The sequence below is a fragment of the Rhodanobacter glycinis genome (genome assembly GCF_006438785.1).
Taxonomy (GTDB): Bacteria; Pseudomonadota; Gammaproteobacteria; order Xanthomonadales; family Rhodanobacteraceae; genus Rhodanobacter; species Rhodanobacter glycinis_A.
In genome coordinates this window covers 1024129-1081657 of record NZ_RCZB01000001.1, presented here as the reverse complement: position 1 = coordinate 1081657, position 57529 = coordinate 1024129, and the positions used below count along the sequence as shown (strand labels likewise).

At 63.3% G+C, this 57529-nt stretch carries 52 protein-coding genes, 1 tRNA gene and 1 riboswitch (2 of these 54 running past the window's edge); of the genes, 28 read left to right on the top strand and 25 right to left on the bottom strand.

Going from position 1 to position 57529, the window contains the following annotated elements:
- Both EAH75_RS20035 and EAH75_RS20030 read right to left on the bottom strand, forming a co-directional pair.
- Positions 1-99 carry the 5' portion of a dicarboxylate/amino acid:cation symporter gene (locus EAH75_RS20035; protein ID WP_277752528.1) on the bottom strand. The gene continues 726 nt to the left of window position 1, outside the view, so only the first 99 of its 825 coding nucleotides appear in the window; it begins with the start codon at positions 97-99; its stop codon lies beyond the left edge, outside the window.
- Positions 54-572, bottom strand: coding sequence for a cation:dicarboxylate symporter family transporter (locus tag EAH75_RS20030; protein WP_277752527.1), 519 nt, complete (start codon positions 570-572; stop codon positions 54-56). The genes EAH75_RS20035 and EAH75_RS20030 overlap by 46 nt, the downstream gene beginning before the upstream one ends.
- Positions 573-729: 157 nt before the next feature.
- On the opposite strand from EAH75_RS20030, the gene prpB reads away from it, so the two are divergent.
- The 7 genes from prpB (at position 730) to EAH75_RS05245 (ending at position 7499) form a co-directional block, all read left to right on the top strand.
- Complete coding sequence (prpB, locus tag EAH75_RS05275) at positions 730-1620, top strand: methylisocitrate lyase (RefSeq protein WP_140651173.1); 891 nt, start codon at positions 730-732, stop codon at positions 1618-1620.
- Positions 1621-1686: 66 nt separating this feature from the next.
- The gene (gene prpC / locus EAH75_RS05270) at positions 1687-2838 is read left to right on the top strand and encodes a bifunctional 2-methylcitrate synthase/citrate synthase (protein ID WP_140651176.1); all 1152 of its coding nucleotides are present in this window, start codon (positions 1687-1689) and stop codon (positions 2836-2838) included.
- Positions 2839-3322: 484 nt separating this feature from the next.
- Entirely contained in the window at positions 3323-4273 is a 951-nt protein-coding gene (locus tag EAH75_RS05265; RefSeq protein WP_205043191.1) for a hypothetical protein, read from the top strand.
- A gap of 132 nt (positions 4274-4405) precedes the next feature.
- Positions 4406-4792, top strand: coding sequence for a hypothetical protein (locus EAH75_RS05260; protein WP_240046188.1), 387 nt, complete (start codon positions 4406-4408; stop codon positions 4790-4792).
- Between the two features lie 62 nt (positions 4793-4854).
- The gene (locus EAH75_RS05255; protein ID WP_140651368.1) at positions 4855-5496 is read left to right on the top strand and encodes a C39 family peptidase; all 642 of its coding nucleotides are present in this window, start codon (positions 4855-4857) and stop codon (positions 5494-5496) included.
- A gap of 8 nt (positions 5497-5504) precedes the next feature.
- Positions 5505-6029, top strand: coding sequence for a hypothetical protein (locus EAH75_RS05250; RefSeq protein ID WP_140651181.1), 525 nt, complete (start codon positions 5505-5507; stop codon positions 6027-6029).
- 69 nt (positions 6030-6098) lie between these two features.
- Positions 6099-7499: an acetate kinase gene (locus EAH75_RS05245; protein ID WP_140651183.1), complete on the top strand. Its 1401-nt coding sequence runs from the start codon at positions 6099-6101 to the stop codon at positions 7497-7499.
- A 144-nt stretch (positions 7500-7643) separates the two neighbouring features.
- Here the strand turns inward: EAH75_RS05245 and EAH75_RS05240 are convergent, their stop codons facing one another.
- Positions 7644-8333 carry a TerC family protein gene (locus tag EAH75_RS05240; protein WP_140651185.1) on the bottom strand — a complete coding sequence of 230 codons (690 nt, stop codon included), beginning with the start codon at positions 8331-8333 and terminating at the stop codon, positions 7644-7646.
- 276 nt (positions 8334-8609) lie between these two features.
- Here EAH75_RS05240 and EAH75_RS05235 point away from each other — a divergent pair, with 276 nt between their 5' ends.
- The 3 genes from EAH75_RS05235 to EAH75_RS05225 all read left to right on the top strand — a co-directional run bounded on the left by EAH75_RS05235 (position 8610) and on the right by EAH75_RS05225 (position 12496).
- A complete protein-coding gene (locus tag EAH75_RS05235) occupies positions 8610-10061 on the top strand; it encodes a bifunctional 2-methylcitrate dehydratase/aconitate hydratase (protein ID WP_140651187.1) in 1452 nt (483 codons plus the stop codon).
- Positions 10062-10408: 347 nt separating this feature from the next.
- Positions 10409-11560, top strand: a complete 1152-nt coding sequence (locus EAH75_RS05230; protein WP_140651371.1) for an OmpA family protein — start codon at positions 10409-10411, stop codon at positions 11558-11560.
- 162 nt (positions 11561-11722) lie between these two features.
- A complete protein-coding gene (locus EAH75_RS05225) occupies positions 11723-12496 on the top strand; it encodes a pseudouridine synthase (protein ID WP_140651190.1) in 774 nt (257 codons plus the stop codon).
- A gap of 98 nt (positions 12497-12594) precedes the next feature.
- On the opposite strand, the gene kbl is transcribed toward EAH75_RS05225, so the two are convergent.
- From kbl to tdh, 3 genes are all read right to left on the bottom strand, one after another.
- The gene (gene kbl, locus EAH75_RS05220) at positions 12595-13794 is read right to left on the bottom strand and encodes a glycine C-acetyltransferase (protein ID WP_140651192.1); all 1200 of its coding nucleotides are present in this window, start codon (positions 13792-13794) and stop codon (positions 12595-12597) included.
- Positions 13795-13916: 122 nt separating this feature from the next.
- A complete protein-coding gene (locus EAH75_RS05215; protein ID WP_140804679.1) occupies positions 13917-17564 on the bottom strand; it encodes a DUF748 domain-containing protein in 3648 nt (1215 codons plus the stop codon).
- Between the two features lie 190 nt (positions 17565-17754).
- A complete protein-coding gene (gene tdh, locus EAH75_RS05210) occupies positions 17755-18777 on the bottom strand; it encodes an L-threonine 3-dehydrogenase (RefSeq protein ID WP_140651374.1) in 1023 nt (340 codons plus the stop codon).
- 147 nt (positions 18778-18924) lie between these two features.
- On the opposite strand from tdh, the gene miaA reads away from it, so the two are divergent.
- The 6 genes from miaA (at position 18925) to EAH75_RS05180 (ending at position 25237) form a co-directional block, all read left to right on the top strand.
- Complete coding sequence (gene miaA, locus EAH75_RS05205; RefSeq protein WP_140804676.1) at positions 18925-19890, top strand: tRNA (adenosine(37)-N6)-dimethylallyltransferase MiaA; 966 nt, start codon at positions 18925-18927, stop codon at positions 19888-19890.
- 158 nt (positions 19891-20048) lie between these two features.
- Positions 20049-20342, top strand: coding sequence for an RNA chaperone Hfq (hfq, locus tag EAH75_RS05200; RefSeq protein ID WP_140651199.1), 294 nt, complete (start codon positions 20049-20051; stop codon positions 20340-20342).
- A gap of 57 nt (positions 20343-20399) precedes the next feature.
- On the top strand, positions 20400-21701 hold the full coding sequence (hflX, locus tag EAH75_RS05195; protein WP_140804674.1) for a ribosome rescue GTPase HflX: 1302 nt from the start codon (positions 20400-20402) through the stop codon (positions 21699-21701).
- 178 nt (positions 21702-21879) lie between these two features.
- On the top strand, positions 21880-22962 hold the full coding sequence (hflK, locus tag EAH75_RS05190) for an FtsH protease activity modulator HflK (protein ID WP_140804672.1): 1083 nt from the start codon (positions 21880-21882) through the stop codon (positions 22960-22962).
- Positions 22962-23828, top strand: a complete 867-nt coding sequence (gene hflC / locus EAH75_RS05185; protein ID WP_140651376.1) for a protease modulator HflC — start codon at positions 22962-22964, stop codon at positions 23826-23828. Before hflK ends, hflC begins: the two co-directional genes overlap by 1 nt.
- 116 nt (positions 23829-23944) lie before the next feature.
- Positions 23945-25237: an adenylosuccinate synthase gene (locus tag EAH75_RS05180; RefSeq protein ID WP_140804670.1), complete on the top strand. Its 1293-nt coding sequence runs from the start codon at positions 23945-23947 to the stop codon at positions 25235-25237.
- A 105-nt stretch (positions 25238-25342) separates the two neighbouring features.
- Here the strand turns inward: EAH75_RS05180 and EAH75_RS05175 are convergent, their stop codons facing one another.
- The 3 genes from EAH75_RS05175 to EAH75_RS05165 form a co-directional block, all read right to left on the bottom strand.
- Positions 25343-25726, bottom strand: coding sequence for a DUF302 domain-containing protein (locus EAH75_RS05175; RefSeq protein ID WP_140651209.1), 384 nt, complete (start codon positions 25724-25726; stop codon positions 25343-25345).
- A 152-nt stretch (positions 25727-25878) separates the two neighbouring features.
- Entirely contained in the window at positions 25879-27756 is a 1878-nt protein-coding gene (locus EAH75_RS05170; RefSeq protein ID WP_140651211.1) for a DUF2075 domain-containing protein, read from the bottom strand.
- Positions 27757-27780: 24 nt separating this feature from the next.
- On the bottom strand, positions 27781-28131 hold the full coding sequence (locus tag EAH75_RS05165; protein WP_140651213.1) for a nucleotide pyrophosphohydrolase: 351 nt from the start codon (positions 28129-28131) through the stop codon (positions 27781-27783).
- A 666-nt stretch (positions 28132-28797) separates the two neighbouring features.
- Between EAH75_RS05165 and EAH75_RS05160 the strand changes: the two genes are divergently transcribed.
- Entirely contained in the window at positions 28798-29283 is a 486-nt protein-coding gene (locus EAH75_RS05160) for a hypothetical protein (RefSeq protein ID WP_140651215.1), read from the top strand.
- Between the two features lie 79 nt (positions 29284-29362).
- On the opposite strand, the gene EAH75_RS05155 is transcribed toward EAH75_RS05160, so the two are convergent.
- Positions 29363-29569 (bottom strand): YegP family protein, encoded by a 207-nt coding sequence (locus EAH75_RS05155; RefSeq protein ID WP_240046190.1) that lies wholly within the window; start codon positions 29567-29569, stop codon positions 29363-29365.
- Positions 29570-29781: 212 nt separating this feature from the next.
- On the opposite strand from EAH75_RS05155, the gene EAH75_RS05150 reads away from it, so the two are divergent.
- Positions 29782-30054, top strand: a complete 273-nt coding sequence (locus EAH75_RS05150; protein ID WP_140651218.1) for a hypothetical protein — start codon at positions 29782-29784, stop codon at positions 30052-30054.
- A gap of 151 nt (positions 30055-30205) precedes the next feature.
- Here EAH75_RS05150 and EAH75_RS05145 read toward each other — a convergent pair whose 3' ends face one another.
- The 3 genes from EAH75_RS05145 to EAH75_RS05135 are packed head-to-tail and all read right to left on the bottom strand — an operon-like array spanning position 30206 to position 32304.
- Positions 30206-30403 carry a hypothetical protein gene (locus EAH75_RS05145; RefSeq protein ID WP_140804668.1) on the bottom strand — a complete coding sequence of 66 codons (198 nt, stop codon included), beginning with the start codon at positions 30401-30403 and terminating at the stop codon, positions 30206-30208.
- 40 nt (positions 30404-30443) lie between these two features.
- Complete coding sequence (locus EAH75_RS05140; protein ID WP_140651223.1) at positions 30444-31073, bottom strand: glutathione S-transferase family protein; 630 nt, start codon at positions 31071-31073, stop codon at positions 30444-30446.
- Between the two features lie 31 nt (positions 31074-31104).
- Positions 31105-32304, bottom strand: a complete 1200-nt coding sequence (locus EAH75_RS05135) for a threonine ammonia-lyase (RefSeq protein WP_241668894.1) — start codon at positions 32302-32304, stop codon at positions 31105-31107.
- On the opposite strand from EAH75_RS05135, the gene EAH75_RS05130 reads away from it, so the two are divergent.
- The gene (locus EAH75_RS05130) at positions 32225-32656 is read left to right on the top strand and encodes an Lrp/AsnC family transcriptional regulator (RefSeq protein WP_241668893.1); all 432 of its coding nucleotides are present in this window, start codon (positions 32225-32227) and stop codon (positions 32654-32656) included. The two genes, EAH75_RS05135 and EAH75_RS05130, sit on opposite strands and share 80 nt — an antisense overlap.
- A gap of 102 nt (positions 32657-32758) precedes the next feature.
- Here the strand turns inward: EAH75_RS05130 and EAH75_RS05125 are convergent, their stop codons facing one another.
- Positions 32759-33106 carry a hypothetical protein gene (locus EAH75_RS05125; protein ID WP_140804662.1) on the bottom strand — a complete coding sequence of 116 codons (348 nt, stop codon included), beginning with the start codon at positions 33104-33106 and terminating at the stop codon, positions 32759-32761.
- A gap of 897 nt (positions 33107-34003) precedes the next feature.
- On the opposite strand from EAH75_RS05125, the gene EAH75_RS05120 reads away from it, so the two are divergent.
- Positions 34004-34636 carry a PEP-CTERM sorting domain-containing protein gene (locus EAH75_RS05120; protein WP_140804660.1) on the top strand — a complete coding sequence of 211 codons (633 nt, stop codon included), beginning with the start codon at positions 34004-34006 and terminating at the stop codon, positions 34634-34636.
- A 464-nt stretch (positions 34637-35100) separates the two neighbouring features.
- On the opposite strand, the gene EAH75_RS05115 is transcribed toward EAH75_RS05120, so the two are convergent.
- Positions 35101-37203 carry a catalase gene (locus tag EAH75_RS05115; RefSeq protein WP_140804658.1) on the bottom strand — a complete coding sequence of 701 codons (2103 nt, stop codon included), beginning with the start codon at positions 37201-37203 and terminating at the stop codon, positions 35101-35103.
- Between the two features lie 262 nt (positions 37204-37465).
- On the opposite strand from EAH75_RS05115, the gene EAH75_RS05110 reads away from it, so the two are divergent.
- The gene (locus EAH75_RS05110) at positions 37466-40120 is read left to right on the top strand and encodes a M1 family metallopeptidase (RefSeq protein ID WP_140651235.1); all 2655 of its coding nucleotides are present in this window, start codon (positions 37466-37468) and stop codon (positions 40118-40120) included.
- Positions 40121-40284: 164 nt separating this feature from the next.
- Entirely contained in the window at positions 40285-41223 is a 939-nt protein-coding gene (locus EAH75_RS05105) for a GGDEF domain-containing protein (RefSeq protein ID WP_140651237.1), read from the top strand.
- A 189-nt stretch (positions 41224-41412) separates the two neighbouring features.
- On the opposite strand, the gene gcvP is transcribed toward EAH75_RS05105, so the two are convergent.
- On the bottom strand, positions 41413-44283 hold the full coding sequence (gene gcvP / locus EAH75_RS05100; RefSeq protein WP_140804656.1) for an aminomethyl-transferring glycine dehydrogenase: 2871 nt from the start codon (positions 44281-44283) through the stop codon (positions 41413-41415).
- Positions 44284-44362: 79 nt separating this feature from the next.
- A riboswitch (glycine riboswitch) is annotated at positions 44363-44469 on the bottom strand.
- A gap of 191 nt (positions 44470-44660) precedes the next feature.
- On the opposite strand from gcvP, the gene EAH75_RS05095 reads away from it, so the two are divergent.
- Positions 44661-45068: a VOC family protein gene (locus EAH75_RS05095; RefSeq protein ID WP_140651242.1), complete on the top strand. Its 408-nt coding sequence runs from the start codon at positions 44661-44663 to the stop codon at positions 45066-45068.
- A 95-nt stretch (positions 45069-45163) separates the two neighbouring features.
- Here EAH75_RS05095 and EAH75_RS05090 read toward each other — a convergent pair.
- Positions 45164-45250: transfer RNA gene (locus tag EAH75_RS05090), tRNA-Leu, on the bottom strand.
- Positions 45251-45381: 131 nt separating this feature from the next.
- Here EAH75_RS05090 and rnr point away from each other — a divergent pair.
- The 4 genes from rnr (at position 45382) to sugE (ending at position 49533) form a co-directional block, all read left to right on the top strand.
- Positions 45382-48126, top strand: coding sequence for a ribonuclease R (rnr, locus tag EAH75_RS05085; RefSeq protein WP_428993490.1), 2745 nt, complete (start codon positions 45382-45384; stop codon positions 48124-48126).
- Positions 48123-48869: a 23S rRNA (guanosine(2251)-2'-O)-methyltransferase RlmB gene (gene rlmB / locus EAH75_RS05080; RefSeq protein WP_140804654.1), complete on the top strand. Its 747-nt coding sequence runs from the start codon at positions 48123-48125 to the stop codon at positions 48867-48869. Before rnr ends, rlmB begins: the two co-directional genes overlap by 4 nt.
- Positions 48866-49135: a CBU_0592 family membrane protein gene (locus EAH75_RS05075; protein ID WP_140651247.1), complete on the top strand. Its 270-nt coding sequence runs from the start codon at positions 48866-48868 to the stop codon at positions 49133-49135. Before rlmB ends, EAH75_RS05075 begins: the two co-directional genes overlap by 4 nt.
- An 80-nt stretch (positions 49136-49215) precedes the next feature.
- Entirely contained in the window at positions 49216-49533 is a 318-nt protein-coding gene (gene sugE / locus EAH75_RS05070; protein ID WP_140651250.1) for a quaternary ammonium compound efflux SMR transporter SugE, read from the top strand.
- Between the two features lie 42 nt (positions 49534-49575).
- On the opposite strand, the gene phoU is transcribed toward sugE, so the two are convergent.
- From phoU to rnt, 6 genes are all read right to left on the bottom strand, one after another.
- Complete coding sequence (gene phoU / locus EAH75_RS05065) at positions 49576-50310, bottom strand: phosphate signaling complex protein PhoU (protein WP_140651252.1); 735 nt, start codon at positions 50308-50310, stop codon at positions 49576-49578.
- Between the two features lie 73 nt (positions 50311-50383).
- A complete protein-coding gene (gene pstB / locus EAH75_RS05060) occupies positions 50384-51187 on the bottom strand; it encodes a phosphate ABC transporter ATP-binding protein PstB (protein ID WP_140651255.1) in 804 nt (267 codons plus the stop codon).
- Positions 51180-52052 (bottom strand): phosphate ABC transporter permease PstA, encoded by an 873-nt coding sequence (pstA, locus tag EAH75_RS05055; RefSeq protein ID WP_140804652.1) that lies wholly within the window; start codon positions 52050-52052, stop codon positions 51180-51182. Before pstA ends, pstB begins: the two co-directional genes overlap by 8 nt.
- On the bottom strand, positions 52052-53023 hold the full coding sequence (gene pstC, locus EAH75_RS05050) for a phosphate ABC transporter permease subunit PstC (RefSeq protein ID WP_140804650.1): 972 nt from the start codon (positions 53021-53023) through the stop codon (positions 52052-52054). Before pstC ends, pstA begins: the two co-directional genes overlap by 1 nt.
- Before the next feature lie 106 nt (positions 53024-53129).
- Positions 53130-54170, bottom strand: a complete 1041-nt coding sequence (gene pstS / locus EAH75_RS05045) for a phosphate ABC transporter substrate-binding protein PstS (RefSeq protein WP_428993501.1) — start codon at positions 54168-54170, stop codon at positions 53130-53132.
- 171 nt (positions 54171-54341) lie between these two features.
- Entirely contained in the window at positions 54342-55001 is a 660-nt protein-coding gene (gene rnt, locus EAH75_RS05040; RefSeq protein ID WP_140804648.1) for a ribonuclease T, read from the bottom strand.
- Positions 55002-55209: 208 nt separating this feature from the next.
- On the opposite strand from rnt, the gene EAH75_RS05035 reads away from it, so the two are divergent.
- A complete protein-coding gene (locus tag EAH75_RS05035; protein WP_140651265.1) occupies positions 55210-56475 on the top strand; it encodes a porin in 1266 nt (421 codons plus the stop codon).
- A 144-nt stretch (positions 56476-56619) separates the two neighbouring features.
- On the opposite strand, the gene hflD is transcribed toward EAH75_RS05035, so the two are convergent.
- Together hflD and mnmA are read right to left on the bottom strand one after the other, a co-directional pair.
- Positions 56620-57243: a high frequency lysogenization protein HflD gene (hflD, locus tag EAH75_RS05030; protein ID WP_140651268.1), complete on the bottom strand. Its 624-nt coding sequence runs from the start codon at positions 57241-57243 to the stop codon at positions 56620-56622.
- Between the two features lie 10 nt (positions 57244-57253).
- Positions 57254-57529, bottom strand: partial view of a tRNA 2-thiouridine(34) synthase MnmA gene (mnmA, locus tag EAH75_RS05025; RefSeq protein WP_140804646.1) — the final stretch only. The gene runs 873 nt beyond the window's last position; 276 of the gene's 1149 nt are visible here — the last part of the coding sequence; the start codon falls outside the window, past its right edge; its stop codon occupies positions 57254-57256.

Sequence of the window (57529 nt, the reverse complement as noted above, 5' to 3'; positions counted from 1 at the left end):
CTCCTTCTCCCTGAGCTGGGTGGCGGCAGCACCCAGCAGGATCGCGAACACGATCAACGGCAGCACGTCGCCCAGCGTATCCCGGCTGGGTCCGGCCACAGCGCCGAGCAGGTTGCGGGCATGAACATCTCCACCAGCGTGGCGAAGCTCATGCTCGGCTGCGCGGCCTCCCTCTCGATGGTCTGTTGTGCGCGGCTGCCGTATTCCTGCATCAGCTCGGTGCGGGCCTGCTCGTCCAGGTGGTGCCCTGGCTGCACCGTATTCATCATCACCAGGCCGATCGCCACGGCGATGCCCATGTTGAGGAAGAACAACAGAAACGTGCGACCGGCCAACGGACCGAGCCGATCCAGCCGGCCGAGCTGGGCCACACCGGAAGCCAGCGAGGTGAACACCAGCGGGATCACCACGAAGAACAGCATGCGCAGGAAGATCTGCCCGAGCGGATCGAACACGGCGCCGGAGATCTTCTGCATCACGCTCAGCGTCGCCGGGTGCAGTCGACCAATGCCCAGGGTAACCACGGCAGCGACGATGCCAATCACCAGGCCCCACAGGATGCGCTTTGCCAAGGGAGTTGATGTGCTCATGCGGTTGAATGTACGGGCTGGCCGCGGCTTCGTCACGCAGGATTTTGCGAAGATGCCGCCCATGCCGGGGTCTGCCCGACCGACCTGCCGAAGGCCGGACGTCGTACTGCGCTAAAATGACCGTTTTAACGGAGGCGACATGACTCATCCAGCATCCCCCGGAGCGCGTTTCCGCGCCGCCGTTGCCGAGGAACAGCCGCTGCAGGTCGTCGGCGCGATCACCGCCTATGCCGCACGGATGGCCAAGCGCAGCGGCTTCAAGGCGATCTACCTGTCCGGCGGTGGCGTCGCAGCCAACTCGCTGGGCATGCCGGATCTGGGCATCAGCTCGATGGAAGATGTGCTCACCGACATCCGCCGCATCACCGATGTCTGCGACCTGCCGTTGCTGGTCGACGTCGATACTGGCTGGGGCGGCGCGTTCAACATCGCACGCACGGTACGTTCGCTGATCAAGGCTGGCGCTGGCGCGCTGCATATCGAGGATCAGGTCGCCGCGAAGCGCTGCGGTCATCGTCCGGGCAAGGCGATCGTGTCGAAGGATGAGATGGTCGATCGGGTCAAGGCCGCGGTGGACGCCCGCAGCGACGAGCAATTCGTGATCATGGCGCGGACTGATTCGATCGCGGTGGAAGGTTTGGAATCAGCGATCGAACGGGCGCAGGCCTGTGTCGAGGCTGGTGCCGACATGATCTTCCCCGAGGCGATCTACACGCTGGAGCAGTACCGTCAGTTCAAGGCGGCGGTGAAGGTGCCGATCCTGGCCAACATCACCGAGTTCGGTCAGACCCCGCTGTTCACTCGCGACGAGCTGGCCAGCGCGAATGTCGACATCATCCTGTACTGCTGTGGTGCGTATCGGGCAATGAACAAGGCGGCGCTGAATTTCTACGAGACGGTGCGTCGCGATGGCACCCAGAAAGCGGCCGTGCCGACCATGCAGACGCGCGAGGAGCTGTACGACTACCTCGACTACCACGCCTATGAGCGCAAGCTCGACGAATTGTTTGCCGACGGCAAATCCGACTGATCGACGCGTTCCTTCACCAAGCCGTGCCGGCCTGCCGGCATGTCTCCATTGATCGAGGTTCCATCCATGAGCGAAACCACGCAAACGTTGCCCAAGGCCAAGAAATCCGTCGCGTTGTCCGGTGTTGCCGCCGGCAACACAGCGCTGTGCACGGTCGGCCGCAGCGGCAACGACCTGCATTATCGCGGCTACGACATCCATGACCTGGCCGCCAAGGGCTGCTTCGAGGAAGTGGCTTATCTGCTGGTGCACGGCGTGCTGCCGAATTGGACCGAGCTGAACAACTACCGCGCGCGCCTGAAGCGCCTGCGCGGATTGCCGGCGCCGGTGAAGGCCTCGCTGGAGTTGCTGCCGGCCGCGACGCATCCGATGGACGTGATGCGCACCGGCTGCTCGGTGCTCGGCACCGTGCTGCCGGAAAAGGACGACCACAACGTCACCGGCGCGCGCGAAATCGCCGACCGCCTGATGGCCAGCTTCGGTTCAATGCTGCTGTACTGGTACCACTTCAGCCACAACGGCAAGCGCATCGAGACGCAGACCGACGACGACTCGATCGCCGCGCACTTCCTGCACCTGCTGCACGGCAAGAAACCGAGCGAGCTGCACGCACAGGCGCTGGACAAGTCGCTGGTGCTGTACGCCGAGCATGAGTTCAATGCCTCGACGTTCGCCGCACGCGTGATTGCAGGCACCGGTTCGGACATGTACTCGGCGCTCACCGGTGCGATCGGTGCGCTGCGCGGCCCCAAGCACGGCGGCGCGAACGAAGTGGCGATGGAAATCATCGCGCGCTACCGCAGCGCCAATGATGCGGAGGCCGATATCCGCGCCCGCGTCGAGCGCAAGGAAATCATCATCGGCTTCGGTCACCCGGTATATACGGTGTCCGATCCGCGCAACGAGATCATCAAGGAGATCTCGCGCAAGCTGTGCATCGACGGTGGCAATCCGGCTCTGTTTGATGTCTCCGAGCGCATCGAGAAGGTGATGGCCGAGGTCAAGAAGATGTTCCCCAATCTCGACTGGTTCTCCGCCAGCGCGTACCACATGATGGGCGTACCCACCGCGATGTTCACGCCGCTGTTCGTGATCGCCCGCACCTCCGGCTGGAGCGCGCACGTGATCGAGCAGCGCGAGGACGGCAAGATCATCCGCCCCAGCGCGAATTACACTGGTCCGGAAGATCAGGCTTACATGCCGATCGACAAGCGCTGAGCAAGGGCGCATTGACAAGAAAAAGGGAGCCTCGTGGCTCCCTTTTTCTTGTCTGGGAAATGATGAAATCGGTTGCGCAAGGCGTTCCGGATGATTCGAGTCGTTCCCGCGACCATTCAGCTGTATCAATTTTGTTACATGTTGCGTAAGGCGCTGCGGGGTCGGTATCTGTGCCGGATTCCCGATTCCACGTGGATAGGCGAGTCAGCGGCGACGCCGATGTGTTGCGGAACTGATTCAGTTCGCGGTTTTCGCCACCGGGCTTGCGGTATGCCTTCCAGTACGCAGGACACTCCAATAAATTGATTTATAAGCAAATTAACCGCAGTCGGAAAAAGCTTTCCGGGCTGGCGCGAAGATTGCTCCAGCTGCTTGCTTCACGGCAAAAACAGGGGGTTCACCGCATCGTTCCAGGAGAGCAAACATGCGAAAGACTCTACTTATGACAGCGATATGCATTGGCTTGGGACTCACTCTTCCGGCCATGGCGGATACCACGCAGACCGGCGGCGCCGGACCATCGGCCCAGAAAGATTCCACTGCAGTGCAGACCAGTGACAGCTCGACACATTCGAACAGCTCCACGCATTCGTATTCGAACAGCTCTACACATTCGTATTCGGACAGCTCCACGCATTCGAATCAGCACAACAACAACGGCGACGCGTATGCCGATGGTTTGGGCAGCGCAGCAGCCAACAACGGAGGCACGGCCACCTCATCGGTAGCCAACTCGTTCAATAGCAGCAAGGCAGTCGCGATCAGCCGGCTCGATGGCACCGTAACCGACATCCGCGCGCACGACATTGGCAATGTCGCCAGCAACTGGGGTAATGCCAATGGTGGTCGTGGCGGATCCGGTGGCGATGGCTACGGTGGCATTGCGCTTGGTGGTCGTGGCGGATCCGGTGGTAACGGTGGAAATGCCCGTTCGCACAGCGGCTATGCCGGCGGATCCGGAGCTGATAGCGGCGAAGTCGGCGCGCTCAGTGCTGCATCCGGTGGCGACAGCAGCGGCGACAACTACGGCAACGCCCATGCCCGCTCACGCGGCTCCAGCACTGCAACGGCGACCGGCGGAGCCGGCGGCACTTGGGCAGCCGGAGCAGGCACCGGTGGCGCGTCGACCGCAAGCAGCGGCGCAGCGACTTCGACCGGTGGCAGCAGTGGTGCAGCTGACAGCACTGGTGGCATGGGTGGTGCGGGCGGCGCCGGTGCTTCCGGCACGGGCGGCGAAGGTATCGCTGGAGCCGGCGGTTCCGGCGGAGCCGGTGGATCGAACTCGGTGGATGCTGGCACGTTCGACATGTCCAACAACATGTCAGGCGCAGCTGCTGCAGCTGCTGGCGTTACGGTCATGGCGCAGAACAGTGGTGTCGGCTCGCTGATCCAGCAGAGCGTGAATGTCCAGGCCAATCTCAACGTTGGTCCATAGGTAGAACCAGACACTGTGGGGTGCCTCGCGCTCCACAGTGTTTTCTGGTGGTTGTGTCCGGGCTGCTGGATATGCGCAGAGCTCGCTGCCCGCACCTGTGATGGAGGTAGAACCATGCGAACAGTCAGACCGATGTCCTGGCTCATCGCGGTGTTGCTCACTGCAACGGTGTGGAATGTGATGGCAGCAGAGCCTGCTGCACCGTCACCCATGATCACGGCAGCATCGTCATCATCGTCCAGGCATGAAGTCGCGCCACCACGTGACGTCGCGGGATGGGGTCCGAGCATCGATTCCGCAGCACTGGCGAAGTTCAGTGGTGGCACCGATGTCACCGAAACCATGACGCTCAATGGTACGGTGGCAAACAACCGCGTCGATCATGTGGTGAACGGAGCCAACGTGATCAGCTCCGGCTCGTTCACGGGCGCCATGGGTTTACCGATGGTGATCCAGAACAGCGGCAACGCCGTATTGATTCAGAACGCCACCATCGTCAACGTGCAGTTCCAGCCATGATTTGCCGGCCGCCTTGCTTTTTCTGGCAGGTCGCGACGTTCGTCGCCGGCCTGCTTCCCGTGATGCAGCTGGCAGCAGCTGCACCGGTCGTGTTGCCGGGCGTGCAGGGCGGCAGTTACAGCCTGCACATGACCAGCCTCAAGGAAATTCGCTACCGGAACACGATCCGTCAGAAATACGATTTCAGCTGCGGCTCTGCAGCCGTGGCGACTTTGCTCACCTACCAGTACGGCTATCCGGTGAACGAACAGGAAGCGTTTGGGCAGATGTATGCGCATGGCAATCAGCCGAAGATCAACCGCGAGGGCTTCTCGCTGCTCGACATCAAGAGGTTCCTGCAGGCCAACGGTTTCGAGGCCGATGGTTTCCAGGTGTCGCTGGACAAATTGCGCGAGGAAGGGATTCCCGCGATCGCGCTGATCGACGAAAAGGGCTACCACCATTTCGTGGTGATCAAGGGCCTGCTCGCAGGCCGCGTCCTGTTGGGCGATCCGGCCCGCGGCACGCGTTCGATCCCGCGTGCGCAGTTCGAGGCGGCATGGAAGAACGGCCTGGTCTTCGTGATCCACAACCGGCGTGCACTGGCGGTATTCAACAGCAGCGACGACTGGCGTGCTGCGCCGATGGCACCCATTCATTCCGCCATCGACCGTACCGGCCTGGGCAACATCACGTTGCCCAAGCGCGGCCCGGGGGACATCTGAGTGCCACCATGAGCCATGCCTGGGCCAAGTTCCCCTGTTTTTGCGCGCTGGCTGGCTTGTCGATTGCCGCGAGCCTGGTGCATGCGCAGGATTCGCCGATGGCGACGCAGCTCGCGTGCTGGCCGACCGCGGCCAGCGACCACCGCCTCGATGACACCCGTGGCGGTTTCGACCTCGGCAACGGGCTGCTGGCGTCCTTTGGTATCGACCGCGTCGTCTACATCAATGGCAGCCTGGTCTCCAGCACCAGCGTGTACGTTCCGGACGTCGGCCGCATGACGCTTGGCCAGGCCAGTGCACTCGCTGCCGCCGCGAGGACGGTCAACCTCGTCCAGAACGGCACCGGCAACAGCATCGCCCCGACCACGTTCGACCATGCGACGGCTGCGACGGTGATCCAGAACAGCCTCGACAACCAGGACATCCGCAGTCTGACGACGATCAATGCCGCGGTGAACAGCCAGGCTGCATTCCGCAACCTGGGCCTGCAGGAAGCCCTGCAGGCAGGCTTGGTCGGCTCGCTGGGACACTGATTACTGACCCCGAACGGAGCCGGCATGCGCCGCCGCAGCAGGGTGCCCTCCGATCAATGAGGAAACGCGATGTCCCGCAAATCATGGCGAAGCAGGTGCTCGACCGGTTGCACGGGGCTGCTGTTGCTTGGCGGGGTGGCCCACGCGCAGAATCCGGTGCCGCCAACGGACCATCCGTCGCCGACGAGTTCGGCTGAACTGTCGGCAGTGATCCGCAAGAGCATGCTCGAGCAGGACGCGCGCATCGAGACCATGCGAGGCCAGCTCGCCGCGCAGAGTGCGCAGATCGAGGCCATGAAACGTGCACTCGCAACGCAGCAGGCCGACTACCGCGCGTTGCGCCATGCGGTTGGTCTGGACGTACTCGAGCAGCAGCGTGCCGGCAACGTCAGGGCCGGCGGCTCGATGGCCAGCGCGCTGCCGATGCCCACGGGCAACGCGATTGCCGACAACGTCGTCCCCGCAGGGCAGGCGCCGGAGCGTACGGTGGGGCAGGCGCCTGAACACGATGAGCGCCCGCCGGCCGTGGCACCGATCTTCAACCAGCCTGGCGTGCTGACCCCACGCGGCAAGCTGGTGGTGGAGCCGTCCTATCAGTTTGGATATTCATCGGCCGACCGGGTCGCCCTGATCGGCTATACGGTGATACCGGCCATCCTGATCGGCCTGATCGACGCGCGACAAGTCAAGACGACGACGCAGACGGGGGCAGTCGCGTTGCGCTACGGGCTCACCAACCGGCTGGAGATGGAACTGCGGATCCCGTACGTCTACGGCCACACCGACACGATCAGCCGCGAGATTTTCACTGGCAGTGCCACCGACAAGGTATTCACCTCCAGTGGTCATGGCATCGGCGATATCGAGGCTACCGCGCGTTACCAGATCAACGACGGTGGTGCCGACCGGCCGTATTACGTGGGCTGGCTGCGCTTCAAGTCGCGCACCGGGCGGGATCCGTTCGAGGTCACCACCGATTGTGTCAACCGCTGCGTGCAGAATGCGACCGGTACCGGTCTGCCGCTACAGCTGCCAACCGGCTCGGGTTTCTATTCGCTGCAGCCGGGCATTACCTGGTTGTACCCCTCCGACCCGGTGGTGTTCTTCGGCAACCTCAGCTACCTGCACAATTTCCCGCGTCACGACGTCAGCCGCACTGTACTGCTCGGGGGCAAGGAGCAGCTTGGCACGGTGCGGGTGGGCGACATTGCCGATGTCAGCGTCGGCATGGGGCTTGCGTTGAATGACAAGGCGTCGATCAGCATCGGCTACGACCAGAGCTTTGTCGGTATCACCAAACAGAACGGCAAGACCGTGGCCGGCTCGGCCAAGAGCGTGTTGGGCACCCTGCTGATCGGCGGGTCCTATCGTTTCAACGACAGGCGCACCATGAACTTCACACTCGGCGTCGGCGTGACCCGCGACACGCCGGATGCCACCGTGACGGTCAGGGTGCCGATGATGTACTGACCAGTGACTCTGGAGGTCTTTGACATCGGCCGGGGTGGTCAATCCATTCAGTTCGATGTAATTGGCAAATGAGCAGGCGCCGGGCATGCAGCAAAGCTTCATGCGCGACTCCAAAGCCTTGCAGCTTCACGCTCGGATACGTCGTCATCTGGCGAGGGCCTTCAGCCGCTCGCGTCGTCGCTGCATCAGCCAGCCCCCACCGCAAACACCGATCACCAGCAGCGCGTCCAGGGCGTACTTCACCCAACTGTGCGCGTCGAACCAGACACTCAACCAGCGATCGTGCGAAATCATCCGGCCAGCGGTGAACGCGATCGCGCCGGCACCGATGTACATGATTATCGGGAAGCGGTCGATCAACTTCAGGATCAGGGTTGAGCCCCATACGACCAGTGGCACGCTGATCAACAGGCCGATGATGACCAGGCCCAGATGCCCCTTTGATGCACCGGCGATCGCCAGTACGTTGTCCATGCCCATCAACGCATCGGCAACGATGATCGTGCGCAAGGCGTTCCAGAACGATTCGGCAGCGCTGATGTTGGGATCGTCGTCGATATCATGGCGCAGCAGTTTCCACGCGATCGGCAGCAAAAGGACACCACCAACCAGCATCAGTCCTGGCAGCTTGAGCAGGTAGACAACTACAGCGGTGAGTGAAAAACGAACTGCGACGGCGCCGAACGTGCCCCAGAACACAGCCTTCTTTTGCAGGGCCTTCGGCAGTCGGCTGGCTGCCATGGCGATGACGATGGCATTGTCGCCAGCCAGCACGAGGTCAAGCAGAATGATGGCCAGCAGGCCGGAGAAGAAATCGGTACCAGTGAATTCCATGCGGGTTTCCATGCGCGTCGGACAATGCAGTGAACACGGACGCGCGCGGCCCGTATCCACCACAAAAGTCTCGTTCGCAGCATGGCTGCCGAGGTGACCGGAGCGAAGCGTCGCTCGTGTTGACGATCACCACACCGGAGCAGATGAACCTGCGCCGGGAACTACTCCCTTCTGGGATGTGTTTGATTGATTGTCCGGGCGTGCGGTGTCGCGGTCAAGCAACGAACCATGCGCCAGTCAGCTAAAATGGCGGTTTCCCCTGTTGCGAGATCCGTCATGAGTGCGCACGACATCCGTTCCGCCGTCCGTCCCGATCCCGACCAACCGCTGGTCGATATCGCCGATTACGTGGTCGACTACAAGATCGATTCGAAGGAGGCTTACGACACCGCGCGCTACATGCTGCTCGATTCGCTTGGCACTGCGATGCTGGCGATGAAGTTTCCCGAATGCGTGAAGCACCTTGGCCCGTTAGTGCCTGGTGCCACGCTGCCGGGCGGTGCCCGCGTGCCGGGCACCAGCCATGAGCTCGATCCGGCGCAGGCTGCGTTCGCGATTGGCGCGCAGATCCGCTGGCTGGACTTCAATGACACCTGGCTGGCGGCCGAGTGGGGGCACCCGTCGGACAACCTCGGCAGCATCCTCGCCGTGGCCGATTACCTCAGCCGCAAGGCGGAACGCGAGGGTGGTCAGCCGTTGACCGTGCGCGACGTGCTCGACTATGCGATCAAGGCGCACGAGATTCAGGGCTGCTACGCGCTGCTGAACAGCTTCAACCGGGTTGGCCAGGATCATGTGATCCTGGTGCGGCTGGCCTCCACTGCGGTTGCCACCGCGATGCTCGGCGGTGACAAGGAGCAGATAATCACGGCTGTTTCACACAGCTGGATCGACAACGGTGCGCTGCGCACCTATCGTCACGCGCCGAACACCGGTCCCCGCAAGAGCTGGGCTGCCGGCGATGCCTGCCGCCGCGCGGTGACCCACGCGATCAATGCTGTCCATCGTGGCGTGGCGGGTTATCCTTCAGCGCTCAGCGCGAAGACATGGGGCTTCTACGACGTGGCGTTCAAGGGCAAGCCGTTCGAGTTCGAGCGCCCGTTTGGCAGCTACGTGATGGAGAACGTACTGTTCAAGATCAGTTACCCGGCCGAGTTCCATGCGCAGACGGCGGTGGAATGCGCGATGCAGCTGCACAGCATGGTCGCCGACAAGATTGACCACATAGACAAGATCGTCATCGAGACGCAGGAAGCCGGTTGCCGCATCATCGACAAGACCGGCCCGCTGGCCAACTATGCCGACCGCGACCACTGCATCCAGTACATGGTGGCAGTACCGTTGATCTACGGTCGGCTGGTGGCCAGCGACTACAACGACGACATCGCCGCCGATCCGCGTATCGATGCTTTGCGGGACAAGATGACGGTTGTCGAAAATCCCCAGTTCACGCGGGACTATTTCGATCCTGCCAAACGCTATATCGGCAATTCAGTGCAGGTGTTCTTCAAGGACGGCAGCAGCACCGAAAAGGTCTCGATCGATTATCCGATCGGACACCGCAAGCGCCGGGTCGAGGGCATCCCGGTATTGCTGCAGAAATTCGAGGCGGCGATGCGCGGCCATTTGCCGGCGCATCGGGTCAAGGCGATCATGGCAGCGACGAAGGACCCGGCAACCCTCGATGCAATGCCCGTGCAGCACTTCATGGCGCTCTTCACGTTGTAAAGACGATGTGAGTGGAAGATTAAGGCAGGGCGGAAGCACATGGTGGCTACCGCCCCTGCCAATTCTGTTTCGCTCAACCGTCGAACACGTGCCAAACAGCGTGTGCCAGCTAGAAAGCTTGATCACCCGCATCCCAATAAACTTTCCTGAACGAAGTCTCACCGGGATTTAGTTGCAAAGGTGTTAAAGCGCCAACCACTTAACGATTTTGCTACACTCCCCGCCGCTTGTCGCATAAACGCCAAGCAGGGGCTTTAAAAGCTCTGAATGACGTAGTTCAGTTCTGACGCGCGACTTCCGGTTGGGGTTGAACGGACGCGAAAACCTAATAAATGAGGAGACACCTGATGAAACGTAAGGGCTTGTACTTTCTGATTGCGCTGGCCCTGGGCGGCGTAGGTGCCGTTCATGCGCAGGACACCACTGCCGCTCCCGCCGATGCCGCGACCACCGACATGGCTACCTCGACCTATGATGGTCGCTGGTATATCGCCCCGACCGTGGGCGGTTATTACAACGACACCGATCGCAACACCAACAGCCGTCAGATCTATTACGGGTTGGGCGTGGGTCGTTTCATTTCACCGAACGCGTCGATCGACTTGTTTGTTGACCGTACCAAGCGCAAGGTTGATAACAGCGTCGTGAACGGCGGTAGTGGCCATTCCCATAATGCCTGGTCCAACAATAGCGTTGGTGCCGCGGTGCGTTTCTATGCGGGTGACTGGAACGCATGGCGCCCTTACCTGCTGGCCGGCGTCATGGGCAGCCATCATCAGTCGTCTGGCGACAGCGGCTGGTCACCGGCGGCTGAGCTGGGTGGCGGTGTATCCAAGACGGTCACAGACAGCTCCGACATCCGCATCGAAGGCGGCTACCGTTATGACTGGGACAACAAGACCCAGCCGGCGCAAGACGGTTATGGTGATTGGTTCCTGGGCTTCAGCATCGTCTCGCGCTTCGGCGCTCCGGCAGCGGCAGCGGCACCTGTGGCGGCCACTCCGCCCCCGGCCGATTGCTCGACCAAGGATAGTGACGGCGACAGCGTGAACGACTGCGACGACAAGTGCCCGGGTACTGCTTCCGGTACGATCGTTGGTCCCGATGGTTGCCCGCAGAAGGTCGTGATCGACCTGCGCGGCGTGAACTTCAAGTTCGATCGCCCGAAGAAGGGTGAAACCGACATCTCCAAGTCGCTGGCTGAGCCGAGCGCCGACTCGATCGCGGTTCTGAACCAGGCCGTTGACACCCTGCAGCGTTACCCGCAGGTGCATGTGACGGTTGCCGGTTACACCGACTCGAAGGGCACGGACGAGTACAACCAGAGCCTGTCCGAGCGTCGCGCCTCGATCGTCTACAACTACCTGACCGGTCACGGCATCGACGCCAGCCGTCTGGAAGGCCCGATTGGCCACGGCGAGACCAACCCGATCGGCGACAATGCAACCGACTCCGGTCGTGCGCAGAACCGTCGTACGGAGCTGCAGGTTCAGCAGTAATCGAACCTCGGTAAAGCAACACGAAAAACCCGGCTTCGGCCGGGTTTTTTTATTTGGCTACCACTACCAGTACGCGTGCTGCCTGGGGATCCACCACAGGGTCGACATGTTATGCCACGATGATCCTTGTCGTGCCGTGGCTCCGGCTTATACGCTAGTGGAATGTCTCTCCCACCTTTTCGTTCCACGCGTTCCGCTGCACCTGCGACATCCTCGCCAAGGCACGGACTCGCACGCGTCTTGTCCAAGCGCGGCACATGCTCGCGCAGCCAGGCAGAGCAGTGGATACGCGCTGGTCGGGTCAGTGTCGATGGGCGTATCGTGCGCGACCCGTATCACCCGACGCTGATCGATCAACATCGCATCGTGGTTGATGGGCATGCCGTTGAATCCGTGGAAAGTGTCTATGTTGCGTTCAATAAGCCGCGTGGGCTGGTGGTGAGCGCGGCCGACGAGCAGGGCCGCGACACGGTCTACACCGCACTGGCTGCGGCCGGACTGCCGTGGGTCGGACCGGTGGGCCGACTGGACAAGGCCAGCGAGGGTTTGCTGCTGCTTAGCAACGACACCACCTGGGCGGCAGGCATCACTGCTCCGTCCGCGCATCTGGACAAGACCTACCACGTCCAGGTTGCGGGCCTGCCGGATGCGGCGGTGCTGGCGGCGATGCAGACAGGCATCAACGATGCAGGCGATCTGCTGAAGGCACGAAGAGCGACGCTGCTGCGTGTCGGCGAGAAGAACGCATGGCTGGAAGTGGTGCTGGATGAAGGCCGCAACCGGCACATCCGTCGCCTGCTGGCGGCGTTGGGTTTCGACGTGTTGCGCCTGATCCGGGTGGCGATCGGGCCATTGACGTTGGGCGAATTGGCGAAGGGTCAGTGGCGGCGGCTGAGTGCCGACGAGGTCAATGCACTCGATACCCGCAGCAGATGAGGGAGGTAGGAACGGCTCCAGCCGCGATGCTCTTGAACCAACTTTGTCAAAACCGAGAGCATCGCGGCTGAAGCCGCTCCCACAGGGGTTCGGCAGGATCAGGCGCCGATCACGCCCAGCTGCCGACCGACCTTGGTGAACGCGGCAATTGCGTGATCGAGATGTTCGCGGGTATGTGCCGCACTCATCTGCGTGCGTATCCGTGCCTGACCCTGCGGTACCACCGGATAGAAGAAACCGGTGACGTAGATGCCTTCCTCCAGCAAGCCGGCAGCCATCGCCTGTGCCTGTTTCGCGTCGTAGATCATCACCGGCACGATCGGGTGCACGCCCGGCTTGATGTCGAAGCCGGCCGCGCTCATCTGCTCGCGGAAATAGCGGGTGTTTTCCTTGAGCACGTTGCGCAGGTCGCCAGCGCTGCTCAGCATGTCGAACACCTTGATGGCGGCGGCAACCACGTGCGGCGGCAGCGAGTTGGAGAACAGGTACGGGCGTGAGCGCTGGCGAAGCAGCTCGATCACTTCCTTGCGGCCGGTGGTGAAGCCGCCAAGCGCACCACCGAGTGCCTTGCCCAGCGTGCCGGTGAAGATGTCGATCTTGTCCATCACCCCGTGCACTTCGGCTGCGCCACGGCCGGTATCGCCGAGGAAGCCGGTGCAGTGGCATTCGTCGATATGCACCATGGCATTGTACTTGGCTGCCAGCGTGGTGATCTGGTCCAGTTTCGCAATGAAGCCATCCATCGAAAACGTGCCGTCGGTGCTGATCAGCTTGGTGCGCGCGCCGGCGTCATCGGCTGCCTGCAGCTGTTTTTCCAGGTCGGCCATGTCACTGTTTGCATAGCGGAAGCGTTTGGCCTTGCACAGGCGGATGCCGTCGATGATTGAAGCGTGGTTCAGCGCATCGGAGATCACCGCATCTTCCTCGCCCAGCAGCGGCTCGAACAGGCCGCCGTTGGCGTCGAAGCATGCGGCGTAGAGGATGGTGTCTTCGGTGCCGAAGAAGTCGGCGATTTTCGCCTCCAGCTGCTTGTGCAGATCCTGGGTTCCGCAGATGAAACGCACGCTGGCCATGCCGAAGCCGTGCGTGTCCAGCGCGTCCTTCGCGGCCTGGATCACTTCCGCGTTGTCGGCCAGGCCGAGGTAATTGTTGGCGCAGAAGTTCAGCACCTTGCGTCCGCCTTCCAGCTCGATCTCGGCGGACTGTGGCGAGGTGATGATGCGCTCGGCCTTGAACAGGCCCTGTTCGCGGATGGATTGAAGTTCGCTGGCGTAGCGTGCCTTGGCGGTGTAGGTCATGGGGAGGATTCCGGCTGGGGAAAGCGCCCATTGTGAAGCCTCTTGGCCCTGCCGTGAATCGACCAGCCCGTTATGCGGCGCGTACGCACCCGCATGTCGCCGGCCTCTTCTTATCTGCGGGCTCAATGCAGGCCGAAGTCCACCCGGGTGGTCTTGCCTTTGTCCTCGATGCCCTTGGCGTCCAGCTTGGGCGGCCGCTTGGTCATGCGCTTGTCGTCGAGCTTGCCCTTCAGCCAGGCCTGCACTGCCTGGGCGCGGCGCTCGGCGAGCTGCCGCAACGCGGTCGCGTCAACCGGCATATTTGCCTCCAGCAGCTGGTGCATTTCCTCCGGAGGTTGCGACTTGGTCAGGCCGATCATGTTCTTCGGCTTGGGAAACTTGGTGTGCTTGTAGACGTGTTCCAGATAGTGCTCATACTCGTCGGGAGTGAGCTTGAGCGTGGCTGGATCTGCTTTCTTGCCATCGTCGTCGGCCTTGGCCTGGTGTATCAGGTCGTCGACCATCACCTTGCGCAGTCCGCTCTCATCCACACCGGGGTCGATGCGGCCGGTGATGTCGAGAGTCAGCGAGGGCTTGCTCTGCAACAGCTTCACCAGCTGGTCCAGGCGTGCCTGGGCCCCGGCATCCAGCACGGCCGAGCCCGGCACGAACTCCACATAGCCCAGATCGGGGTGGCTGCCGCCGCCGATCGAGGCGAGCAGGCGGAACGGTGAAGTCACCGCTCGGGCCAGCAGGTTGCCGAGGGCGTGCCAGATCAGGCCGCCCATGCTGAACTGAGGATCGTCCAGCGAGCCGGAGACCGGCAGGTTGACGTCGATGTTGCCGTCGGCATCCTTCAGCAAGGCCACTGCCAGCTTGACCGGCAGGTGGCTCACGCCCGGTCCCTCGATGCGGTCGCCGAAGGTCAGCTGGGTAATGAAGATGTGGTTGTCGGCAGTCAGCTTGCGCTGATCGAGCTGGTAGTGCACGTCGACATTGAGCTGGCCGTTGGTGATCGGGTAGCCGGCGTATTTGCCGGAATAGGGCGAGAGATGGGTGAGCTCGACGCCGTTTGCCTTCGCCTTGATGTCAAGAAAGGCCACGGGAGTCAGCGGGTTGATGATGCCGCCGATATCCACCGGCGAGTTCTCGTCCAGCTTCCCTTGCAGCACCAGTTCGGCAGGGGGCGTGCCATCGGCGGTACCGAACGCACCCACCTTGCCGCCCAGGTCGGTGACGTTGGCGGTGTAGTTCGGCTTGATGAAGTTGTCGGTGTAATTCAGCTGACCGCGGGCCACGGTGATCTGGCCGATCCGGATTTCCGGCCGGGGGCCTTCTTCCACTGCGACCGGTTTGGCTGCCGCCGCAGTTGCCGCGGCGGCGGCTTGCGGCGCGCTTTGTTCACGTGTCACCGATACCGGCGCGGTTTCCGGACTGGCCACCACATCCTGCAGGTTGATGCGACCAGTCGGGTTGACGATCACGCGTGCATAGAAATCGCTCAGGACCATGCCACCGATATCGGCATGCGGCGCACCCTGGCCCAAGCGCACCGTAAGGCCGCTTGCGCTCAACGAGTGCCAGCGCAGGAAGTCGTCGCCGGTCAGCTTGTCCTGCACCTTGACCCTGCCCAGGGTGGCCTGGCCACGGTAGTCGATGCGTGCCGGCGCGCTGCCGCGGTCGCTGTAGCGCACATGGCCGTCCAGACTGAGCAGGGCGCTGCCGATGCGCACGTTGAGCGGCACGCTGATCATCGACTGCAGCGGCGCGATGTCCATGCCGTGCGTGTTCAGGCGCAGGTCGGCTTCCATCGGCTGCGGTTTCACGCTGCCGCTGACGTCGTAGTCGCCCTTGCCGAGCTTGCCGGTCAACGCCAGTTTCAGCGGCCGGTGCATGTCGTCGGACAGGCCCTGGATGCCGTAGTGCTCGACGTGCACCGCCAGCGGCATCGGCTTGTCGGCGGCAAGATCCTTGTAGTTGATATCGCTGTCTTCGACCTGCAGCTGGGCCAGGCTCCAGTGCCAACCTGGCGAGGCGGCGGGGGCAGGCCTGGTCTTGTTCCTGGCCGTGGCACCGCGAGGCGTCACCTTGCCTGGCGTCGACGGCCCCATCAGCGCAGCCAGATCGAAGCTGCCGTTGCGCTGGCGCTGCACATCCAGCTTCAGACCGCGCGCGACGAGGCTGTCCAGGCGGGCCTCGCTGCCGGCCAGGTCGAGCCTGGCGATCTTCAGTTCCAGGGAGTCCCAGGCTATCGGAGCAAGCTTGCTGTCAGCGCGCTTCAGCTCAAGCGAATTGACGCGGATCGTAGCCGGCTCCAGGTGCACGTTGACGCGCGTGCCCCATTCGGCCACCAGCTGGCCTTCGGCATCCATCGTGCCGCTGCTGATGTCGGCCTGCAGCTGAGGCAGGGCAAGCGCCTGCAGTGGCGCCAGCCTGGCGTCTTTCAGATTGAACCTGCCGCTGTAGTGCGTGTTGGCGAGATCGAGCTTGCCGCTGCTGGCGATGTTGCCACCGGCCAGCTGACCTGCCACGTCGAGCACGGCAGCAGGCGCTGCCACGGTGGACAGGCCGCGCAGTGTGCCGTGCAGGTTTTGCAGGTCAAGCGTGCCCGGCTGCGCGCCGCGGGAACCCAGGTCGACATAATCGAAGCGACTGCCGTTCAAGCTCAGCACATCGATCTTCACTTCAGTCGGCGGTCCGGCCGGTTTGGCGGGATTGCTGGCGGTCAACGCGTCGAAGTTGCTGCGGCCATCGGCATCGCGGTGGTAGTGCAGGGTCAGTTTGTCTACACCCACCGCGCCCAGGTGGTAGCGCGACAGCAGAGGCTGCACATCGGCGAGTCTGGCGCTGCCGTGGCCCAGTTCCACCAGTACGTTGCCGCCGGGCGTGGTGAGCGTGAAGTCATCCAGCGCGAGGTCACCATCGAGGCGCAGCTGGTTGCCGTTCCTGCCCGTTGTGAAATGCAGCTCCAGCTTGCCGGACAGCTGGCCGTGCGGTACCGCGATCGGCAGCGGTTCCGGTGCGTAGGCCAGATAGCGGGGCAAGTCCAGCCGATTCAGATGGAAGGCCATCACCGACTCGCGACTGTCGGCGAACGGTTTGGTCTGCCCATCGATGCGCAACGAGCTGCCGTCCACGCGCATCGCCAGCAACGGCTGCACGAACAGATCGGTATCGGATGGCAGGTTGGCCAGGAACGGGATGCCCAGCTCGATCTGGTCGACCCGGTGGCTGCCCTTCAGCACCTGGTCATCGAACCGGATATCGCCGTTATGCACGCTGATATTGGCCAGCGCGAAACGGGCCGGCTTGGCATGGGGATCGGCCGGGCCGGAGAAGCGTTCGATCAGGTCGGAGAAATTGAAGCGCTGGGGCCCGTTGCGCGTGATGTGCAACTGCGGATGTTGCAGGGACAACTCGTCCAGTACCGGCGCGAGCCGGAACAGCGAGGTCCAGGAAGCATTGATGACGAGTTGATCCACGTCGACGAACGGCGAATGGCCGTCCGCATCGCCGATATGCAGCTGATCCAGTTGCAGCCGCAACGTATACGGATTCAAATGCGCCGCGCCGATGCTGACAGGTCGGCGCAGCTTGGCGCTGAGACGGCTCTGCAACTGCGCACGGATGATCGGCGGCCCGGCGAAGAAACCCAGCAGACCGAACGCCACCAGCACGATGCCGAGGATGAGCACGGCCTTGCGCAGCCGGTGCGAGCGGTACAGACGGTCGGCATGTGCGCGTAGCTGGGCCAGGCGCAAGTCATCGAGAAGATGACGACGATCAACCATGATGGGAACTCTCCGTCAGCGCTGGTCCGGCGGCGCGGGGTGCAACACGCCGGTCATCCAATATCCGCCGGCACCCCGGCCGAGTGGATCCAGTGTACGGAGAAGCCGGCCTGCCGGTGAAGGGTAGGCTCCCTGTGTTTCAGCCGTGGTCAGGGAGCGTGGACTCGTATCCCAGGTCGAACCGCAAGGCTCAATTCCAGGAGCAGACGACCTTGCCGCAGGTGCCGGCATCCATCAGGTCGAAGCCCTTCTGGAAATCGTCGATATGGATCTGGTGAGTCAGCACCTTCTGCAGCGGGAAGCCGGTCAACACCATCTGGGTCATCTTGTACCAGGTCTCGTACATGCGCCGGCCATAGATGCCCTGCAGGGTGAGGCCCTTGAAGATCACCTTGTCCCAGTCGATACCGGCGCCCTTGGGCTGGATGCCGAGCAGGGCGATCTTGCCACCGTGGTACATGCAATCGAGCATGTCGTTGAACGCGCGCGGGTTGCCGCTCATCTCCAGGCCCACGTCGAAGCCCTCCATGTGCAGGTCCTTCATCACGTCCTTCAGCGACTGCTTGGAAACGTTGACCACGCGCGTCGCGCCCATGTCGGCGGCGAGCTTGAGGCGGTAGTCGTTGACGTCGGTGACCACCACGTTGCGCGCGCCGATGTGCTTGGCGATGCCGGCGGCGATGATGCCGATCGGGCCGGCGCCGGTGATCAGCACGTCCTCGCCGATCATGTCGAATTCGAGTGCGCAATGCGCGGCGTTGCCGTACGGGTCGAAGAATGCGGCCAGCTCGGACGGGATCTGGTCCGGGATCGGCCACAGGTTCGAGGCCGGCATCGTCATGTACTCGGCGAACGCACCGTTGCGGTTCACGCCGATGCCGATCGTGTTCGGGCACAGGTGCTGACGGCCGGCGCGGCAGTTGCGGCAATGGCCGCAGACGATGTGGCCTTCGGCGGAAACGCGGTCGCCGATCTTGTAACCGGTCACGCCCGGGCCGATCTCGACAATGCGGCCGACGAATTCATGGCCGATGGTGAGCCCCGGCTTGATCGTGCGCTGACTCCACTCGTCCCACTTGTAGATGTGCAGGTCGGTGCCGCAGATCGCGGTCTTCTCGATCTTGATCAGCACCTCGTTCGGGCCAACCACCGGCAGCGGCACTTCTTCCATCCAGATGCCCTGTTCGGGTTTGCGCTTGACCAGGGCCTTCATCGTCTGCGACATGGGAATCCATTGGTTGGCCCGAACAGCGGGCGGGGAAGCGGCAATTATAGAACCAGCCGGGCGCCTGGCTGTGGTGTGGTTGCCAGACCAGGCACGTTGCTGGCTGCCCAGCAGCCTGGCCCCTACACTTTCACGATGCCCATCGATACACGTCCATTGGCCATCTTCCTGATGGGTCCCACCGCCTCGGGCAAGACCGCGCTGGCGTGCGAGCTGAGTGAGCGCTTCGCGCTGGACCTGGTCAGCGTCGATTCGGCGCTGGTCTATCGCGGCATGGACATCGGCACGGCCAAGCCCGATGCGGCGACCCTGGCGCGCTATCCGCACGCGTTGATCGACATCCGCGATCCTGGCCAGCCGTATTCAGCGGCAGACTTCCGTGCCGATGCGTTGCCGGTGATACGGCAGATCAGCGCGCGGGGCAGGGTGCCGTTGCTGGTTGGTGGCACCGGGCTGTATTTCCGCGCGTTGCAGCACGGGTTGTCCGATTTGCCGGAGGCTGATCCCGCGATCCGGGCGCGACTTTCCGCGGAAGCCGAACGGATTGGCTGGCCCGCCATGCACGCGCGACTGGCGCAGCGGGATCCGCTGGCGGCGACACGGATCGGCTGCAACGACGCGCAGCGTGTGCAGCGCGCGCTGGAAGTGATCGAGCTGACTGGCCGGCCGTTGTCCGAATTGCAGCGTGGCGGCGCGACGGCACATTTCCCGTGGCGCGTACTCAAGCTGGCGCTGTTGCCGGCGGACCGACGCGTCCTGCACGAACGCATCGCGCTGCGTTTCGACACGATGCTGGCGGCGGGTTTTCTCGATGAGGTTCGCGCATTGCGCGCACGTGGCGACCTGCACGCCGAGCTGCCGGCGATCCGCGCGGTAGGCTACCGGCAGGCTTGGGAGCATCTGGACGGCCTGACCGATCCCGCCGAATTCCGCGACCGCGCCATCTTCGCCACTCGCCAGCTGGCCAAGCGGCAGATCACCTGGCTGCGCAGCGACTACGGCGCACGCCTGTTCGATCCGGATCGACCCTCGCTGGGCGCCCGCGCCGCCGACGCCGTGCAGCTCTTTCTGGGTACCCCGGCTCGGCTGGCTGGACGCTGACCGCCGGTTCGTGCTGCCACCGTGACCCAATGCACTTGCACGGCGCAAAAATGTCCTTTCATCAAGCATTTGAAAGCAGCTAACATCCCCGTCATGTTGGGCCGGGGCGCCATTGGCGTTTTTTCCCGGACCTGTCCGTGGCAAGGGGAGAACAAGAAATGTCCAAGGGGCAATCGTTGCAGGATCCGTTTTTGAATGCGCTTCGGCGCGAACGCGTGCCGGTAGCCATCTATCTGGTCAACGGCATCAAGCTGCAGGGGACGGTCGAGTCGTTCGACCAGTTCGTGGTGTTGCTGCGCAACCAGGTGAGCCAGATGGTCTACAAGCATGCCATCTCCACCGTGGTACCGAGCCGCAATGTGCGTATCGGCAATGGCCACGACGGCCATGAAGGCCATGAGGGTCACGACAATCATTCCGACGCATCGGCATCCGCCGACGCGGACGCTTGATAGACGGGGCTTCCGCCCGCATGAAGTGGGTCTGCTCCTGAAGGATCGTGCCCACTAGTGTTTGACAGAAAAGAGAAAGGCGATCGTGCCGTCCTGGTCCTGCCGCATTCCCGTGGCGAAGGCGATACGGCGCGACGTGCCGAGGAATTCGCCGAACTGGTGAAGTCCGCCGGCGCCGAGGTGCTGGGCGTGGTCGCAGCCCGCGTCGAGGATCCCAATCCGCGCTACTACATCGGCAGCGGCAAGGCGGACGAAGTCGCCGAGGCGGCGCGCGCGCTGGAGGCCGACGTGGTGCTGGTCGACCACGTGCTCACCCCGGTACAGGAACGCAACCTCGAGAAGCATCTCGGCATTCGCGTGGTCGACCGTGCCGGCCTGATCCTGGATATCTTCGCCCAGCGTGCGCGTTCGCATGAGGGCAAGCTGGAAGTGGAGCTGGCCCAGCTCAAGCATCTGGCCACCCGGCTGGTGCGCGGCTGGACCCATCTGGATGCCCAGCGCGGCGGTGCCATCGGCAACCGCGGCCCTGGTGAAACCCAGCTGGAAACCGATCGCCGCCTGATCGGCGTGCGCGTGAAGATGCTCACCAAGCGGCTGGAGAAGGTGCAGGTCCAGCGTGGCCAGCAGCGTCGCTCGCGCCTGCGCAACACAGTGCCGCAGGTGGCTCTGGTCGGTTACACCAACGCAGGCAAGTCGACCCTGTTCAATGCGCTGACCACCGGCGACGTCTACGCCGCCAACCTGCTGTTCGCCACGCTCGACCCGACCGTGCGCAAGCTGGAGGACCTCAGCTGCGGCCCGGCCGTGCTGGCCGACACCGTCGGCTTCATCCGCGAGTTGCCGCACGATCTGGTCGCCGCGTTCCGCGCCACCCTGGCCGAGGCACGCGATGCGGATCTGCTGCTGCACGTCAGCGATGCCGCCGACGAGGAGCGCGAGCGCCTGCACCGCGTGGTCGACAACGTGCTGGAAGAGATCGACGCCGGTGACGTGCCGCAGCTGCACATCATGAACAAGATCGACCTTGCCGGCAGCGAGCCGCGCATCGACCGCGATGCCGCGGGCAAGCCCGTGCGCGTCTGGTTGTCCGCGGCCACCGGCGTCGGCCTCGACTTGTTGCGCCAGGCGCTGGGCGAACTGCTCGGCGGCGAACGGGTGCAGTCGGCGTTGCTGTTGCCGTTGACGGCCGGGCGGCTGCATGCGCGGCTGAAGGCGGCTGGCGCGATCAGCGGCGAGACGGTGGACGAACACGGCTGGCAGTTGCGCATCGACGCGCCGCGCAGCGTGATCGCGCCGCTCAGCGGTGGCGATCCCACCGAGACTCAGCTGCTGCGCGAGCTGCTGGCTGTGGCGGAATGACTTCCGGACAGCGGACGAGCCGATCGGGCTCTGCTAGAATATCCAGTGTTTGTGCGGCCCTCCCCAACAGGTCGCGCACCCCATCGACAGCTTTGGCTGAATCTCATGTGTAACCCCGGTTCAACGCGTGTTCCGGCCGTGGTTGCCGGCCTCCCGACGGCTTCAAGGAGACTGACTCGTGGCATGGAATGAACCCGGTAACAACGGGCAACGTGATCCCTGGAACAGGAAGCGCTCCTCCGGCAAATCGCCCGTGGACGACCTGCTCAACCAGCTGAAGAACCGCATGGGCAAACTGGGGCAGGGCCCCGGCAGCATCCTCACCGCCGTACTGGTGCTGCTGGTGGTCGGCTTGCTGTTCAGCAGCTACACCATCATCGGTGCGCGCGAGGCCGGTGTGGTGCTGCGCTTCGGCCAGTACTCGCGCACGCTGACGCCGGGCTTCCACCTGAAGCTGCCGCAGCCGATCGAGTCGGTCAACAAGGTCGAGGCCACGCGGATCCGCTCGGTCACCGACAAGGTGGCCATGCTCACCCGCGACGAAAACATCATCACCATCGATTTCACCGTGCAGTATCAGGTGGACGATTCGCGCAAATACCTGTTCTCGCTGAACGACCCGGACGGAACCATCGGCGCCGCCGCCGAAGCTGCCGTGCGCTCGGTGATCGGCGGCAGCGACATGGACCAGATCCTGTCCGCCGCCGGCGCCAGCCTGGTCAGCGAGGCCCAGGTGACCTTGCAGAAGACGCTGGACGGCTACGATTCCGGCCTGCGCGTCACCGAGGTCAGCTTCCAGAACGTGTCCCCGCCGAACGAAGTGAAGGACGCCTTCGACGACGTCAACAACGCCCGCGAAGACAAGCAGAGCATCGAGAACGCCGCCCTGGCATACGCCAGCAAGGTGGTGCCGGTGGCCCGTGGCGACGCCGCGCGCATCGCCGCCGAAGCTTCCGGCTACAAGGCCGAGCGCATCGCCCGCGCGCAAGGCGATTCCGCGCGCTTCGATTTGCTGCTGACCCAGTACAAGGCCGCTCCCGAAGTCACCCGCAAGCGGTTGTGGCTGGAAACGATGGAACAGGTGATGGCCAACAACCCCAAGGTGATCGACGGCTCCAACGGCCGCAACATCATCACCCTGCCGCCGCTGCAGGGCGCCCCGGCGGCGCCTGAAACCGGCTCGGCCACGGTAGGCGCGATCGTGCCGACCACGTCGCCTGCCAACAGCGGCAGCGCAGCCGACAAGGGAACCCAGCCATGATGAAGATCAGTTCCGTCGTCGTCGCGATCCTGGTGCTCCTGCTCGGCCTCAACAGCATGTTCGTGGTCGGCGAAGGGCACAGCGCCTTGCTGCTGCAGTTCGGCCGCATCGTGCACACCGACTACCAGCCGGGCCTCCATTTCAAGCTGCCGGTGATCCAGCAGGTGATGCATTTCGACAAGCGCATCCTGTCGCTGGACGCGCCGCCCGAGCGCTACTTCACCTCCGAGAAGAAGAGCGTCAACGTCGACTTCTACGTGAAGTGGCGCGTCGCCGACAACGCCGCCTATTACCGCGCCACCGGCGGCGATCAGCTGCAGGCCGCGCAGCGGCTCACCCCGATCGTCAAGGACGCGCTGCGCTTCGAATTCAATGCGCGCACCTTGCCCGACCTGATCTCCGGTGGCCGCAAGGACATCACCGAGCGGGTGCGTGCGCAGACCGACGCCTCGGCGCGCAAGAACCTCGGCATCGCCGTGGTCGACGTGCGCATCAAGCGCATCGACCTGCCCAACGAAGTCAGTGAATCGGTGTACAAGCGCATGCGCGCCGAACGCCTGCAACTGGCCAACGAACTGCGCTTCACCGGCCAGGAATCGGCCGAGACGATCCAGGCCGATGCCGACCGCCAGGGCCAGGTGCTGCGTGCCGATGCCCAGCGCGATGCGGCCAAGATCCGTGGCGATGGCGACGCCCAAGCCGCCGCCATCTACGCGCAGGCGTATAACCAGGATCCGGAGTTCTTCACCTTCTATCGCAGCCTCGCCGCCTATCGGAAATCGTTCGAGGACGGCAAGGGCGTGATGATCATGAAGCCGGACGACGAGTTCCTGCGCTACTTCGGCCAGCCCGCCGCAAAACGCTGAGCCGGCGGATTTCGGCACGTTGTTTCGAACCATCCGTCATTCCGGCCTGCGCCGGAATGACGAGCAAACATTTGACGACGCCCGTCTACGGGCACGACCAGCGAAGCGAGAACATCATGGGTAAGTCAGTAGTCATTCTTGGTGCCCAGTGGGGCGACGAAGGCAAGGGCAAGATCGTCGACCTGCTGACCGAGCGCGTCAGCGCCGTGGCGCGTTTCCAGGGCGGCCACAACGCCGGCCACACGCTGGTGATCAAGGGCAAGAAGACCGTGCTGCACCTGATCCCCTCCGGCATCCTGCGCGACGACGCGCTGTGCCTGATCGGCAACGGCGTGGTGCTGTCGCCCGAGGCGCTGATCCAGGAAATCGCCGAGCTCGAGGCCAACGGCGTCGAAGTGCGCTCGCGCCTCAAGATCAGCCCGGCCACGCCACTGATCATGCCGTACCACATCGCCGTCGATAAGGCGCGCGAGATCGCCGCCGGCGGCAAGGCCATCGGCACCACCGGCCGCGGCATCGGCCCGGCGTACGAGGACAAGGTCGCCCGCCGCAGCGTGCGCGTGGCCGACCTGATGTACCCGCACGAACTGCCGGCGCTGATCAAGACCGCCGTCGACTACCACAACTTCATCCTCACCCAGTGGCTGAAGGTCGAGCCGGTCGATTACGACACTGTGTTGAAAGACGCACTGGCCTGGGGCGAGTACATCCGCCCGATGGTCGACGACGTCGCCACCATCCTGCACGACGTGCGCAAGGACGGCGGCAACATCCTGTTCGAGGGCGCGCAGGGCGCGCTGCTCGACATCGACCATGGCACCTATCCCTACGTCACCTCCAGCAACACCACCATCGGCGGCGCACTGGCCGGCACCGGCGTGGGCGCGCGCGACATCGACTATGTGCTCGGCATCTGCAAGGCCTATGCAACGCGCGTCGGCAGTGGCCCGTTCCCGACCGAACTGAACGACGAGATGGGCGAGCGCCTGCGCAAGGTCGGCAACGAGTTCGGCGCCAGCACCGGCCGCCCGCGTCGCTGCGGCTGGATCGACCTGGTCGCACTCAAGCGCGCCACCCAGATCAACGGCATCAACGGCCTGGCCATCACCAAGCTCGACGTGCTCGACGGCCTGGAAACCGTCAAGGTCTGCATCGCCTACGAATACCGCGGCAAGCGCCGCGAACTGGCCCCGCTCGACGCCGACGGCTGGGACGAGTGCAAGCCGGTCTACCTGGAATTCCCCGGCTGGCAGGAATCCACCGCCGGCATCCGCGACTGGAACCAGCTTCCGCCCGCCGCCCGCGCGTATCTGCGCGCGGTGGAAGAACTCTCCGGTTGCAAGCTGGCGCTGGTCGCTACCGGTGCGGATCGTGATGACACCATCGTGCTGGATGATCCGTTCGCCTGATCCTGCTGCAGGCGACGCGCTATGCAAAAAGCCCCGCATGACGGGGCTTTTTGCTGTCGGTGCCGAAGCCAGGCATCTGCCCGGCGTGCGGCACGCCAATGCCGACTATGCCGCCGAGTCGATGATCTCCTTCAGCGTCTGCTCCACCGCGCGCGCCGCCTCGGCGATCCGCGGATCATCGGAGATCAGCGACAACTGCGCGGTCGGCGGCACCATGCCGATCCAGGTCTTGCCGTGATCCTCGTAGATCGAGATGCGGCAGGGCAGCGCCATGTTCAGCGACATGTCCATGCCCAGCACCTCCGCCGCCTGCCGCGGGTTGCAGACCTCCAGCACCAGACACTCGTTGGGCAGTTCGAAGCCCTTGTCGGCCAGCGTCTTGCGGAAATCGTAGTAATGCAGCATGCCAAAGCTGTGCCCCTTCACCGACGCCTGCACGTCCTCGAACGCGCGATCGACCGATTTCAATGTCTGTTTCTTGTACAGCATGGGAATACTCCTGCTCTGACGTGCCCGGGTCTGGTGATGGTACGGCCGGGCGTGCATGGCGTGTGTGCACGGCGCTGGGCGAGGGTAGACCGAACCATCGCCGTGCCACGCCAGCCACGCAGCGACGGGCAACTCCGCGACATTGCGTTGCGTTAAACCGGCGCACTCAATGCCGTTCTGAAGTAGTTCAGCGTTTCATCATCAACGCAGTATATGTAGGCTCCTTTCATGCCCCGAGTCATGAGCGTCTTGTAGGTGTTACGGATGATTCGATCGACTCGCCCTTGCGTGCCCTCGGGATCGACCTCCATCTTTTTTTTCCAACCTCGTATAGAGCGATCCTTGTTGGAGCGGGCTTTTGGTACGGTAATAAGCTTTCCATCTCGCGCGACCAGGTCGGGGCCGATGATCACGCCGATGTAATCAAGCTCAAGTCCTTGGCACGTGTGGATACAGCCGACTTCCTCAATGGAGTTCGGCGCCATGATCCAAAGACTGCCATCTTTGTCGAGGTTCCAGCGTTTGGCGTAGCCGTGCTCCGGGATCACAACATCGAATTGATCAGGATTCTTTTTGCTGACCCAGTCCCAACAGTAGCCCGCTACGACGCGAGACTTGTTGTTGACGGCATTTCGCTCGGCGATCAGCTGATGAAGTTCATTGGGAGAGTCAACAACTCGAAAATCGAACTCGTTAGGCTCGAGCATGCTGTTGGCGGTTTCACGTATGCCAAGAGTGTTATCCAGCCATGCCATGTAGCCGTCCGAGCCACCGCACCGGAACTGCGAAGCCAGCTGTAGATGCGTAACTTCGGCACCGAGTGAATGCGCCCAATTTTCGAGCGCAGCAGTGTGCCCAATATCAGACAGAGTCACGATCTGGTCGTCATCGACAAAGAAGATCGTGCACTTGCTGCCTTGGATGATCTCCTTGATCTGATTCTCGCCTAGGTTTCCATATAGCCCCGACTTCTCATTGAGCCGGTGCGCTTCGTCGACGATGAGAGCATCAAATGCGTTGACCTCAGTCTCAAAGAAGGACCCAGAGCCCGAGAACAGGTTGCCGATGACGGTTTGCTTGAAAGTGCCTGTCAGCTTGGCTTTGAAGACTGCTCGTGGTGCGGCGTTCTTGGAGACGTATTTGCTGACGAGACCTAATTTTGATAGATGAGCAAGCAGGTTGACTGCAATAACCGATTTCCCGGTGCCCGGGCCACCTTGAATGATGGCAACTTGTTTCTTCTCTTCCGATGCACGCGTAGCTAGCAATACCGCGTTCTCAAAGGCCACCTTTTGATCGTCGATGAGGACGAACTCGCGGTTGCCCTTCATCATCCCGACCAGACTATCCACCAGCATCTTGGATGGCCGGATGCGGCCATTCTCGATCTCGAAGATCAGTTCGGCATTGTCACCATACTTCACATGCTGTTTGATGAAGTTCCGAAGGCGTTGACGCTCGACTTCACCTTTCAGAAACAGTGGTGCTTTCCGAATGTAGTCGCCGTAATACGCAGGGTGGTCGATAATGCCATCTTGGACATAGTTGTGGAGATACGCACAAGGACTGAGTACCACGCTGCGCTTGTAAACGGCTTCATTGAAGCCTTCAAGCAGCGCCGCATACGACCACGCCTGATAACAGGGATGCGCGCCTTCGCGCTCGGCTGACGGACCGCCGCGACGCGCGATGATGAGGCCGTCCTTTTCGGTGAGCTTGGCCTCGGACCACTGTTTGAGTTCGACAATGATGAGGTTCGGGCCATCATCGGTTCGCCCCGAAAGAATGAAATCGATGCGCTTGGAGGTCTGAGGGATGCCGAACTCGACGCCTACGCCGACATCGCCAGGAATGCCGGGGTCGCGTAGCACCTTGGCCATTTCGCCCAGCGAGTTCTTCCAGGAACGGAACTCCGCTTCAGGCGCGTAGCGACCAGTTTGCTGCAGATACTTGGTGGAGATGACGTTCTCGATGTCCCGATTGTCGTGATCGTCCAAAAACTTGTTTTTATTCGCCTGATAGACAATCACGCTTCGGCCCCCTGTGGCCTTGCATCAAAACTCAGAGTACTTCTTGCTAGTCCCTTTGGCGCGTTCAACGGGATACTTGATGGTGTTTGTCTGCATCTTCTTCTGCGCTGCTTGCACAGGATCGATGCCCAGCTTGTCTGCCAACTGAAGCAGATACAGGAACACATCAGCGACTTCTTCCGCGATAGCCTCCCGTTTGTCATCGGGTACGGAGCGGCTCTGATCTTCTGTGAGCCATTGGAAATGTTCCAAAAGTTCGGCAGCTTCGACGGACAGTGCTGCAGCTAGGTTTTTGGGGGAATGGAACTGATCCCACTCCCGTTCACTGGCAAAGGCACGTAACGATGCCTGAAGTTCAAGGATCTCCGCGCTCATCATGCCCTCTGGATTCCGATATCGCCGTGCGAGTGACTTCCAGCTTAGGCGGCTTTTGACGTTGGCGCCAACGCTCGCGAGAGCTGAGTAGATCGAACTGGCGCATGCGGCTTTGCAGGTCGCTACAGGACCACTTTGTCACCTCGTTATACGTGCAATGCACTTCGGCGATTCAGGCCACGCTTCCGATTCGGGTAGCCAAGCAGAAGAGCCAAGCGTGGCTCGCCCGAGTCCCACGCGTCACACCCAAAGAGCCAAGCGCCACTCTTTCAGAGTCACGCGTGGGACTAAAAGACCCACGCTTAGCACCCAGGAGAGCCACGCTTGGCTCTTTTTCATCGGAACGTGGCTCTTTTCACTGACGCGTGGGACTCGGTAGAGCCGGGCATGGCTCTCTTTCATCGGCGCTTGGGTCTTTTCCGGTCAAGCGTGGGTCTTTTGGATCGGCGATCGGCTCTTTTGGGGTGGAGCGACTCTCTTCAGCGTCCCGATCAAGGACGGTCACGTTGGCCGCCAGCATTCACGCGCCGGGAAACGCGGTTCTCGTCTACACCGCAGTGCTTTTTTGACCTACGAGCGAGGCGTCGGTTGGGGCTTGCCTCCACGTTACGCTTCGGCGCCGGCCAAACGGGCCGGCTTTCCTGACATCACATCTAAGGAGTGGACATGAGCCAGAATCTGGTCGATATCGACCTCAACACCGACACGCTTGCTGCCATCGACGGCGCCCTCACGGCGCTGGAAACGGGGCTGGCCTCGCTGATTGCGCTGACGCCGGACCAGCGGCACGAGCTGACCAAGATGGGCGACAAGTCCGAGGCGTTCTGCCGGCAGGCTGGTCATGTGTTCGGCGACAACCCGGGGGTGCTGCCGGGCAATTTCGATCTGGCCGGCTACCAGCGCGACCTGGCCACGCTGGATGCGTTGCGCCCGCGTCTGCTGCGCATGGGCAAGTTGCATCACCGCGGCACCGATACCGAAATGGCGATCGGCAGCGACCTGATGACCAACGCGCTGGAGGGATACGCGGTGTTCAAGGTCGCCGGCAAGGGACAGGGGCTGGACGACGCGCGCAAGGCGCTGGCTGCCCGTTTTGCCCGTGGACCGCGCACGCCCACGCCGCCGACCGATCCGGCGCCGACCGGCCAGTGACGGCTTGAGCGCGGGATTCACCTGTCGCGAAACGGAGAGGCCCCGCTTGCGGGGCCTCTTTCTTTCTGCGCTACGAAAGTCATTCCAGGACGGGTGTGAGCGCGCTGGCGGATTTGACCAGATCGATAGCCGACTGGCAGTCGCCCTTGTTGACGTAACCTTCGCCCGAATCGGCAATCTTGCGACCGTTCACTGCGAAAAGAGTCCAGCGCCAATAGCCTGCAGTGTCCTTGTAGAGCTTGAAATACATGTCGCTCGCCTTGCAGATAACGCCGTATTGGCGCATGGGCAGTCCACCATCTGCCTGTCTCATATCCAGCGACGCGCCTGGATGTGCGCCTGTGCTGATCAGCAGTCATCACGATGCGCCACTTGCCAGACGTTGACTCCCACTTCGCATCGCCAGCGCTACGGTCGACCCCCATACGTTCTGCCGGCAGCCGGCATCGCGGCGAACGATCGAATGACCGCCACGTATTTCGCCAAGAGGAACCATCCATGTCCGACGAACATGCCAAAACCCCCGCCGACCATATCGGCAATACGGTGGTGCAGCTCAAGGAGATGCGGCACTACTCGAAGAACAACGTGGAAACGCTGACGGCGGAGTGGCTGCTATTCGACGGCGAGTTGTCCAAGCTGAAGCTGGCCGACAAGATCGCCGACCTGATGGATCGGCAGGGGCAACTGCACGAGGCGCTGGAAACGGCGATCACCGATCTGGAAGAGGTGCTGGAGAAGATGAAGCCCGAGCCAGAGGCAGGGGCATAGCGGAGACGCGATGCCGGTGATGGCATCGCCAGCGTGATGAAGAGGCCCCGGTATCGGGGCCTTTTTTCGTACACGGTCGGTCGATGGCGCTGGCGATGGATGGCGCAGCAGTTGCGATTCTCGGCGCGGTTGCTGTGGTGGGTTTGGCCCTTCATTGCGTGCGCGACATGCCATCGCCGATGCCGAGACAGAGGCGGCGGGCGAGTTGTTGCAGCAGGGGCATCGGGGTTGCGGCGGGATGGGGCGGGTCCGGCCCGGTCGGCGGGGGAGGGGGAAGCAGGCGGCGAGCAAGTTGGGGATCGGTGATGTGGCCGTGCAGGAACAGCAGGTCGGTCCAGAGGGAGCTCATGGGTGTATCCGGTCGATGGGGTGGAAGTGGAGAAGTGCGCTTAATCGAGTGTGTCGCCGGCAAGCGTGGTGGCCTGCATCGACGGGCGCTGGCTGAAGCGTGCGTACCAGGCGGACAGGCGCGGGCGGCCGTCGGCGAACGGGTAGACGTCGCGGAAGGCGATCCAGCTGAGCGCGGTGGCCAGTGCGATGTCGCCAACGTCGGGGAGGGTTTCCGTGCGCGGTGCGTCGCCGATCTCCTGTTCGAGGAAGTCGCAGGCGGCAGCGATCTTGTCCAGCTGGCCCTGCAGCATCGGTGGCCAGCGCGACGGTGCGGGCCGCCGCTCGGCTTCCCAGCGCGCGGCGATGCCGGCATCGGCCATGCCCTGGGCCAGCGCCTGCCTGCGCAAGGCACGGAAGCGCGCGCCGTGTTCATGCGGGATGAGTTTCGCGCCCGCGTGCAGGCCGTCGAGGTATTCGCAGATCACGTTGGAGTCGAACAACGCCAGGCCGTCGTCGACGATCAGCACCGGCACCTTGCCGAGCGGGTTGAGCGCGAATACCTCGTCGTTGCGGCGGGTGGGGCTGGTGTCGTGATGAATCACCTCGATGCGCTGCTGCAGACCGAGTTCGTGGGCGGCGACGAGCACCTTGCGCGCGTAGGGCGAGTGCGTCTGGTAGAGAAGTTTCATCTGTGTGCGAGTCCCGAGGAAAAGAGTGCGCTCAAGCCGCCAGCAGGCGCTCGCGCATGACCGGCGACAGGTTGCCGCCGCAGAGGATCGTCGCCACGCGGCGGCCGGCGAAGCGTTCCGGGTCGTCGAGGAGGGCCGCGACGCCGACGGCGCCGGATGGCTCTACCGCGACACCGAGGTGGTGATGGATGAGGCGCATCGCCTCGAAGATCCGCGCGTCGGATACGGCGACCACGTCGTCGCAGCACGCGCGCAGATGCGCCAGCGTGGCGGCGATCGGCACGCGCACGGCGATGCCGTCGGCGATGGTGTCGGCGTGGTCGGTCTCGATGACTTGGCCGGCGTCGATCGACAGCTTCATTGCCGGTGCACCGGCTGCCACCACCGCGATGATCTCCGCGTGCGGTGCGACATGCCGGATCGCGGTGCCCACGCCGGCCAGCAGCGCTCCGTTGCCCAGCTGCACCACGGTGACGTCGATCGCCGTCGAGCCGGCGAGTTCCAGCGCGAGGGTGCCGGCGCCTTCGGCGAACTCGGCTTCGAGGCCGTCCTCGACGAAACGCCGGCCGCTGGCTGCCGCATGGCGGCGCGCGGCGTCCTTGGCCGCGTCGAAATCGCTGCCGGCCAGCCGGATTTCCGCACCCAGCCTTCGCATCGCCGCGACCTTCACCGGGTTGGCGGTTTCCGCGGCGAACACGGTGCAGGCATGACCACGCCGGATCGCCGCGCGGGCCAGGCCCTGGCCGAAATTGCCGGCGGACGCACAGACCACGGATTCACCCGGCTGCAGCGCCAGCGCGGCGAACAGCTCGGTGCCGCGGCCCTTGAACGAGCCGATCGGGTTGGCGGTTTCGTCCTTGGCGATCAGCCGGCAGCGCAGCGCTGCGTCCAGGGCATCGTTGGTGAGCATCGGCGAATCCAGGAACACCGGATCGATTTGGCGCGATGCGGCGAGGATCCGGTCGAGGCGGGTCAGCGTGGGCATGGATGAGGTCTCGCAATGGCGTGGAAGGCGACGACCTATGCTAGGTTTCCGCGGCGCGGCGAAGTGGCGTTGTTCGCCGGCAAAACAGGTTTTCTCCCCGTCCACGAGGTGTTTGCGCCCGATGCCCGCCGAACTCGACAAATTCGACCGCCGGATTCTCGCGATCGTGCAGCGCGACGCGCGACGCTCCGCCGAGATGATCGGCACGGACATCGGCTTGTCGGCGTCGGCGGTGCAGCGGCGCATGGCGCGGCTGCGCGAGGACGGGGTGATCGTGGCGGAAGTGACGTTGATCGATCCGCGCAGCGTGGACCAGCGGCTCACCGTGATCGCCGATCTCGAAGTCGAGCGCGAGCGGCCCGAACTGCTGGCCAGCCTGCGGCAGTGGATCGCCGCCGAGCCGGCGATCCAGCAGGCGTGGTACGTGACCGGCGACAGCGACTACGTGCTGGTGGTGACGGCGCGCGACGTCGGCGACTACGACGCGCTGATGCAGCGGCTGGTGGCTGCCAACGCCAACGTGAAACGCTTCCGCACGCGCGTGGCGCTGGACACGCTCAAGCGCAGCCTGGCCGTGCCGGTGAACACGCCCGACTGAGAGTGGCGCACCGGGTCGCTACGGCGGCATTCGCAACTTCATAGCCTCGCCCGAGCAACAAAAAAAGGCCCCGGCATCAGGGCCTCTTTTGTACGCAACCGATCAATGACGCTGACGGTGGATGGCGCGGCTGTTGCGGTTTTCGGCACGGTTGAGACGGCGGGTTTCGGCCTTGGTCAGGTGGCCGTTGTGCTTCGCCTCGTCGGCGCTTTGGCGCTGGGCGATATTGGCGTCGTGCTTTTCGTCGCGGGCAGCCTGCTTGCCGGTGATGGTGCCGTTGGCAATGCCTTTGGCGGTGCGCGCCTGCTGGTTGTCGATGCGCTTGCTCACCTCATTGACGCGCGGGTGACCAGGTACGGTCGTGTCCGAGGCCATCGCACTGGCGCTGGCGAACGCGGTGCAGGCGAACAGGCTGAGCAGGCCGAGGCGGATCATCGAAGCATTGTTCATGGCGGTGTCCTTCAGGGTGGGATGCCGGCGTCTGAGTAGTGCCATGCCGTGCCGGTCGAGCGGCGGCATGCAAGACAGGGAACGCCGCGCATGGCGCCGCGTTGACCAACTGCGTGCCGGGCCTCGCAGCGAAAGCCAAGCCATGAGTCATGCGCAACCCCGTGCCGGCTCCCTGCATCAATAACTCTATGAGCCGCGCAAGCGTTTGCTGGTGTTCTCACCGCGCGGATCGCGAATGGATTTGCTGATGGATCGGATGGCGCCGTTGCGGCGGCGCCAGGCGGTCTCTTTTGTCTGAATGCTTGCGAGGTATTTTTTATGCGCGCACTACTGGGTGTGGTTCTGTTCGGCGGCAGTGTTCCTCGGTGACGATGCATTTGTCGCTGGTGCGCACCAGCGGGCTGCGCGGCGGCCGGACGACATCAACATTCCGCGTGCGCAGCGCCGATCTCCAGCAATCGCTGGATGCGATTACGAAAGCCCACCCGAATCGCGATACCACCATGAGGGCGGCATGGCGACCGGCGAGTACAGCTATACGCAGATTGCCGCTCACTTCGGGGTTCATTTCACCGCGGTCGGACGATCCGCCCGCAGGGTCCGGATGTTTGAATGCGACGATGCTGGACCTGGCCCGAGCTGCGTGCATGTTGCGAAGCGTCGAAATCCTTTACGGAACCGCTTTCCGCAACCCCAAGGGTGAAACCCAAGTCCTTGTTACTACGGAGGTATACAGCATGGCATTGAATCTGCTTACTCAACTTAGATCTCTCGCGAGATCTGGGCTTGAACCAGCAATCAACAACACTAGCAACAACACTAGTGAAACTCTGGAGAAAAACACTTATGTCAATCAAAAATCTCCTCCTACTAGCGGCTACGCTTTCTGCAGCCTGCATGTCTGCGCAAGCAACGCCTGTCGTCTACTCAGCGTCGGACAACAACGTCAGTTCGCTGGCACAGATGGTTAATTCCAGCGCGAAGGCCGCGGCTTTTGACGCGGTTGCTGGCGCCATTTCCATCGTTGACTTTGAGTCCGCGTTGCCCGCCAACGTGACCATTACCGGCGGCAGCACAACCAACAACTCAGGCTGCGGCGCGTTATGCGGGTTCAATACCACCGCCGGCGGTGCTTTCTTCCGCTCTGTTTTTGGCGGTGCAGTGACATTCAGCTTTACGAGCCCAGTGGATTCGTTTGGCTTCTATGTAAACGGCTTGCAAACGGATGCCGTGCCGCAGCAAACCATCGTGTACACGGATGGATCGTCCGTTACCTATACGCTCAATATGCCGCCGGCCATCGGCGGGGGCGGCGCGTTCTTCGGCTTCATCGATTTTGGAAACCAGATTTCCAGCGTCACGTTCAACGCCACCAACGACATTCTGGGCTTTGACGATTTGCGCTTCGGCCGCGCGGAGCATAACCCGAATTCGGTGCCCGAGCCGGGGACTTTCGGCCTATTGGGATTTGGTCTCCTGGGCGTTTGGATGGCTGCGAAAAAGCGCAACGCTTATCGAGTCGCGGTATAGATCAACAGGGCCATCAGGAAGCGCTGAGGAGCGAAGATCATCATTCGCGTTACTCGATGCCTGAACCCATCGGGAGTTCGCCCGGCTCTGCCGGGGAGACAGTAGAAGTTTGACGTTTACCGAAGTCCATCGGGAAACTCCACTCGTGAGCCGCCAAGCCCACGAGTGGAGAATCGCCGATAGACGAGTATCAAAGCTAAAACCACACGCAGTGGGAATGCCTGTACACGTGGTGTTGCTTGAGCTTGCCCGGGTACTACCCCGTTTTTGTGGCCATTGGATTGGCCAACTCCTGTCTCGCACCCGAGTGCCCGCATGACGGCCCGTCGAGGGCCAACAACGCGCCTCAAGGCGCGAAACGGATGAAACCCAAGAGCAGAAAACCGTGATCTACCCGTCTGATCAGGTGCAAGACTGATCAGATGCGAAGGCAGATTGATTGCGACCGATTATTCAGCGTTGCCTTAAGCCAACGTGCGCAGCTTCGCCTCGCGTGCCCACTGCCGTGTCTTGGCAGCCTTGATGAAGCCGGCAGTATCGCTGGCGTCGACCACGCCGGCGTCCTTCCTGATGCCGCCGGCTTTCAGTACGGCTTGCGCGCCGGCATCGGCGGCGATGGCCTTGAGGTGGCCGAAGGCGTCGCGCACGAAGTCGACCGCGGCGGCTTCCTTCGCCAGCAGCTTGCCGGCGTCGTCGGACAGCACCAGCGCCACGGCGTCGAACACCACCGACGGCGTGCCGGCAAGCTGGCCGTCGGCGGACTGCTGCTTGCCATCGCTGAGCTTGGCACCACCGACCTTGAGGCAGACGATCTTGACACTGGCGCCGGCGGATTCCGCCGCCTTGCGCACCGCCCTGATCGCGGCGGCGTCGGAGCCGTCGTGGATCAGGATGCCGACGGCGCGGCCTTTGAGCGTGTCCTTCATCTTGCCGATGATCTGCAGTGGCGGCGACATCGGCTGGTCTTTCGTGGGCACTGCCTTCGATTGCGCCGGCGGGAAGCTGGGCAGGGCGAGGCCGTCGGCGACGCGATGGGCGAGGTCTTCGTCGACGTTGCGCAGGTGGCCGATCATCGCCTCGCGCACGTGCAGCGTCTCGACCTTGGACAGCTCGAACACGAACGCGGAGGCGATGTGCGCCTGCTCGAAGCCGGTCTGGCTGCGGTAGAACTGGCGTGCCTGGCTGTAGTGATCGGCAAAGCTCTCGGCGCGGATGCGGCCCTTGCTGCCGTCGCCGGCCGGCTCGGCGAAGCTGCGGAAGCCCGTGTTGGTGGCGCGTGCTGAGGCAGGGTCGAGCGAGCTCGGCTCGTAGTTCACGCGGCCCTTGGGCACCTCCATCTGCATGTGGCCGTCGCGCTGCTGGTTGACGAACGGGCACTTCGGCGCATTGATCGGCAACTGGTGGAAGTTCGGCGAGCCCAGCCGCGAGAGCTGCGTGTCGAGGTAAGAGAACAGCCGGCCCTGCAGCAGTGGATCGTTGGAGAAATCGATGCCGGGCGGAACGTGCGAGGGGCAGAACGCCACCTGTTCGGTCTCGGCGAAGAAGTTGTCGGGCCAGCGGTTCAGCACCATGCGGCCGATCACGGTCAGCGGCACCAGCTCCTCGGGAATGATCTTGGTGGCGTCGAGATGGTCGAACGGGAAGCCGTCGGCCTGGGCCTGGGTGAACAGCTGCACGGCCAGCTCCCACTCCGGGAAGTTGCCGGCCTGGATCGCCTCGAACAAGTCGCGCCGGTGATAGTCCGGATCGGCACCGGCCACCTTCACCGCCTCGTCCCATACGTGCGACTGCAGGCCGAGCTTCGGCCGCCAGTGGAACTTCACGAAGGTGCTGTCGCCGTTCTCGTTGACCAGGCGGAAGCTGTGGATGCCGAAGCCCTCGATCATGCGCAGCGAGCGCGGGATCGCGCGGTCGCTCATCGCCCACATGATCACGTGCATCGCTTCGGGCGTCAGCGAGATGAAATCCCAGAATGTGTCGTGTGCGCTGGCCGCTTGCGGAAAGCCGCGGTCCGGTTCCATCTTTACCGCGTGCACCAGGTCGGGGAACTTCATCGCGTCCTGGATGAAGAACACCGGGATGTTGTTGCCGACCAGGTCCCAGTTGCCTTCCTTCGTATAGAACTTCACCGCGAAGCCGCGGATGTCGCGCGGCGTGTCGATCGATCCCGCGCCACCGGCCACGGTGGAAATGCGGGTGAACAACGGGGTCTTCTCGCCGACTTCGGTGAGGATCTTCGCGGTGGTGTATTTCTTCAGCGATTTGGTCAGCTCGAAGTAGCCGTGGGCGGCCGAGCCACGCGCATGCACGATGCGCTCGGGGATGCGTTCGTGGTCGAAGTGGGTGATCTTCTCGCGCAGCACGAAGTCTTCGAGCAGGGTCGGCCCGCGCGGGCTGGTGCGCAGCGAGTTCTGGTTGTCGCTGAGCGGCACGCCCTGGTTGGTGGTCAGCGACGGGTGTCTTCCGCCTGCCATCTGCTGCAGTTCGTCGCCGTGGCCACGGCGGTCATCGACGGGCCGGTCGGCGGATGGTTTGGCGGACTGGGCGGACGGTTTCTTCGTGGCCATGGCGGGCGCTCCTGCTTGGGATCGTTGTCGCGGCGCACGGCGTCGCGGTCGAACCCGCATCCTGCGGCGGGCGCCGTCAACGTGCCGTCGTTCTGCGCCTGTCCCGGCCCAGCCATGACTTCCGGCCGTGTCCGGATACGCTGGCGGCCGGCACTATCGCGACAGGCAGGCTGGCCGCTTTCATCCGCCCGGCGTTTCACTGTCGCAACCGAGGACGGCGTGCCCAGATGGCCGCCGCATCACCACACCTGAAGGGAATGTCATGCGTACTTACCTGGTTTCCGCGATTGCCCTGGCGCTTGCCGGCGCCTCAATGACCGGCATGGCGGCGACGCCGGCCATGACGTCCACGGCGAACCTCGCCACCACCCAGCTGCCGCGCAACGTACGGCCCAGCCATTACGACGTGGCGGTGACGCCGCATGCGGACAAGCTGACTTTCGATGGCAAGGTGACGGTGACCGTCGATGTGCTGCAGCCGACCACCAGCATCACGCTCAATGCGATCGATATGGCGTTCTCGTCGGTGAGCCTGACGCCGACCCGGCTGAAGATCGCCATCGCGGCGCCGAAGGTGACGGTGGATGCCAAGGCGCAGACCGCCACGTTCACGTTCGCCCAGCCGCTTCCGGCCGGCGAGTACAAGCTGGCGATGGCCTACACCGGCAAGATCGGCACCCAGGCCAACGGCCTGTTCGCGATCGACTACGCCACCAAGGCCGGCAAGAAGCGCGCGCTGTACACGCAGTTCGAGAACTCCGACGCGCGCCGCTTCATCCCGTCGTGGGATGAACCGGCGTACAAGGCCACGTTCAACCTCGAAGCCACCGTGCCGAGCGCCGACATGGCGGTGAACAACATGCCGATCGCGTCGAAGAAGGATCTGGGCAACGGCTTGACGCGAGTGACATTCCAGCAGTCGCCGAAGATGTCGACGTATCTGCTGTTCTTCGGCGTGGGCGAGTTCGAGCGCGCCACCACCACGGCCGACGGCACCGAGATCGGCGTAATAACGCAGATCGGCAAGAAGTCGCAGGCCGGTTTCACCTTGAAGTCGGCCAGCGACGTGCTGCACGAGTACAACGATTATTTCGGCGTGCCGTATCCGCTGCCGAAGCTGGACAACATCGCCTCGCCGGGCAGCAGCCAGTTCTTCTCCGCGATGGAGAACTGGGGCGCGATCTACACCTTCGAATATGCCTTGCTGCTGGATCCGAGCTTCTCGACCCAGTCGGACAAGCAGCAGGTGTTCAACACCGCCGCGCACGAGATGGCGCACCAGTGGTTCGGTGACCTGGTGACCATGCGCTGGTGGGACGACCTGTGGCTCAACGAGGGCTTTGCCTCGTGGATGGCCGCGCGCACCACCGAGAAGCTGCACCCGGAATGGCACACCGACCTCGACGCCGTCGGCACCCGCGAGGGCGCGATGTCGCGCGATGCCGTGGTCACCACGCACCCGGTGGTGCAGCACGTGGAGACGGTGGAGCAGGCCAGCCAGGCGTTCGACGCGATCACCTATGCCAAGGGCGAGGCGGTGATCAACATGCTGGAGGCCTATGTCGGCCCCGACGCCTGGCGCGACGGCGTGCGCAGCTACATCAAGGCCCACGCCTACGGCAACACCGTGTCGGACGACCTGTGGAAGGCGGTGCAGGGCGCGGCCGGCAAGCCGGTGACGCAGATCGCGCATGATTTCACGCTGCAGCCGGGCATCCCGCTGATCCGCGTGGCGTCGTCCGCGTGCAGCAACGGCAAGACCACGCTGACCCTGACCCAGGGCGAGTTCACCAAGGATCGCCCGGGCAAGAAAGCGCTGAAGTGGCACGTGCCGGTGATCGCCAAGGCCGTCGGCGGCACCGAGGCCGCGCGCACGGTGGTGGACGGCAAGGCCACGCTGGACGTGTCCGGCTGCGGTCCGGTGCTGGTGAACGCGGGGCAGAGCGGCTATTACCGCACGCTGTACACGCCGGCCGAATTTGCGGCGGTCAAGGCCGATTTCGCCAAGCTGGCCCCGATCGACCAGATGGGCCTGATGGGCGACACCTGGGCGCTGGGCATGGCCGGGCTGCAGCCGGCCTCCAGCTACCTCGACCTGGCCCAGGCGACCCCGGCCGATGCCGACCCGCAGATCTGGGGCGACATCGCCGGCAGCTTCTCGGGCCTTCACCAGTACTACCGCGGCGACAAGGCGCGGCAGGCACGTTTCGACGCCTTCGCGATCAAGCAGCTCAAGCCGGTGTTCGCCCGGGTGGGCTGGGAAGCGAAGGCGGACGAGGGCGATCCGACCACGATCCTGCGCACGCAGCTGATCGGCGTGCTGGCCGACCTTGGCGACACCGACGTGATCAAGGAAGTGCAGCGTCGCTACGCGGCGCAGGCGACCGATCCGAAAGCCGTGCCGCCGGCACTGCGCAAGACCATTCTTGCGGTGGTGGCGCGCAAGGCAGACGCCGCGACCTGGGACAAGCTGCATGCGATGGCCAAGGCCGAAACCACGCCGCTGATCAAGGATCGCCTGTACCTGCTGCTGTCGATCGCCGAAGACGACGCACTGGCCCAGCGCGCACTGGACCTGGCGCTGACCGACGAGCCGGGCGCCACCAACAGCGCCGGCATGATCCGCGCGGCCGGTTATCAGCATCCGGACATGGCATGGGCATTCGCCATGGCGCACCGTCCGCAGATCGACAAGCTGGTCGACTCCACGTCCAGCAGTCGCTACTACCCGGGCATCGGCGCCAGTTCGAACGATCCGGCGATGATCGGCAAGATCAAGGCCTACGCCGACGCGCATATCGCCAAGAGCTCGCGCCGCGCCGCCGACACCGTCATTGCCGACATCCAGTATCGCCAGATGGTCCGCAAGGATCGCCTGCCGGCCATCGATGCGTGGCTGGCGAAGAACGGCGGCTGAGCCGGGAAGCTGCCTGAATGGAAGAGGCCCCGCATCGCGGGGCCTCTTTTTTTTCACAACTGAGCGCTCGCGCCGCAGCCGGCTGACAGTGTATTTTCGAACCTGGGCAGAGCAACCGGGCCACGGCATCCCGGGCTGCCTTTTCACCAATCGAGCCCGCAACGATGGTCGACAATGAGAGCACGCTGGAATCCGACGGCGCCGTCTATAAGACGCTGCTGGAATCGACCAAGGCCATTCCCTGGAAGATCGACTGGGCCACCAAGCAGTTTGCCTATATCGGGCCGCAGATCGAGGCCCTGCTGGGCTGGGCACCGTCCAGCTGGGTGACCGTGGGGGACTGGGCCAGCCGCATGCATCCGGAGGATCGCGAGTGGGTGGTGAACTATTGCGTGGCGCAATCGCTGGCGGGCGTGGACCACGAGGCCGACTATCGCGCGCTGACTCGCGACGATCGCTACGTATGGATTCGCGACGTGGTGCACGTGGTGCGCAACGACGACGGCACGGTCGCTTCGCTGATCGGCTTCATGTTCGACATCAGCGAGCGCAAGCGGACCGAGCAGCAGCTGATCAGCCTGCAGAAAGAGCTGGAGGAGCTTTCGTTTCGCGACGGCCTGACCGGGGTAGCCAACCGCCGCCGTTTCGACGCGATCATGGAACTGGAGTGGGGCAACGCGCAGCGCAATCAGCAACCGCTGTCGCTGATCATGCTGGATATCGATTATTTCAAGCAGTACAACGATCACTACGGCCATCTCGAAGGCGACCTGAGCCTCAAGCGCGTGGCCTGGGTGCTGAGCTCGGCCGCGACACGGGCGCGCGACCTGCTGGCTCGCTTCGGCGGCGAGGAGTTCGTGCTGGTACTGCCGGAAACGGACGCCACGGCCGCACACGCGCTGGCCGAACGCTGCAGCCGACTGGTCAGCGACGAGCGCATTGCGCATGAGCCGTCGCCGATTGGCCACATGCTGACGATCAGCCTGGGTGTGGGCACGGCAATCCCCGGCCCCGCTGACGAGCTGCTTACGTTCATCGACACGGTCGACAAGCGGTTGTATCGGGCCAAGCAGCGGGGCAGGGACTGCATCGTTGCCGGCTAATGGAAAGGTTCGGCGTTGCCACTCACCGAGCCAGGCAGGCACCACACTCTCGTCGACACGAGCTGACTGAACCTTTCGCGGAGTTCGAACGCTCGGGATGCTTGTACAAGACCGCGCCCGGCCCTGACCAGCAATGGAATGAAAAGGCCCCGCAAGCGGGGCCTTTTCGATATGCGGACTGGCCGCGACCTACGCCTCGACGTCATCCTTGTACGCATCCACCGGAATGCACGCGCACATGATGTTCTTGTCGCCGTAGATATTGTCGACGCGGGCGACCGGTGACCAGTACTTCTGCAGCTTGAGGCTGGCCAGCGGGAATGCGGCCAGTTCGCGCGGGTAGGCGTGGGTCCACTCGCTGGCGGAGACCATGGTGGCGGTGTGCGGCGCGTTCTTCAGCGGGTTGTCCTCGCGGTCGAGCTTGCCGTCTTCGATCGCGCGGATCTCGTCGCGGATCTGGATCATCGCGTCGATGAAGCGGTCAAGCTCGACCTGCGATTCGCTCTCGGTCGGTTCGACCATCAGCGTGCCGGAAACCGGGAAGCTCAGCGTGGGCGCGTGGAAGCCGAAGTCGATCAGCCGCTTGGCCACGTCCTCGGCGCCAATGCCGGTGGCGTCCTTCAGCGGGCGCAGGTCGAGAATGCACTCGTGCGCAACCAGGCCGTTGCGGCCGGTGTACAGGGTCGGGTAGTGCGCTTCGAGCCGCCTGGCGATGTAATTGGCGTTGAGCAAGGCAACCTGGGTCGCCTTGCGCAGGCCCTGCTGGCCCATCATCGTGATGTACATCCACGAGATCGGCAGGATGCTGGCGCTGCCGTAGCTGGCCGCGCTGACCATGCCGACCGCGCCGTGCTCGCCGAGCTTGCCGGGCAGGAACGGCGCCAGGTGCGACTTCACCGCACACGGACCGACGCCCGGGCCACCGCCGCCGTGCGGGATGCAGAAGGTCTTGTGCAGATTCAGATGCGACACGTCCGAGCCCCACTTGCCGGGCTTGGCCACGCCGACCAGTGCATTCATGTTGGCGCCGTCGGTGTACACCTGCCCGCCGTGCGCATGCACGATGTCGCAGATCGCGACGATGTCTTCCTCGAACACGCCGTGGGTGGATGGGTAGGTGATCATCAGCGCGGCGAGGCGGTCCGAGTACTTCTCGGCGGCGCGGCGGATGTCTTCCACATCGACATTGCCATTGGCATCGCACTTGGTCACCACCACGGTCATGCCGCACAGGTGCGCGGAGGCCGGGTTGGTGCCGTGGGCGGATTCGGGGATCAGGCAGATATCGCGATGGGCTTCGTTGCGCGAGCGGTGGTACGCGCGGATCGCCAGCAAGCCGGCGTATTCACCCTGCGCGCCGGAGTTCGGCTGCAGGCTCACCGCGTCGTAGCCGGTGCATTCGACCAGCATCGCTTCGAGGCCGTCGATCAGTTCCTTGTAGCCGGCCGTCTGCGTGGCCGGTGCCAGCGGGTGGATGTTGCCGAACTCGGGCCAGGTGATCGGGATCATCTCGGCGGTGGCGTTGAGTTTCATGGTGCAGCTGCCCAGCGGGATCATGGTGCGATCCATCGCCAGATCCTTGTCGGCCAGCGCGCGCATGTAGCGCAGCAGTTCATGCTCGCTGTGATGCGAGTTGAACACCGGGTGGGTAAGGAACGCGCTCTTGCGACGCAGCGCCGTCGGCAACGCGTCGGCGGTGATCGCGTCCAGTTCGTCGATGTCGTCGATCTCGGCGCCGAACAGGCCAGCCAGCGCGATCACCTCGGCGCGAGTGGTGGTCTCGTCGAGGCTGATGCCGATGCAGGTGCCGTGGATCTGGCGCAGGTTGATGTGCAGCGCTTCGGCGCGGGCATGCACGGCGTCGGCGTCGACATCGGTGATGTGCAAGGTGTCGAAGAAGTCCGTACCCACGTTGACGCTCGCCTGGCGCAGCGCGCTGGCGAGAATCGCACTGAGGCGATGCGTGCGGCGTGCGATGCGGGTGAGGCCTTCCGGACCGTGATACACGGCGTACATGCTCGCCATCACGGCCAGCAGTACCTGCGCCGTGCAGATGTTGGATGTGGCCTTCTCGCGGCGGATGTGCTGCTCGCGGGTCTGCAGGGTGAGGCGGTAGGCCGGCTTGCCTTCGGCGTCGATCGACACGCCGATCAGACGACCTGGCATCGAGCGCTTGTACGCGTCGCGGCAGGCCATGAACGCGGCATGCGGGCCGCCGTTGCCGAACGGCACGCCAAAACGCTGGCTGTTGCCGACCACGATGTCCGCGCCCCATTCACCAGGTGCGGCGATCAGGGTCAGTGCGAGCAGATCGGTGGCGACCGCGACCAGTGCGCCACGCGCATGTGCGGCGTCGGCGATGGCTTTGTAGTCGTTGATGGTGCCGAAGGTGTTCGGGTATTGCAGCAGAACGCCGAAGCTGTCGACCGTGCTGCCCTCGGCGTCATCGCCGATATGCAGTTCGAGACCCAGCGCCTCGGCGCGGGTCCTGACCACTTCCAGCGTCTGCGGATGCACGCCGTTCGACACGAAGAATACGTTGCTCTTGGACTTGCACGAACGCTTGGCCAGCGTCATCGCCTCGGCGGCGGCGGTGGCTTCGTCCAGCAGCGAGGCGTTGGCGATCTCCATCCCGGTGAGGTCGGCGCACAGCGTCTGGAAATTGATCAGCGCTTCCATGCGGCCTTGCGAGATCTCCGCCTGATACGGTGTGTACGCCGTGTACCAGGCCGGGTTTTCCAGGATGTTGCGCAGGATGACGTTCGGCGTGAGCGTGCCGTAATAGCCCTGACCGATGAAGCTGCGGAACACTTTGTTCTTGTCCGCGATGGTGCGGATCTTCGCCAGCGCCTCGACTTCGGTGATCGCCTTCGGCAGCGCCAGCGGGGTCGGCGACTTGATCTTGCCCGGCACGATCGCGTCGGTCATCGCTTCCAGCGAATCGTGGCCGATGACGCGCAGCATCTGCGCGATTTCCGCATCGTTGGGTCCGATGTGGCGCTCGATGAAGGCGTGGTGGTGCTCGAGGTCGCGCAGGGAGGGCGTATTGGTCTGGGTCATGACGGGCGTCCGGTAGTGGCCGATAAGAACCGGCCGATAAGGGCCGGCCGATAAAGGCCGGACGTGCGTGCCGCACGTGGGGCGCCCCTCTGTCCTTTTGCCTGAGAGTTTAGAGGCGGAAGCCTCGTGCCCCTTCGGCGGCGGCTTGCACCGATAAAGGCTGCCGCTCTCTCCAGAGTGTTTACGCGTGATGGTACGGGGCCTGAGCGATTACGGGCGTTGCGTCTTCGGCAGCGGACAGGCCCTGTGCAAGAGCTGGCCCGCTTCTCCCACCAAGCGTTACCACGCTGATTATACAGGCCCCACGGACTGGTGACGATCATCAGAATCCATACGGTTTATGCTTGGCAACCCGGCCGTATCCGCGAGAACGCACGATGATCCGCATCGCTGAAATCGATCACGTGGTATTGCGCGCCATCGACATAGTGGCGATGCAGCGCTTCTACTGCGAGGTGCTGGGCTGCCGCGAGGAACGGCGGCAGGACGAGATCGGTCTGGTGCAGCTGCGCGCGGGCAGCTCGCTGATCGATCTGGTGCCAGTCAACGGCAAGCTCGGTCGTCACGGTGGTGCCGCGCCGGGCAGCGAGGGCCACAACATGGATCACCTGTGCCTGCGCGTGGAGGATTACGACGAAGCGGCGATCCTCGCGCATCTAAAGGCACACGACGTGCGCATCGGCGAGCTGGGCTCGCGCTATGGCGCGCAGGGCGAGGGACCGTCGATCTATCTGTATGACCCGCAGGGCAACATGGTCGAGTTGAAGGGACCGCCCGCTGTCTGATGTTGTCAGGCGCTGGTCGAGGCGATCTTCCGGTCCGCGTTACCTGAACCCTGAAAAGACGAAAGCCGCCTTGAGAGGCGGCCTTCGTTTACAATTGGTGCCCAGGAGAGGACTCGAACCTCCACGGAGTTGCCCCCGCTAGCACCTGAAGCTAGTGCGTCTACCAATTCCGCCACCTGGGCAGGTGTCACGTCGCTCAGCAAGCTGCGTGAGCCGCGTAATTTAGGCATCTGCCGGCGGCTTGTCAACACTTTTCACATCCATTCACTGCGACGTGGCATTCTCCGCGGCGCAAACATCACAAGGACATTGAGTGACCAGAAAAACTCCCCCCCATTCCGATAATCCCCATGCCGACAGCCCGCAGGGCCCGCGCTCGCCGAAGGGCCCCGCCAAGCGGGCGCCGCGCGCCGCTTCCACGCCAGACAAGCGCACCAAGGCTGCCGCAGGCGCCGTGCGTGATCCGCATGCCGATCGCGAGGCGCAGCGTTATGCGCGCCCGATCCCCAGCCGCGAAGCGATCCTCGCCCTGCTCGAACAACGCGCTGAACTGCTGACCGAGGCACGTATTGCCGAGGCGTTGGAGATTCATGACGAAGCCGACCTCGACGCGTTGCGCAAGCGACTCGGTGCGATGGTGCGCGATGGCCAGCTGCTGCTGGGCCGGCGCGGCGGCTACGCACCCACCCAGAAGCTGGACCTGATCGCCGGTCGCGTGCTGGCCAATGCCGAGGGTTACGGCTTCCTGCGCCCGGACGAAGGTGGCGAAGACCTGTATCTCTCGCCGCAGCAGATGCGCGCCGTCATGCATGGCGATCGCGTGCTCGCCAGCGTTGTCGGCATCGACCGCCGCGGTCGCAAGCAGGGCGCGATCGCCGAAGTGCTGGAGCGTCGCTCGCCGCGGCTGGTCGGCAGGGTCGTGGTCGAAAATGGCGTCACCCTGGTGACACCGGATGATCGGCGCCTGAGCCAGGACGTGATGATCAAGCCGGGCCAGGAGCAGGGCGCGCGTTCGGGCCAGATCGTGGTGGTCGAGATCACCGCACCACCGACCATGCAGCGCGGGCCGATGGGCGAGATCCGCGCGGTGCTGGGCGAACGGCTGCAACCTTCGCTGGTGGTGGAGATGGCCATTGCCAGCCACGACCTGCCGCACGAATGGCCGCCTGAAGTGCTGCGCGATGCGGCGCAGGTGGAATCGGTGGTGACCGCCGCCGAGCGCGAAGGTCGTACTGATATCCGCCAGCTGCCGCTGGTGACGATCGACGGCGCAGACGCGCGCGACTTCGATGACGCGGTGTACGCCGAACCGAAACGCGGTGGTGGCTGGCGACTGATTGTGGCGATTGCCGACGTGTCGCATTACGTGCAGGTCGGCAATGCGCTGGATCGCGAGGCCTACGAGCGCAGCACCTCGACCTACTTCCCCGGCTTCGTGGTGCCGATGTTGCCGGAGACGCTGTCCAACGGCATCTGCTCGCTGATGCCGAAGGTCGAGCGGATGTGCATGGTCTGCGACATGCTGATCGATGCCGAAGGCAACGTGACCAAGTCGAAGTTCTATGACGCGGTGATGCTGTCGCATGCGCGGCTCACCTACGACAAGGTATGGGAAGCGGTGGGCCTGAATGACGCTGACGCCCGGCACGAAGTGGCCGACGTGCTGCCGCAACTTGAAAACCTGCACGCGCTGTACAAGGCAATGGCGCAACAGCGCAAGCGTCGCGGCGCGATCGACTTCGAGACGCCGGAAGTGAAGTTCCGCCTCGACCAGACCGGCAGCGTCGAGTCGATGGGTGCGACCGAGCGCAATGATGCGCACAAGCTGATCGAGGAATGCATGATCGCCGCCAACGTGCAGGCGGCGCTGTTCCTTGAGAAAAAGAAGATCCCCGCGCTGTTCCGCGCACATGAGCCGCCGCCGGCCGAGAAGTACGAGGATCTGCAGCAGTTCCTGCGTGAGTTCAAGCTGCGCATGCCGCCGGTGGAAGATGTCACGCCGGGCGATTTCTCCGAGATTCTTCGCATGGTCAAGGATCGTCCCGAACGCGAATTGATCCAGAACGTGCTGCTGCGCTCGCAGAGCATGGCTGCGTACCAGCAGGACAATCGCGGCCACTTTGGCCTCTCGCTGCAGGCCTACGCACACTTCACCTCGCCGATCCGGCGCTATCCGGACTTGCTGGTGCATCGTGCAATCCGTTTTGCACTGACCGGCGGCAAGCCGACCGACTACAGCTACACCCCTGCCGAAATGGCCGCCATGGCGATCCATTGCTCGCAGCGCGAGCGCCGTGCCGAGGAAGCCGAGCGCGATGTCGATGAGCGCTTCAAGTGTGCGTGGATGGAAAAGCACATCGGCAGCGAGTTCGAAGGCGTGGTCACCGGTGTCACCTCGTTCGGTCTGTTCGTGGAGCTGGACGAATCGAAAGTGTCCGGCCTGGTGCACATCAGTCAGCTTGCCAACGACTATTACCACTTCGACGCGACCCGCAAGCTGCTCAAGGGCGAACGCACTGGCGCGCAATTTCGCCTCGGCGACCACGTACGCATCCAGGTGCTGCGCGCCAGCCTGGAGGATCGCAAGATCGATTTCCGCCTGGTCTCGCCACGCACGCCGGTAACGCCGCCCACCGGCACCGCCAAGGCCTACGACTATGCCGCCAGTGGCGAGCGCTATTCGTTGCCGAAGAAGGCTGCCGCCACGGCCAAGACGACGAGCATGTTCGGCCGTGCGGCCAAGGCAATCGGGCGTGCGTTTGGCCGCAAGGAAACCGCAGTCGCCGCACCGGATACAACCTCGCGCAAGGCCGCAACGCACGATACTCCGCTGCCGCGCGCGCACGCCTCCACCCGTCAACCTGCCGGCGAGCAGCGCCCGGGACGTGCGCCTGCCACCGGAAAGGCGGCCCAGTCGACTGATCGCCGTCCGCGCAAGGACGATGCCGGCGGCGGCAACAGGCCCGCCAGGCGCGGGACAGCACCAGCAGCCGCTGCGGGTGCACCGAAGAAGAACAGCCGGCGTCGATCGAAACCGAAACCGAAAGGCCAGTCATGAGCGAAAGTTGGATCGTCGGGATCAACCCGGTCGAAGGTGCATTGAGCAACGATGCCGAACGTGTGCGTGAGGTGCTGGTCGAGAATGGCCAGCGCAACGCACGTGTGCTGGATCTGGCCGAACGCGCGAAAAAGCTGAATATCCCGGTGCAGCATCGTCCGCGCGACGAGCTGGACAAGCTTGCCGGCGAAGCGCGTCACCAGGGCGTGGTGGCACGTTACGAAGCGGCCCCGGCCGCACATGAAAACGACCTGGCCGGCCTGCTCGAACGCGACGGCAGCGACACGCTGATCCTGGTACTCGACGGCGTCACCGACCCGCACAACCTCGGCGCCTGCCTGCGCAGTGCAGCGGCGGCCAAGGCCACCGCGGTGATCGTGCCGAAGGATCGCGCGGTCGGGCTGACCCCCGTGGTGCGCCGCGCCTCCGCCGGCGGTGCCGACCGGGTGCCGCTGATCGCGGTGACCAATCTCGCACGCACGCTGCGCGAACTGAAGGATGCCGGTGTGTGGATCACCGGCCTGGCCGGCGATACCGGGACCTCGGTCTACGGCCTCGACTTCAAGGGGCCGGTGGCCATCGTGCTGGGCAGCGAAGGCGAGGGCATCCGCCGGCTCACCCGTGAGCTCTGCGATTTCGTGGCGAAGATCCCGATGCCGGGCACGATGGAGAGCCTCAATGTCTCGGTTGCAACCGGCGTGGTGCTGTTCGAGGCCTTGCGTCAGCGGAGTGCGAAACGATGAACCTGTTCTGGTATGACTGGGCTGGATACTTCGGCGTGGCGCTGGTGCTGCTGGCGTTCTTCCTGTTGCAGGAACGCAAGTTGCAGGGCAACGGCCTGACCTACCAGCTGATGAACATTCTCGGTGCCGTCGGGGTGATGCTGTCGCTGGGCTTCGGCAGCTTCAATCTGGCTGCCTTCATCATGCAGGTGGCGTGGTTGCTGATCGGCAGCTACGGCATGGTGCGTGGAGTGAAGCGCCGCCGCGAAATTCGCGATCTGCCCTGACGGCAGCTCGCGCTGGCGTGGGGACGACCCCACGCGTCTTTCACCGCGGGGACGGCCCTGCCACACAGAGGAGCGTCGACATGGCGTGGATCTATCTGCTGCTGGCCGGCCTGTTCGAAGTGGTCTGGGCGATCGGCCTGAAGTACACCGACGGTTTTACCCGGCTATGGCCCACGCTCGGCACGCTGGTGGCGATGGCGGTGAGCATCGTGTTGCTGGCGATGGCGGTGAAGACGTTGCCGATCGGCACTGCCTATGCGATCTGGACCGGTATCGGTGCGGTCGGTGCGGTGGCGCTCGGCATCGCATTGTTCGGCGATCCGGCAACGCTGCCACGACTGGCGTATGTCGCGCTGATCGTGGTCGGGATCATCGGGCTCAAGCTCACCGCGACCTAGCGATCCTTGTGCGGGAGCCCGCAGGCGGGCTCCCGCGAGAGCTCACTCGGGCTTGTCGCCCAACCGGCTCATGTCAGGGCTGGAAGTAAGGTCGCGCTTGCTGCGCTGTTTGTTCAGCTGTTCGCCGGTGACCTGGAACCACACGTTTTCGGCGATGTTGGTGGCGTGATCGCCGATCCGCTCGATGTTCTTGGCCATGAACAGCAGATGCGTGCACGGCGTGATGTTGCGCGGATCTTCCATCATGTAGGTGAGCAGCTGACGGAAGTAGCCGGTATAGGCCTCGTCCAGCACCACGTCGTCCTTCCATACCTGGTAGGCGCGCTCGGCATCGCGGTCGCGATAGGCAAGCAGGACTTCGCGCACCCCGGTTGCAGCCAGCTCGGCGAGGTACCCCAGGCCGCCGACCGGCCCGACCGGCGCCACCATCGACAGCGGGATCGATCGCTTGGCTACGTTGGCGGCGTAATCGCCGATGCGCTCGATGTCGGCGGCGATGCGCAGCGCGGCGAATACGTTGCGCAGGTCGCCAGCCATCGGTGCGCGCAGCGCCAGCAGACGCACCACGTCATGACTGATCTCCTGTTCGAGCTGGTCGATCGCATCGTCGTTGCCGACCACGCGCTGCGCGGCGCGCTCGTCGCGCCGGTCGAGTACGTCGATCGCCGCTTCCAGCTGGGTCACCGACAGTTCGCCCATGCGCACGATTTCGCCGGTGAGGCGAGCCAGCTCGCTGTCGTAGCTTTTGATGATGTGGTCTTTGTCGGTACCGCTCATGTCGTGATTCTCGCGCTTGAGATGGGAGTATGTGGCCGCGTGGCAGTTCTCTCCCGGCAGGAGAGGAAGCCGCTCAGCCAAATCGACCAGTGATGTAGTCCTCGGTCTGCTTCTTGTCCGGCTTGGTGAAGATCTTTTCCGTGTTGCCGAATTCGATCAGCTCGCCGATGTACATGAAAGCGGTGTAATCGGACACGCGCGCGGCCTGCTGCATGTTGTGGGTGACGATCACGATGGTGAACTCGCTCTTCAGCTCTTCCACCAGCTGCTCGATGCGGCTGGTGGCGATTGGATCGAGCGCGGAAGTGGGCTCGTCCAGCAGCAGCACCTCGGGCTTCAAGGCGATCGCACGGGCGATGCACAGGCGTTGCTGCTGGCCGCCGGACAGGCCGAGCGCGTTCTGCTTGAGCTTGTCCTTCACCTCGTCCCACAACGCCGAACTGCGCAGCGCCTGCTCGACGCGGGATTCCATGTCCGACTTCGACAGCTTTTCGTGATGGCGGATGCCGTAGGCGACATTCTCGAAGATCGTCATCGGGAACGGCACCGGCTTCTGGAACACCATGCCGACCTTGCTGCGCAGGCGGTTCATCGAATAGCCCGGGTCGAGGATGTTCTCGCCGTCCAGCTCGATCGAACCCTTGGCCTCCAGCTTCGGATAGATCGCGTAGATGCGGTTGAAGATCCGCAGCAGGGTCGACTTGCCGCAACCGGAGGGACCGATGATTGCGGTGACCTGCTTCTCCGGTATGTCCATGCTGACGCCTTTCAGCGCATGGAAGCCGTTGTAATAGAAGTGCACGTCGCGCACCTTGATCTTGGTGCGCCCATCGACGCTGGCCAACGGGGCCGCGACGGCGGCGGCGAGGTCATTCATAGCTCACCTTCTTGCGCGAAAACAGCAGACGTGTCAGCAGGCTGAGTGCCAGCACGAACAGGGTAATCAACAATGCACCGGCCCAGGCAATGGAGTGCATGGCTGGGCTCGGATCGTTGGTGTACTGGTAGATGGCCACCGGCAGACTGGCCATCTTGTCCAGCGGATGCACCGTCATGAAGTTGTTGCCAAAGGCGGTGAACAGCAGCGGCGCGGTTTCGCCAGCCAGCCGCGCCAGCGCCAGCAGCACGCCGGTGAGGATTCCCGAACTGGCGGCGCGGATCAGCACCTGCACGGTCAGTTTCCACTGTGGCACGCCCAGCGACAGCGCCGCTTCGCGCAATGTGCCAGGTACCAGTTGCAGCATCTCGTCGGTAGTGCGCACGATCACCGGCAGACCGATCAGCGCCAGTGCCACTGCTCCGGCGAAGCCGGAGAACGAAATGTTGCCATGGGTCAGGTTTGACATCGGCAGCACGATGATCACGTACACGAACAGGCCCATCACGATTGACGGCGCCGACAGCAGGATGTCATTGAGAAAGCGTATCGAAGCACCCAGCTTGGAGCGGTTGGCATACTCGGCCAGATAGGTGCCTGCCAGCACGCCGATCGGTGCGCAGATCAGCAAGGCCATCATATCCATCAGCAGGCTGCCGACGATCGCATTGGCGAGGCCGCCCTGATCGGCATAAGCGGTGATCTTCGTGAACAAGCGCGGATGAATCGCGCTCAGACCGTTGCTGATCGTCACCCACAGGATCCATACCAGGAAGATCAACCCGAGCACGGTGGCGAAGCCGCCAAAGAGCAGGGCGATCACGTTGACGAGACGGCGGCGGAGGTAGATGCCGGCATTCGACATTACTTGCCCTCCCGCTTGGCCAGCTGATGCAGCATCAGCCGGGCGATCAGCAGCACGACGAAGGTCACCACGAATAGCAGGAAGCCCAGCGCGATCAGCGCTGACCGGTGCACTCCTACCGCTTCGTTGAATTCATTGGCGATGCTCGAGGAGATCGACGTCCCGGGCATCAGCAGGGACGCGGTGATGTTGTACGAGTTGCCCAGCACGAAGGTGACCGCCATGGTCTCGCCGAGCGCGCGGCCCAGGCCCAGAAAGATGCCGCCGATGACCGCCGAGCGTGTATAGGGCAGCACGATGTCCCACAACACCTCCCAGGTCGTCGAGCCAAGCGCATAGGAGGATTCCTTCAGGCGTGTGGGAACGGTCTGGAACACTTCACGCATCACCGAGGAGATGAACGGCAGGATCATCACGGCCAGCACGATGCCGGCGGTCAGCAGGCCCAGTCCCAGCGGCGGGCCCTGGAACAGCTTGCCGATCAGCGGCAGATTGCCCAGCGTGTCACTGAGGGCTGGCTCGATGTTCGCCATGAACGGCACGAACACGAACAGGCCCCACATGCCGTAGATGATTGAAGGGATGCCGGCCAGCAGTTCGATCGCTGCACTCACCGGCCCGCGCATCCAGGTCGGTGCGATCTCGGTGAGGAAGATCGCGACGCCGAAGCTGATCGGCACGGCGATCACCAGCGCGATCAGCGAGGTGACCAGGGTACCGAAGATCGGCGCGAGCGCGCCGTAGTCGTCCTCGACTGGATTCCACGAATCACTGGTCAGGAAATGCAGGCCATGTCCGAACAGCACTTCGCGCCCACCCCACAGGGTCGACAGCGCCGCACCGAGCAGTGTGGCCAGTACCAACAGGGCGCAGAACTTCAATACCCGGTGGAAAATGCGGTCATGCCGGGCGTCGGCACGCGCGCGCCGGTCGATGTCTCGGGCAAGCGGTACGGCGCTGGTCACTTGCATGCGGGCACGTTATCCATGGCAGGGTGGTTCAACAGAAAACTGCGCGCAACCCGGGTTGCGCGCAGTGATTTCATGCCATCGGTTGCAGTGAGGCAACTTCGGCCAGTTACAGCTTGTACTCGGTCTTCCAGTAGTTCTCGATCTGCTCAACCAGGCTGGGCGGCAGCGGCACGTAGTCGAGCGAGCGGGCCTGATCCTGGCCATGCTCGTAAGCCCACTTGAAGAAATCGAAGGTCACCTTCGCATTGGTGAGGTTCTTCGGCTGCTTGTACATGATCACCCACGAGGTGGCGGTGATCGGCCACGCCTTGGCGCCAGGAGCGTTGGTCATGACCAGGTTGAAGTTCTTCGAGTTCTTCCAATCCGCAGTGTCGGCAGCGGCCTGGAAGTTCGCGATGGTCGGCTCGACCACGTTGCCGGCGGCGTTCTTCATGAGCGCATAGCCGATGTGGTTCTGCAGCGCGAATGCGTATTCCACGTAGCCGATCGAGTTCTTGATCTGCTTGACGTAGGCGGATACGCCTTCGTTGCCCTTGCCACCCACGCCGACCGGCCACTGCACGGCGGTGCCTTCACCAACCTTGGTTTTCCACTCGGGACTGACCTTGGCCAGATAGTCGCTGAAGTTGAAGGTGGTGCCGGAACCATCCGAGCGATGCACCACCGTGATGGTGGCGGCCGGCAGCGTGAGAGAGGGGTTCAATTTGGCGATGGCGGGATCGTTCCACTTGGTGACCTTGCCCAGGTAGATGTCGGCCAGTGTGGTGCCATCTAGAACCATCTTGCCAGGCGCGATGCCCTCGACGTTGAAGGCCGGCACGATACCGCCGATCACGTCGGGAAACTGGCCCAGGCCGAACTTGCTCAGGGTGGCCTCGTCCAGTGGCATGTCGGAAGCGCCGAAGTCGACCGTGCCTGCCTTGATCTGGGCGATGCCGCCGCCTGAGCCGATCGACTGGTAGTTGACATGGTTGCCGGTCTTCTCGGCGTAGGCAGCCGACCACTTGGAGACAACCGGATAGACAAAGCTGGAACCGGCGCCGGTGATATCTGTGGCCTGTGCGGCCACGCCGAAGGTCGAGGCCACGGCGATTGCGACGATGGCGGCGAATCGGGTGGACCGAATGAGGTATTTGCGTGAGGTCAGCACGGTAGCTCCTTGGAGGGATGGTCGGATGAGACCCCGCCATTTCAGGCCCTTTGTGTTGCCATTGGATGTTATGAATGTTTCAGACAGATGACAGTGAGCGACGGACTGTCACAAGTTGCCGCGAAAGCCGTTCCGTCATGAGCCCGAAAGCAGCGCCCGGCGGCGGTTTCAGGCGGCATCCAGCCCAGGCAGCACCTGTTCGAGCAGTTCGAACTGGCGCCAGCGATTGACCACATTGCAGAACAGTTCGGCAGTACGTTCGGCGTCGTACACTGCCGAATGGGCCTCGCGACTGTCGAACGACAGACCCGCGGCGAGCACGGCCTTGCTCAGGACGGTCTGGCCATAGGCGAGTCCACCCAGGCTGACCGTGTCGAAGCAGCTGAAGGGATGAAACGGATTGCGCTTGTGTCCGCAGCGGCGCACCGCCTGATTGAGAAAACCCAGATCGAACGCAGCGTTGTGACCAACCAGGATGGCCCGCTGGCAGCCGGCCTCGCGCACCGCCTCGCGCACCACATGAAAGATATGGTCCAGCGCCAGCCGTTCGGCCAGCGCGCCACGCAGCGGGTTGGTCGGGTCGATGCCGGTGATCTCCAGCGAACGCGGATCGAGGTTCGCACCGGGGAATGGCTCCACATGGGTCGATACGGTCGGCCGCAGGCACAGGAAACCATCCGCGCCGATTGCCAGCGGTATCGCGGCGATTTCCAGCAGAGCGTCATGTACGGCATCGAAGCCGCCGGTTTCCACGTCGACCACCACCGGCAGGAAGCCACGGAATCGTTCGGCCATGCGTGGCGCGGTGCTGTTGCTCAGTATTTCCATCGGCAAAGCATATCAGCCGTCCCGCGTGACATGAGATGCGCTGTCGATCGGAAAGCAATCTCCAACGTGTCGATACGTTGTCTTGAATGTGTCATCAAAGATGCATCCAACCGTAAAATTCACTCGCCACACTTGTTAACTAATCGCTAGCCGGCTATCGGATCGAGGGGGCGGTTGAGATGTTTCCCACCAACTTGCGGAGAATGACATGCGTTCCAAACTGATTGCTGTGGCAATTGCTGCCGGCCTTGGCCTTACCAGTTTCACGGTCGCCGCGGCGCCGGCGAAACAAAAGACGACAACGACACAGGCCACCAGCAACGCTGAAATCGAGCTGTTGAAGGCGCAGCTGGCCGCGTTGCAGGCCAAGGTGGATTCGCTGGAACAGCGCACCGACGCGCAGTCCGACATCAACGTCAGCAATGGTCAGGCAGTTGAGAAGGCCACCACGGTAACGGCTGCCTCCGACACCAAGATTGCCGCGCTGGAGAAGGCAATCAACAATACGTCCCTGTCGGGCAAGATGTACTTCGATTTCACCAACATCAGCCAGAAGAACAGCGACTCCGGCAAGACCGACGCCTCGGGCACCGGCCTCGACGTCAAGCGCTTCTACCTGAGCGTTGACCATAAGTTCAACGATATCTGGTCGGCCAACCTGACCACCGACTTCAACTACGTCAGCAGCGACGGTGAGACCAATCTGTTCGTCAAGAAGGCCTACGTGCAGGGCAAGTTCGACCAGGCAGCGGTATTCCGCGTCGGTTCGGCCGACATGCCCTGGATTCCCTTCGTCGAAAACGTCTACGGCTTCCGTTATGTCGAAAATACGCTTACGGACCGTCTGCATTACGGCAACTCGGCCGACTGGGGCCTGCATCTGGGTGGCGACATCGGTGCGAGCAAGTCGCTCAATTACGCTGTGTCTGTCGTCAATGGCAACGGTTACAAGAACCCGGGTCGCAGCAAGGGCGTGGACGTGGAAGGTCGCGTCGGCTTCGTACCGTTCGAGGGCATGATTGTGGCGGTGGGCGGTTACAGTGGCCATCTGGGCAAGGAAACTCAGAACATCAGCGCGCAGAACACCGCGCAGCGTGGTGATCTGATGGTGGCCTATGCGAGCAAGGCGTTCCGTCTCGGTGCGGAATATTTCACCGCCAAGAACTGGAACAACGTGCTTAGCCCGCTCGCTGACAAGGCCGACGGTTACTCATTTTGGGGCAGCGTGCCGGTGGCGGACACGGTCAGTCTGTTTGCACGCTATGACTCAGCCAAGTTGAGCAAGGATCTGGATCGCAATGCGAAAGACACCTATTACAACGCTGGCGTCCAGTTTGACATCACCAAGGGTTTCCAGTTGGCGGTTGTATACAAGCATGAGAAGGGCGACAAGTCGGTGAACTCCCCGATCCCGCCCCATGTCCAGAACGTGAAGACCGACGAAATCGGCGTTTTCGGCCAGGTAGCGTTCTAAGACTGTCACATGCCTGGGACACACTTCAGTCAGTTGGAGACGGGCTACTGAAGAAGGTTATCGCAAGGGAGTTCCACCCATGGACGGAAAACGGCGGGCATAATGCCCGCCGTTTGCTTTTTCAGCCAGCCGAAAAAACGGCCGTCAGCGATTGTCCAGCGTCGCCCCGGTCAGCAGGCCACGCGCCAGCATGCTGCACTGGCGCCGGTACAGCAGCAGTTGCCACTGGCGTCCGCCGACCTGCCGCCACAGCACCGCCGAACGCACGGCGGCGAGCAGGTTGGCACGCACCTTTTCCACCACCGCAGGCAACTGCAGCTGTTGTGGGTTGCCGCTGACCATCACGCGCGGCTTGAGGATCGACAGTGTGGATGCGTAGACCTCGGCCAATCGGCTGCTGACCTGGCTGGAGCCCTGCCCGAAATGCTCGACCTGTCGTTGCGCAGCGATGATGCCCTGCTGCAGTTTATCGAGCAGGTCCGGTCGCCCCGACAGGCTGCGTTCCAGCCGCATCACTGTGACCACCATGCGCGTCACCGACATGTCGCGGTCGCTTTCATCCAGTTGGGCGATCAGGCTGCGCAGGCCGATCCGCACGTTGGAGACATTGCCGTACACGCCGACCACCGAGGGTGCGTCGATACGGAACACGCTGGCCACGCTGGCCTCCATTGCGCCTTCGTCACAACGCCCCTCGTTGGCCAGCTGCTGCGCCAGTGCACAGGCCTGGAACAGGCCGGCGAGGGCGAGCACGCGTTCTTCATTCATGGAAAAAGTTTCAAACACGAGTTTGCGATTCTCTTGCGGTGGACGTGGGGGAGAGAGTGGGCGTCGGCAGCAGGCCGCCGTAAGGCGCATCGGTGGCGGCCATCACCGCGCCGCCGAGGCAGGCTTCGCCAGCGTAGAGAACCACCGACTGTCCCGGGGTGACGGCGCGCTGTGGCTCATCGAAGCGTACCTCAAGACCGTCGTCGACCACTCTGACGACGCAGGCCTGGTCGGACTGCCGATAGCGGGTGCGGGCGGTACAGCGAAAATGTTCCGCCGGCGCTGC

Coding starts and splice junctions, on each gene's coding strand:
- EAH75_RS05180 (WP_140804670.1), top strand. CDS start 23,945: ATGGGTAAGTCAGTAGTCATTCTTGGTGCCCAGTGGGGCGACGAAGGC.
- rnt (WP_140804648.1), bottom strand. CDS start 55,001: ATGGAAATACTGAGCAACAGCACCGCGCCACGCATGGCCGAACGATTC.
- EAH75_RS05165 (WP_140651213.1), bottom strand. CDS start 28,131: ATGAGCGCGGAGATCCTTGAACTTCAGGCATCGTTACGTGCCTTTGCC.
- EAH75_RS05145 (WP_140804668.1), bottom strand. CDS start 30,403: ATGAGCTCCCTCTGGACCGACCTGCTGTTCCTGCACGGCCACATCACC.
- EAH75_RS05075 (WP_140651247.1), top strand. CDS start 48,866: ATGAACCTGTTCTGGTATGACTGGGCTGGATACTTCGGCGTGGCGCTG.
- EAH75_RS05175 (WP_140651209.1), bottom strand. CDS start 25,726: ATGCTGTACAAGAAACAGACATTGAAATCGGTCGATCGCGCGTTCGAG.
- EAH75_RS05265 (WP_205043191.1), top strand. CDS start 3,323: ATGGCGGATACCACGCAGACCGGCGGCGCCGGACCATCGGCCCAGAAA.
- rlmB (WP_140804654.1), top strand. CDS start 48,123: ATGAGCGAAAGTTGGATCGTCGGGATCAACCCGGTCGAAGGTGCATTG.
- kbl (WP_140651192.1), bottom strand. CDS start 13,794: ATGACCTACACCGCCAAGGCACGCTACGCCAGCGAACTTCAATCCATC.
- phoU (WP_140651252.1), bottom strand. CDS start 50,310: ATGAGCGGTACCGACAAAGACCACATCATCAAAAGCTACGACAGCGAG.
- pstC (WP_140804650.1), bottom strand. CDS start 53,023: ATGCAAGTGACCAGCGCCGTACCGCTTGCCCGAGACATCGACCGGCGC.
- EAH75_RS05095 (WP_140651242.1), top strand. CDS start 44,661: ATGATCCGCATCGCTGAAATCGATCACGTGGTATTGCGCGCCATCGAC.
- EAH75_RS05160 (WP_140651215.1), top strand. CDS start 28,798: ATGAGCCAGAATCTGGTCGATATCGACCTCAACACCGACACGCTTGCT.
- EAH75_RS05115 (WP_140804658.1), bottom strand. CDS start 37,203: ATGGCCACGAAGAAACCGTCCGCCCAGTCCGCCAAACCATCCGCCGAC.
- EAH75_RS05120 (WP_140804660.1), top strand. CDS start 34,004: ATGTCTGCGCAAGCAACGCCTGTCGTCTACTCAGCGTCGGACAACAAC.
- prpB (WP_140651173.1), top strand. CDS start 730: ATGACTCATCCAGCATCCCCCGGAGCGCGTTTCCGCGCCGCCGTTGCC.
- EAH75_RS05235 (WP_140651187.1), top strand. CDS start 8,610: ATGAGTGCGCACGACATCCGTTCCGCCGTCCGTCCCGATCCCGACCAA.
- hfq (WP_140651199.1), top strand. CDS start 20,049: ATGTCCAAGGGGCAATCGTTGCAGGATCCGTTTTTGAATGCGCTTCGG.
- pstB (WP_140651255.1), bottom strand. CDS start 51,187: ATGAATGACCTCGCCGCCGCCGTCGCGGCCCCGTTGGCCAGCGTCGAT.
- EAH75_RS05215 (WP_140804679.1), bottom strand. CDS start 17,564: ATGGTTGATCGTCGTCATCTTCTCGATGACTTGCGCCTGGCCCAGCTA.
- prpC (WP_140651176.1), top strand. CDS start 1,687: ATGAGCGAAACCACGCAAACGTTGCCCAAGGCCAAGAAATCCGTCGCG.
- EAH75_RS05155 (WP_240046190.1), bottom strand. CDS start 29,569: ATGCGCCAATACGGCGTTATCTGCAAGGCGAGCGACATGTATTTCAAG.
- EAH75_RS05240 (WP_140651185.1), bottom strand. CDS start 8,333: ATGGAATTCACTGGTACCGATTTCTTCTCCGGCCTGCTGGCCATCATT.
- EAH75_RS05140 (WP_140651223.1), bottom strand. CDS start 31,073: ATGAAACTTCTCTACCAGACGCACTCGCCCTACGCGCGCAAGGTGCTC.
- EAH75_RS05125 (WP_140804662.1), bottom strand. CDS start 33,106: ATGAACAATGCTTCGATGATCCGCCTCGGCCTGCTCAGCCTGTTCGCC.
- EAH75_RS05225 (WP_140651190.1), top strand. CDS start 11,723: ATGTCTCTCCCACCTTTTCGTTCCACGCGTTCCGCTGCACCTGCGACA.
- EAH75_RS05035 (WP_140651265.1), top strand. CDS start 55,210: ATGCGTTCCAAACTGATTGCTGTGGCAATTGCTGCCGGCCTTGGCCTT.
- miaA (WP_140804676.1), top strand. CDS start 18,925: ATGCCCATCGATACACGTCCATTGGCCATCTTCCTGATGGGTCCCACC.
- sugE (WP_140651250.1), top strand. CDS start 49,216: ATGGCGTGGATCTATCTGCTGCTGGCCGGCCTGTTCGAAGTGGTCTGG.
- EAH75_RS05250 (WP_140651181.1), top strand. CDS start 5,505: ATGAGCCATGCCTGGGCCAAGTTCCCCTGTTTTTGCGCGCTGGCTGGC.
- hflD (WP_140651268.1), bottom strand. CDS start 57,243: ATGAATGAAGAACGCGTGCTCGCCCTCGCCGGCCTGTTCCAGGCCTGT.
- tdh (WP_140651374.1), bottom strand. CDS start 18,777: ATGAAGGCCCTGGTCAAGCGCAAACCCGAACAGGGCATCTGGATGGAA.
- EAH75_RS05135 (WP_241668894.1), bottom strand. CDS start 32,304: ATGCGCCGCTGCACCGCCGACGCCGACAAGCCGATGTCCGTGCCGATC.
- EAH75_RS05260 (WP_240046188.1), top strand. CDS start 4,406: ATGTCCTGGCTCATCGCGGTGTTGCTCACTGCAACGGTGTGGAATGTG.
- EAH75_RS05230 (WP_140651371.1), top strand. CDS start 10,409: ATGAAACGTAAGGGCTTGTACTTTCTGATTGCGCTGGCCCTGGGCGGC.
- hflC (WP_140651376.1), top strand. CDS start 22,962: ATGAAGATCAGTTCCGTCGTCGTCGCGATCCTGGTGCTCCTGCTCGGC.
- EAH75_RS05105 (WP_140651237.1), top strand. CDS start 40,285: ATGGTCGACAATGAGAGCACGCTGGAATCCGACGGCGCCGTCTATAAG.
- pstA (WP_140804652.1), bottom strand. CDS start 52,052: ATGTCGAATGCCGGCATCTACCTCCGCCGCCGTCTCGTCAACGTGATC.
- EAH75_RS05255 (WP_140651368.1), top strand. CDS start 4,855: ATGCAGCTGGCAGCAGCTGCACCGGTCGTGTTGCCGGGCGTGCAGGGC.
- gcvP (WP_140804656.1), bottom strand. CDS start 44,283: ATGACCCAGACCAATACGCCCTCCCTGCGCGACCTCGAGCACCACCAC.
- EAH75_RS05245 (WP_140651183.1), top strand. CDS start 6,099: ATGTCCCGCAAATCATGGCGAAGCAGGTGCTCGACCGGTTGCACGGGG.
- EAH75_RS05110 (WP_140651235.1), top strand. CDS start 37,466: ATGCGTACTTACCTGGTTTCCGCGATTGCCCTGGCGCTTGCCGGCGCC.
- EAH75_RS05150 (WP_140651218.1), top strand. CDS start 29,782: ATGTCCGACGAACATGCCAAAACCCCCGCCGACCATATCGGCAATACG.